The following is a 56,371-nucleotide window of genomic DNA, read 5'->3' on the forward strand; positions in this document are numbered from 1 at the left end:
AGGGAGAGCGGGCCCATCGGGTGGGCGCACCCCAGCACCATGGCCTTGTCGATGTCCTCCGGGGTGGCGAAGCCGGATTCGGCCATCCTGATGGCCGAGAGCAGGAAGGGCACGAGGAGCGCGTTGACCACGGCTCCGGACCTGTCCGCGGAGTGGACCACCTGCTTGCCCAGGACCTGTTCGGCGAACCCCTCGGCGCGCTCGCGGACGGACTCCCCCGTCTCCAGCGTGCTCACCAGCTCGACCAGCGGGAGCACGGGGACGGGGTTGAAGAAGTGCATGCCGATCACGCGCCGGGGCCGCGCGGTGCACGCGCCGAGCTTCATGATCGGGATGGAGGAGGTGTTGGAGGCCAGGACCGCCTCCGGATCGGTGACCACCTCGTCGAGTTCACGGAACACGGCCGTCTTGGCCGCCTCGTCCTCGACGATCGCCTCGATCACCAACTGTCGATCGGCGAAGTCCCCGAGGTCGGTGGTGAACCGCAGGCGCAGGGCGGCCTGGTCACGCTCGCGCCGGGTGATCTTCCCGGAGGACACGCCCCTGTCGAGCGAGGAGAGGATGCGGGACCGGCCCGCGGCGGTGAGTTCCCGGGTGGACTCCCACACCAGGACGTCGACGTGGGCGCGGGCGCAGACCTCGGCGATCCCGGCCCCCATCTGGCCTGCACCGACCACTCCCACGCGGGTGATCGACCCCTGTCCCGGGGCTACCTCGCGGGTGGTGGGCATGTGCGACACGTCCTTCTTCGAACCTGGGGACCGCTCACGGGCGTGGCCCGGGAGTGCGTGAGACACACGCGGGGGCCGGGGCCGCCTCGAGGAGACGGCCGCGGCCCCCGGTGTGTTCACGCCACTGTGCGTATCGCCCTACGAGCGGGCGACGCGGGAGGTCAGTGGAACTGACCCTCCTCGGTGGAGCCCTTCAGCGCCGCGGTGGACGTGTTGGGGTCGACCGTGGTGGCGATGCGGTCGAAGTAACCGGAACCGACCTCACGCTGGTGCTTGATGGCGGTGAAGCCACGCTCCTTGGCGGCCTTGAACTCGCGCTCCTGCAGCTCGACGAACGAGGTCATCTGGTTGCGGGCGTAGCCGTAGGCCAGATCGAACATGCCGTAGTTGAGCGAGTGGAAGCCGGCCAGGGTGATGAACTGGAACTTGAAGCCCATCGCGCCGAGCTCCTTCTGGAACTTGGCGATCGTGTCGTCGTCCAGGTTCGCCTTCCAGTTGAAGGAGGGCGAGCAGTTGTAGGCCAGGAGCTGGTCCGGGAACTCGGACTTGACGGCCTCGGCGAACTGCTTGGCGTACTCGAGGTCCGGGGTGCCGGTCTCCATCCAGATGAGGTCGGAGTACGGGGCGTAGGCCTTGGCGCGCTCGATGCAGGGCTCGATGCCGTTCTTGACGTTGTAGAAGCCCTCGGCGGTGCGCTCACCGGTGATGAACGGGCGGTCACGCTCGTCGACATCGGAGGTGATGAGCGTGGCGGCCTCGGCGTCGGTGCGCGCGATGATGACCGACGGGACGTTCGCGACGTCGGCCGCGAGACGGGCCGAGGTCAGCGTGCGGATGTGCTGGTTGGTCGGGATGAGCACCTTGCCACCGAGGTGGCCGCACTTCTTCTCCGACGCGAGCTGGTCCTCCCAGTGCACACCGGCGGCGCCGGCCGCGATCATGGCCTTCTGCAGCTCGTAGGCGTTGAGGGCGCCACCGAAGCCGGCCTCGGCGTCCGCGACGATCGGGGCGAGCCAGTTCTCCACCGAGGTGTCACCCTCGATGCGGGCGATCTCGTCGGCGCGCAGCAGCGCGTTGTTGATGCGGCGCACGACGGTCGGGACCGAGTTGGCCGGGTACAGCGACTGGTCCGGGTAGGTGTGGCCCGAGAGGTTGGCGTCGCCGGCGACCTGCCAGCCGGAGAGGTACACGGCCTCGAGGCCGGCACGGATCTGCTGGACGGCCTGGTTGCCGGTCAGCGCGCCGAGGGAGTTGACGAAGTCCTTGTTGTTGACCTTGTCCCAGAGGATCTCCGCGCCACGGCGGGCGAGGGTGTGCTCCTCGACGACGGTGCCCTGCAGCTCCGCCACCTGCTCGGCGGTGTAGTTGCGGGTGATGCCCTTCCAGCGGGGGTTGGTGTCCCAGTCCTGCTGGATCTCTGCAGCGGTACGTGCCTTGCCGACGTTCGACATCGCGACTCTTTTCTGTCTCGGGGGCGGACCCTGCTTCGCACAATTGCGAGCGCGGCGTCCTGTACCTGGAAAGGATGCCACACGCATCGCAGCCCGTCTACCTGGGAATTGTGCGAATCTGGCGAGTTTCCTTGCATTGCTTGCGAACTTTGCGAAGAATGTGGGGCACACCACCGACCCGCGGGAGCCGCTGATGACCACCATCCACATGGGTGCTCGCCTGCGCCGCCTGCGCGAGGAGCACGGTCTCACCCAGGCCGCCTTCGCCGAGACGCTCGGGCTCTCGGCCAGCTACCTGAACCAGCTCGAGAAGGACACGCGCCCGGTCACCTCCCGGGTGCTGGCCCGACTGTCCGAGGAGTACGGGGTCGACTCGACCTTCTTCGCCTCCGACGCCGACACGCGGTTGATCGCGGAGCTCACCGAGGCCCTGTCCGACCCCCAGGTGTCCACCGGGATCCCCGCGGGCGACGTGATCGACCTGGTCCGTGCCCACCCGTCGCTGGCACGCGCCTTCGCGGTATTGAACCAGCGGTACCGCAACTCCGCGGACCTCCTCGCGGCCCTCACCGAGAGCCGCAACGCCCTGTCCGACGAGGCGGACACCTTCGCGCTGGCCATGCCGCACGAGGAGGTGCGCGACTACTTCTACCAACGCCAGAACTACATCGACTCCCTGGACACCGCGGCCGAGGAGCTCACCACCCGGATCCGCATGAACCGCGGCGACGTCCGGGCCGAGCTGGAGAACCGGCTCGCCGAGATCCACGGCGTCAGGGTGGTGCGCCGCGTGGACCTGCCCGACGGGTTGTGGCACCGCTTCTCCGCCCGGGACCGCCGGTTGGACCTGTCAGCGCACCTGACCGGAGGGCAGCAGGCCTTCCGGGTGGCCTCCGAGCTCGCGTTCCTCGAACACCGCGAGCTGCTCGACCAGCTCGTGGCCGACGGGGCCTTCAGCTCCCCCGCCGCCGGCGCCCTGGCCCAGCGCGGGCTGGCCAACTACTTCGCCGCGGCCGTGCTCATGCCCTACCAGCGCTTCCTCGACACCGCCGAGGACTTCCGCTACGACGTGGAACGCCTGATGACCTTCTACGCGACGGGCTACGAGACCGTGTGCCACCGCCTGTCCACACTCCAGCGCCCGGGAGCCTCCGGGGTGCCCTTCAGCTTCGTGCGCGTCGACCGCGCGGGGAACATGTCCAAGCGGCAGTCGGCCTCCGGTGTCCACTTCACCACCTCGGGTGGCACGTGCCCGCTGTGGAACGTCTACGAGACCTTCTCCTTCCCGGGCAAGATCATGCGCCAGGTCGCGGAGCTGCCGGACGGGCGTCTGCACCTGTGGGTCTCGCGCACCGTCACCACCCGGCCCATGCGGTTCGGGCAACCCCGCAAGACGTTCGCGATCGGTCTGGGCTGCGAGGCCCGGCACGCCCACCGCACCGTCTACGCGCAGGGACTCGACCTCGCCGACGCCGACGCCGCCACCAAGATCGGGTCCGGGTGTCGCATGTGCGAGCGGCCCGCCTGTCCCCAACGTGCCTTCCCGCCGCTGAACCGCACCCTCAAGGTGGACGCGCACCGCTCGTCGCTCTCGCCCTATCTGCTCGACGAACCCCACTCGCCGGCCGCCTCCCCTGCCCTACCCTGACGGCCATGAGCCAGCCGCACAGCACCGACAGCCATCCCCGGGACCCGGCCCGGCCCCGCATCCGTCCCGGCGGGTTCCGTGAACTCGGTCCGGTGGGCTGGGCCGTCAACCGCGTGGGCGCCCGCGTCACCGGCAGCCAGGACGTCCATCTGTTCGCCACGCTCGGCCGTGCGCGCCGGCTCTTCCCCGCGTGGCTGGCCTACTCGGGGATGATGATGCCGTTCGGGGTGCTCGACCGCCGGACCACGGAGCTGGTGATCCTGCGCGTGGCCCACCTGCGCGGCAGCGACTACGAGCGGGCCCACCACGAGCGGATCGGCGCGCGGGTGGGGCTGAACGACGACGAGATCACCCGCACCCTGCGCGACCCCGCGGACGACGGCTGGTCGGATCGGCTGCGCGCGGTGTTGACCGCGGTCGACGAGCTGGTGCGGACCAAGGACATCGCGGATGACACGTGGGCGGAGGTGGCGGCCCACCTGACCGAGGCGGAGCTGGTGGGTCTGGTGCAGCTGGTGGCGCAGTACGACGGACTGGCCACGTCCCTCCGGGCCCTGCGGATCCAGCCCGACCGCCCCCGCTGACCCACCTGCCCAGCCCCTCCGGGTTGCGCGTCCCCTTTGCTCGCCCCCTTCCGAGTTCCGCGCCCCCTCTGCTCGCCCATCCGCCACGTGCGCGCCCCCTCTGGTCCATTCCCGCCGCGCACCTGTCGTCCCCATGTTCGGACGACCAGCCCATCGGCTCCTCCGGGAGCCCACCGGGTCCTCCGTGCGCTCCGGTCGTCCACAATCGTCCCCCCTCCACAGGGCGGCCGGAATCCCCGCGTGAACACCGGACCCCCTCGTTCCCGCCGAGGATCATCCTCGGCATGACGCGCCACCACCCGGGCCCACAGCACCCCGTCCTCTCGTCCGCCCGGCTCAGCAGCGAGCTCGCCGCCCTCCCCCGTCGACGACGAGAGCGCGAGTTCGTCAAGATCGCGGACGAACTCTGGCTGCCGGCTGGTCTTCCGCTCGGCTTCGAGACCTTGTCAGTGGCCTACTCGCGGCTGTACCCGAGCGGCGTCCTCACCGGATGGTCGGCGGCGGTCCTCCACGGGATCGCCGCCCCTGACGACGCCATCCCGGAGTTGTGCGTCGGCCCCAGCGGAAGAACGCGTTCGGGCCTGCGGATTCGTCGATACCGGTTGCCCGCCTCGGCCGTGGAGCACAAGCGGGGCGTCGCCGTCACGAGTCGGCGATGGACGGCCTTCGACTTGGCCCGGTTCACCGACCACCTCGGTGGAGTCATCGCGGTGGAGCACTTCTACCGGCACGGGTTCTCCGAGCGCGAGCTCCGCGACGTGGTCGACGGCCAGGTCGGCGCCTGGGGCGTCGCGCGAACACGACGGGTGCTCGCGGACGCCGATCGTCGCAGTGAGTCCCCCAAGGAGACCGAAGCGAGGTTGTTCCTCCGAGACGCTGGCTTCACGGGGTTCGTGCCGCAGGTCGAGGTGGGCGGATACCGCCTCGATCTCGCTGATCCCATTCACAAGATCGCGGTGGAGTACGACGGCGCGCACCACGAGCACCCGGAACAGCAATCGAAGGACCGGTACCGCAGGAACCGTCTCCAGGCCGCCGGCTGGATCGTGATCGTCGTGGACCACAGGATCTTCCGCCACCAACGAGGCGACTTGCTACAGCAGGTTCGTGCGGCGTACGCCCAGCGCACCTGCCGATTCGCCGCCTGACCCTCGGTGCCCCGGCCCCCGATCTCCCGGCGCCGGGCAGACTTGCGCGGCCCCTGTGGTCCATTCCACCGGCGCGACCGCCCAGCGTGCGAGCGTTCCGGGCGCGCAGGACGAAGAGGACGCGCATCTCGCGGGCGGGAGGGGCGGGCCGAGCGGGCGCCGAGGGCTCACACCCCGCCCCTCCCGCCCCTCAGCGCTCTACCGCGGCGAGCTCGGCGCGGGACAGGCAGGCGCGGGCCCGCTCGTCCAGTTCCAGCGTGAGGGTCTGGCCGGCGGGTACGGTCACCGGCTGCCCCTGCACCGTGCACTCGAAGTCCGCGCCGTTGAGGTTGTCGATCGTGATCTCCGTGTGGGTGCACCGGACCTTCACGTGCGTCCCGCGCACGGTCAGCCGGAACGTCAACGCGCCCCACTCGGCGGGCACCCGGGGGTCGAACGAGATCTCGCCCCGGTAGTCGCGCATCCCGCCGAACCCGCTCACGAGCGCCGACCACACCCCGCCCGCGGAGGCGACGTGGATCCCGTGGGCGGCGTTGCCGTGCACGTCCGCCAGGTCCACCACCAGCGCCTTGGAGAAGTGCTCGAACGCCTCGTCGCAGTACCCGATCTCGGCGGCGATGATCGACTGCACGACCGCCGAGAGCGTCGAGTCGCCGGTGGTGAGCGGATCGTAGTACTCGAAGTTGGCCCGCTTCTGCTCCTCGGTGAACTCGTCGCCGCGGAGGAACATCGCCAGCACCACGTCGGCCTGCTTGAGCACCTGGTGCCGGTAGATCACCAGCGGGTGGAAGTGCAGCAGCAGCGGGCGGCGCGGGTGCTCCAGGTCCTGGTCCCAGACCTCCTTGGCCAGGAAGTCCTGGTCCTGGGGGTGCACCCCGAGCGCGTCGTCGTAGGCGATCACCATGTTCTCGGCCGCGCGCCGCCATTCCGCGATCTCGCCGTCGTCGATCTTCAGGCGGCGACAGATCCCCGCCCACCGGCCGTCACCCAGCTCGGCGATCCGCTTGCACGCGATCGCGGCGGCCACCAGGTTGAACCTCGCCATGGCGTTGGTGAACAGGTTGTTGTCCACCACGGTGGTGTACTCGTCGGGCCCGGTGACGCCGTGGATGTTGAAGCAGCCGTCGTCGGCGAAGAACCCGAGCGAGACCCACATCCGTGCGGTCTCGACCAGCATGTCCACGCCCTCGCGGATCATGAACTCCTGGTCGTCGGTGGCCCACAGGTACTTGACCAGGGCGTGCGCGATGTCGGCGTTGATGTGGTACTGCGCGGTACCGGCCTCGTAGTACGCCGACGCCTCCTCGCCGTTGATCGTGCGCCACGGGTACAGCGCGCCGTTCACGGACAGGAAGCGCGCGCGGGCGCGGGCCTTGTCGAGCATCGAGTACCGGAAGCGCAGGGCGTTCCGGGCGAACCGCGGCATCGTGTAGGTGAGGAACGGCAGGACGTAGGTCTCGGTGTCCCAGAAGTAGTGACCGGAGTAGCCGCTGCCGGTGACGCCCTTCGCGGCGATCCCGTAGGTCTCGGCGCGGGCGGAGGCCTGCGCCAGCTGGAACAGGTTGAAGCGGATGGCCTGCTGGGTCTCGGGCGGGCCGTCCACCTCCACGTCCCCGCGATGCCAGAAGTGGTCGTACCAGTCGCGCTGCGTGCGCTGGAGGTCCTCGACGCCGCGGTCGCGCGCGCGGGACAGGGTGCGCGCGCACCGGTCGGCGAGCTCACCGGCGGGGACCTTCTCGGAGGTGTGGTACGCCGCCAGCTTGGTCAGCCTCAGGACGCGACCGGGGGTGGCGTGGGCGTGGTAGACGACCTTGGACGCGTCGTCGTCGCTCTCCACGCTCATGTCGACCTCGTCCTCGGTCTCCACCTCGTGGTCCACCGCCACGGCGATCGACATGCCCGAGTTGGCGCAGCGGTACCCGTGGACCTGGTAACCGCGCTGGCCGTCGGAGACCACCGGCTCGAGCACCCGGTGGTCGAGGCCGTCCGAGCGGCGCGGGTCGAAGCCCTCCGGCACGGTCTCGGCGGAGCGGTACTCGTCCTCGCCGTCCTGCCGGTTGAGCACCTGCGACGAGATCACCACCGGTGCGGGCTCGTCGGGCAGCTCGATCTCGTAGGTCATCACGGCGAGGTGCTTCTCCACCATCGAGACCATGCGGGTGGTGCGGATGACCACCTTCTTGCCGGCCGGCGTGCGCCAGACCAGCTCGCGCCGCAGGATGCCGTCGCGGAAGTCGATGCTGCGCTCGTAGTGCTCGAGGTCGGCCTCGCTCACCCGCAGCGGCTCGTCGTCCACGTAGATGCGGATCGTCTTGGTGTCGGGCGCGTCCACCATGGTCTGGCCCTCGCGCGCCAGACCGAACGCGTCCTCGGCGTGCTGGATGTGCCAGGTCTCGTGGAACCCGTTGACGTAGGTGCCGTGCGTGTGGGAATCACGGCCCTCCTCGGGGTTGCCGCGCATGCCCAGGTAGCCGTTGGCCACGGCGAACTGCGTCTCGGAGACCCCGAGCGGGGAGGCCTTGGGGTTTGTCTCCACCCAGCGCCACGGGTCCGCGGGGTGCGTGGAGCGGTTGATCTCCGGCACCTCGAGGTGGCTCCGGAGGTTGACGCCGTAGGTGGTCCGGATGTTGCCGGGGACGGACTGGCCGATCGTGTCGTGGACCGGGCCGCGCCCGGGGGGGACGGGTGTCATGACCGCGCCCCCGTCAGCCCGGGGATCAGTTCGGCCAGGTCGACGACGACGATGTCGGCACCCTCCCGGAGCAGGACGTCGCGGCCCGCGCCGCGGTCCACGCCGACGACGTGGGCGAACCCGCCGGCGGCACCGGCCTGCACGCCCGAGACGGCGTCCTCGATCACCACGCAGCGGTCCGCGGGCACGCCCAGCAGTTCGGCCCCCCGCAGGTACGTGTCGGGCCGGGGCTTGCCCGGGATGCCCTCGGCCTGCGCCACCAGCCCGTCGACGACGACCTCGAAGCGGTCCCGCAGCCCCGCCGCCTCGAGTACGGGGCCCGCGTTCTTGGAGCTGGAGACCACGCAGGACGCGATCCCGGCGGCGTCGAGGGCGTCGAGGTAGGCGACCGACCCCGGGTAGGCCTCGATCCCCTCGTCGAGCAGCTGACGGAAGACGATGTTCTTGCGCAGCCCCAGCCCGGTGATCGTGTCCGCCTCGGCTGACCCCTCGTCGTCGTCGCCCTCGCCCTCGACGCCATCGGGCAGCGTGATGCCGCGCGCGGCGAGCATCGACGCGATCCCCTCCACCCGCGGTTTGCCGTCTATGTAGCGGAAGTAGTCCTCGTCCGAGTAGGGGTCGATCCCGCGGTCGGCGAAGTACGCGGAGAACATCCGGTTCCACGCCTGCATGTGCTTCTCGGCCGTCGGGGTGATGACCCCGTCGAGGTCGAAGAGCACGGCATCTATGCCGTCATGGTCCATGTCGAATCCTACTTCCGGGTCGGTGGGCCGATCGGGCTCGTCCGGTGACGCATCAAGGGTAGACACCCGGACGCCGTATCGAACCCCTCACCTCCCCCCGTGCGGCCCATCTCACGCCCGGCGGGCAGGGAATGTGGGTGCCATCCGGCCTACGTGCGGGAGGGATGCGGGGTCCACCCGGCCTCGACTCGGGGCGGAATGCACTGTCACCGGGTGCCCGGTGGCACTATGGTCGGTGACTCTGGACTAGAAGGAGAGAGATGCGACTTCGCACCCGCAATCCCCGCCGTGTCGCGATCGCCGGCCTCGCACTGGTCACCGCGGCCGCACTCACGGCCTGCACGTCGGACTCCGACGACTCCGGGAACGGTGACGCCCCGGGCGACACCCAGACCACGGCGACCGTCGACGAGTCCGCACCCGAGGCACCTCTCGACCAGCTTGTCCTGGCCGAGGGCGAGGCCCCCGGTGGCGGTGTGGTGCAGGTAATCGAGCCGGATCTCCTCCAGGAGGCGGTCGACAAGCTCGTCGCCGACCAGGGCAAGCAGCTCATGGAGGACCCGGCGTGCGACAGGGTCTCCCGCCTCGAGACCGTCTCCAACTTCGCGACCACCGACGGGCTGACCGCAGCGGTGCGGTACAAGCAGTCGGAGGAGGACGACACCGAGCATCGTTTCGGGATCGGCATGGTGGGTCAGAAGCTCGACGACTTCATGGACCGCTCCCTGTACGAGGCCTGCACCACCTCGCGGAGCTCCACCAACCCCGACGTCGAACTCGTCATGACCGTGGCGGACGCCCCGGCCATCGAGGGCGCCGAGGGCTTCCGGGTTACCAGCGACTTCATCACCACCCGGCCGGACGGCACCCGCTCACTGAGCCGGGCCATCGCGATCCACGGCTTCACCCGTGACACCACCGTGAGCGTCGAGTACGCGGCCCGGGGCAACAACCCGGAGGCGGACCCGGTCCTGCCCTCCGCGGCCGGCGCCCTGGACGCCATCTACGAGGCGCAGATGGCCAAGATCGTGGTGGCCGAGTAAGCCGCTCGACCGTCGCCTGCGCCCCAGCCATCGAGAAGAGCGTTCCGCGCACGTCGCCCGAGAGGGAGTGCGCGGAACGCTCTTTTCGTTGATCGCTGCCCGGTTTTCGTTGACCGCTGCCCGGTGCGGGGCGGGCCCGGACCGGTGCGGGGTGGGCCGGGGAGCCCGGTGAGTGCGGGCCGGGTCAGGGCCGGGCCGGGTCAGGGCCGGGCCGGCGCCCCTAGAGGTTGATCATGTGGCCGCTGACGCCCTCGACGGCCTCCTTCATGGCCTCCGACAGGGTCGGGTGGGTGTGCACGTTGCGCGCCACGTCCTCGGCGGTGAGGTCCCACATCTGCGCCAGGGTCAACTCGGGCAGCAGCTCGGAGACGTCGGGGCCGATGAGGTGGGCACCGAGCAGTTCGCCGTGCGTCCCGTCGGCCACGACCTTGACGAACCCGACCGCGTGGCCGAGCCCGTGGGCCTTGCCGTTGGCGGAGAAGGGGAACTTGCCCACCTTGACGTCGAAGCCCTCGTCGCGGGCCTGGGCCTCGGTGAGCCCGAACGAGGCCACCTGCGGCTGGCAGAAGGTGGCGCGCGGCATCATCCGGTAGTCGCCCAGCGTCTGCGTCTGGGCACCCGCCATGGTCTCGGCTGCCACGACTCCCTGCGCCTCGGCCACGTGGGCCAGCTGCAGCTTGGCTGTGACGTCGCCGAGGGCGTAGATACCCTTGACGTTGGTCCGCATGTTGTCGTCGATGGCGATGGCGCCGCGATCGGTGAGCTCGACGCCGGTCTTGTCCAGGCCGTAGCCCTCGACGCGGGGCGCGAACCCCACGGCCATCAGCACCTTGTCCACGGTCAGAGTCTGGGACTTGCCCTCCTCACCGTTCTTCTCGACCTCCACCTCCACCGAGTCGCCGTTGTCGGTGACCTTGGTGGTCTTGTGCCCGGTCAGGACCTTCACGCCGAGCTTCTTGTAGTGCTTGGCGATCTCCTTGGAGACCTCCTCGTCCTCGTTCGGCAGGAGACGGTCCATGAACTCGACGATCGTCACCTCGACGCCGTAGTTGGACATGACGTAGGCGAACTCCATGCCGATGGCCCCGGCGCCGACGATCACGACCGAGTCCGGCAGCTCACGGGAGAGGATCTGGTCCTCGTAGTCCACCACGTTCTCGCTCAGCTCGATCCCCGGCAGCGTCTTGACCACGGAGCCGGTGGCGATGATGCAGTTGTCGAACGTGTACGAGGTGCCGTCGACCTCGATCGTCTTGTCGTCGGTGAAGGTACCGAAGCCGTCGATCTCGGTGATCTTGTTCTTCTTCATGAGGAAGTGGACACCCTTGACGATGTTGTCCGAGACCTTGCGGCTCCGGTCGTGGGCCACCCCGTAGTCGAAGGAGACGTCCCCGGAGATCCCGAACGTCTTGGCGTCACGCAGCACCGTGTTGGCCAGCTCGGCGTTGCGCAGCAGCGCCTTCGAGGGGATGCACCCGACGTTGAGGCACACACCGCCCCAGTATTTCTCCTCGATCACGGCCACCTTGAGGCCGAGCTGCGAGGCGCGGATCGCGGCGACGTAGCCACCGGGGCCCGCGCCGAGGACGATGAGGTCGTAATGAGTGTCAGCCACGACACACAGGGTAGCGCTCCCGACGGCCGCCGAGCGGCGGAGCGGCGCGGAACCCCACCCGAAATGAACGTCGCCGCCTCCTCCCGGGGGGAGGGGCGGCGACGGTGCCCGAGTGGGGCGCGCTCAGGACAGGTTGCCCAGGACCGACTTGAGAGCCGTGGCGACGATGTCGCCGATGGTGTCGGCGATCATGTCGGTGATGTTGCCGGTGGCACTGCCGCCGCTGAGCGAACCGGACTCGCCCGAGCCGCTGCTGAGGATGTCGGTGAGGGAACCCATTGTGTATCTCCGTTTATCGAGTGCATTCCCGAGGATTTCGAGAACGGCCGGGTCAGGCGACCCCTGCATGGCGTTGATGGTACTGACGCTACGGCCCGGTAACAAGATCCTGTGGATTTCTTACACCGGTTCAGTTGCCGACGGGCCGCACACGGCATCATCGGGGCATGAACTCATCCGCGTCTCCCGACCCGTTCCTGCATCTCGAGGACGTCGACTCCGCCGGGGCCCTCGAGTGGGTCCGGGACCGGAGCGACCGAACCGTGGCGGATCTCGCCTCCGGGCCGGAGGCCGAGACGGCGTACGCCCGCGCCCTGGAGATCCTCGACGCCTCGGACCGCATCGCGTGGCCGGTCCTGCGCGGCCGCCACGCCTACACCCTCTGGCGGGACGCCGACCATCCCCGCGGTCTGCGGCGACGGGTGCCGTGGTCCGTGCTCTCGCGTGGTGCCCCGGGCGTCGACCACCCGGCCTGGGAGACCCTGGTGGACGTGGACGCCCTGGCCGCCGAGGAGGGGGTCAACTGGGTCTACTCGGGCACCGTGGTCCGGCGCCCCGCGGACGACAGGGCGCTCATCCGGCTCTCCCGCGGGGGCGCGGACGCGGTGGAGGTCCGCGAGTTCGATCTGACCGCCCGCCGATTCGTCCCGGAGTCCGAGGGCGGGTTCCGGTTGTCCGAGGCCAAGAGCTCGGTGTCCTGGGTGGACCGGGACACCCTGCTGCTGTCCTCGCCGCTGGACCCCGGCGGGTCGGACGCCACCGACTCCGGCTACCCCCGCCTGGCGCGGCTGTGGCGTCGCGGGACCGACCCGCTCAGCGCGCCGGTGATCTTCTCCGGACGATCGGAGGACGTGGCGGTGGGCGCCGCGTACGACCTCACCTCGGGCCGCTACACGGCCAGCCGTGCCCCCGACTTCCACACCTCCGAGGAGTGGTTCTGGTCCCCGGAGGTCGATCCCTCGACCACCGCACCCCACCGACTCCCGGTCCCCGAGGACTGCCGCGTGGAGTCGTGCGGGGACTGGCTGCTGCTGCGGCCGCGCACCGATCTCGAGGTCGCCGGATGCACCCACGCCGGCGGGTCGGTCCTCGTGCTGCCGTGGGCCGCGATCGACGCCGACCCCTCGCGGTTGCCCGAGCCCGTCGTCCTGTTCTCCCCCACCCCCTCCACCACGGTCGAGGACGTGACCTGGGGCCGGGGCCGGATCCTGCTGACGATCCTCGACGACACCGAGTCCCGCCTCGAGGCGTACACGATCCCCGACGCCGCGGACGGGGCCTGGGAGCCCCGCCCCGTCGAGGGCTTACCGGACCACGTGTCGGTGGACGTGCTGTCCTGCGACCGCCTGTCCGGCGCCGACGCAGGCGGCGGAATGGACGACGACCAGCGCCCACACCCCGACGACGCCGTCCTCGCGGTGTCCGGGCCGATCGTGCCGCCGTCGCTGGTGCTGCTGCGCGCGGACGGCTCCACCACGACGCTCGGGTCCACCCCCGACCGGTTCGACACCACCGGCATCGAGGTCACCCGGCACACAGCGGTCAGCGACGACGGCACCCGCGTGCCCTACACCGTGATGCGCGGCCCCGGCCCCGACGGGCCGAGGCCGACCATCCTCTACGGATACGGCGGCTTCGAGGTGTCCATGCGGCCGTCGTACGCGGCGCTGCGTGGGGCGCTCTGGCTCACCGGGAGCGGCGTCTACGTGGTCGCGGGGATCCGCGGTGGGGGCGAGTACGGGCCCGCCTGGCACAAGGCCGCCGTCCGCGAGAACCGCCCCCGCGCGTTCGAGGACTTCGCGGCCGTGGCCCGGGCCCTCGTCTCCACAGGGGTGACCACCCGCGATCAGCTCGGCGCGACCGGCGGGTCCAACGGGGGGCTGCTCATGGGCGTCATGCTCACGCGTTATCCGGAACTGTTCGGCGCGATCGCGATCGCGGTCCCGCTGCTGGACATGCGGCGCTACCACCTGCTGTTGGCCGGCGCGTCGTGGATGGCCGAGTACGGCGACCCCGACTCCGCGGACTGGGACGACTTCCTGGGCGCGTACTCGCCGTACCAGCACATCGACCCCGCCGCGGATCGCCCCTACCCCCCGGTCCTCATGACCACCTCGACCCGGGATGACCGCGTACACCCCGGTCACGCCCGCAAGATGACGGCCGCCCTGGAGGCCGCCGGACACGAGGTGGCGTACTACGAGAACATCGAGGGCGGCCACGCCGGTGCCGCCGACAACTCGCAGGAGGCCCGGAAAGCGGTCCTCACCTACGAGTTCTTCAGGCGTCGCCTACCTCGTCGTCGTCCCGACCAGGGGTGAGCCCCTCCCGCGCCATCCACGCCAGCACCCGGGCGACCACCTCAGCGGGCTGGCGCGCCCACGCGTTGTGGCCGAGCGGCTCCGGCTCGACCTCGAGGGTAGTGCGCGCCGACGGGAGCATGGCCAGTAGATTGCGCGCGGCCCCCTCGGGGGCGAGCGTGTCGCCCGCGATCACCACCGACAGCGCTGGCGCGGTGACCCGGGCCAACCCGGCCGGGTAGTCGAGGTCCGCGCGAGCCGGTTGCATGACGCCGGCCGCCGCGAGCCGGGACCAGTCGCGGACCCGGTCCGCGGGCACCTTGCCGCTCGCGCCGAAGAACTGCCCCGGCACGTGCCCGGCCACCCATCCGATCGCGGGCAGGAGCACCGACCCCAGCCGCAGGCGTCGGCCCAGCGGGGCAGGGAATCCGCGGTGGAACGGCGACTGGGCGGCCACGGCCACCAGACCGACGACGCGCGGGTCGTGGCGCGCCAGGTGGTAGACGCCGATCTGCGCGCCCATGCTGTGCCCGAGCAGGATCACGCGGCGCTCGCCCAGCACCCGCGCCATGGCGTCGAGGGCCCCCGGGACGTCCTCGGCGGCGCTCTCGTGGTACCCGGCCGCTCCCCCGCCCCGGCCTATCCGGTGGGTGCTCTCACCCTGCCCCCGAAGCTCGGTGATCGCGACGTCCACACCCTCGGCTGCGAGCGCGCGGGCCAGGGGGAGGTAGTAGCGGGCGCCGACGGCGATGCCGGGCAGGACCAGTACCGCCAGCTGGCGCTCGTCCCGCCGGTCGGCCTCCACGATGAGCAGCGGGCTCGTGCTGCCGTCCCCGTGCCGAAGCTCGATCCGCCGCGGGTCCTCAATCTTGGTCATGCGTACAGGATGCCGGACGCCGCCCGCCGGGCGACACCGGCCCCGCGTACGGATGACGAAGGACCCCGCCCCACACCTGTGGTGGGACGGGGTCCGTCGAGCCCGGGGTCGATCAGCGCTCGGTGGCGCCCATCGCGCGGGCCATCATCGGCCAGGACTGCTTGAGGTCGTCCTGCCAGTAGCCCCACGAGTGCGTGCCGTTGGGCGCGAAGTCGAACTCGGCCGGGATGCCCAGCTCACCGAAGCGGCGGGCGAGGTTGGCCGTGCAGTACTGCGTGGCCGCCTCGATGATGCCGCCGACGATCGCCTGGTTGGCCAGCGCCGGGATGCTGTTGCGCAGACGCCAGTTCTCGAGCGACTCGTGCGGCCCGGGCAGGCCGTTGCCGGTCGAGATGAACATCGCGGGGAGCTGGTTGTTCTTCATCTGCTCCTGGAAGCGGAAGGCACCCCAGACCGGGTCGTTGTCGAACCAGTTGTTGGTGCCCACCTTGGGCTCGCCCGGGAACGGTCCCCACATGTTGTCGAGGTTCGCGCCGCCGCGCATGCCGGTGACGATGTTGATGAACTGGTAGCCGATGGGCGTGGAGGTCTCGGCGCAGCCGGAGTAGGAGCCGATTGCCTGGAAGCGGCCCGGGTGCTTCTGGGCGATGGTGAGCACGGAGGTGGCGGTCATCGAGATGGCCGCGAGCGAGCGCGTGCGGTCGCCGCGGATGTTGCCGCCGTAGGCGCCCTCGAAGAGATCCGGGAGCTCATCGGCGAGGTAGGTCTCGAACGCCATCGGGGTGGTCGCGCTGGCGAAACGGGTCTGGACGTTGGGGTCCGGCTTCTGCCAGTCGGTGTAGTAAGAGAAGGCGCCGCCGATGGGGGTGACGGTCCAGGCGTTCTTGTTGGCCATGAAGTCCTTCACGTCCGACTGCGCCTGCCAGGTTGCGGAGTCCTCGCCGCCGCCGGCACCGTTGACCAGGTAGAGCACCGGAGCCTTGGCGTTGCCGTCAGCCGGGCGCTGGACGATGTTCGGCACCTCGGTCTTCATCTTGGTCGACCACACCGAGACGATCAGGCGGCCATCGTTGAGGGGGGTCTCGACGACCTTGTTGCTCTCCGTGGCCTTGGTGTAGCTGATGCTGCCGCTCTGGGCCTGGGCCTGGGCCGTGCCCGTGGCGACGACGGGGACCATGGCCGCAGCGAGGGCCGCTGTCGCGACCTTCGTGCCGAACCGCTTCACTGAACGCATATTTCGACGCCTTACATTCTCGTTGTTCACAGACGGACCCGGGCATTCCTGCGGAAACGCTAACCCGATTCCCAGTAGTCACACAAGTCCCACTAGGCACATTAGTACCACGATTGCGTCCGCAGGTCGTGCGTATTGCATCCGCGGGCCACGCTCCGAGGCTCCCACAGGCAGGTGAACCGAGGGAAACCGCGGAGCCGACCGGTGCGGCTCACGTCAATCTTATCGACGGTGACCGGCGCCCCGTTACCGGTATGAACAAACTTATATCCCCCGATCTCCCACGGGGCAAGTACCGGCGACCGGCAGGGGTGCGAGGAAGGGCCCCGGACGCCAGTCCGGGGCCCTTCCGCGAGTCGGTGGACGACTCAGGCCATGAAGCCCTTGCCCAAGGCCTCCTGGAAGTCGCCACCGGCGAAGTAACCGGCGGCGCTGACGAAGTCGCTGACCCAGCCGATCAGGTCCGACAGGACGCCGAAGGTGCCGTCCTCGCCGATGATGCGGCCCAGGCTACCGTCGGCACCGAAAGCTTCGCTTCCCATAATTTTCTCCTTGACGTGAGTGGTGAGTGCAGGGTCTCCGGCACTCGAGTGAACTGCGGGGGGTGACCAATTCCAGGCTCGCGGTCGAGGTGGGGGCCGGAACAGGCCCCACAAACGAGCAGCGGCTATTCGGCGGCTTCGCCGAGGCTGCCCAGTACGGTGTCGAGGCCGTCACCGGCAAGCGAGCCAGCGAAGCCCATGACGCCCGAGAGGACGTCGTCGATCGCGCCGAGAAGATCGCCGATGGCGCTGAAGTCAGGCATGTGTTTCTCCCTTGAAAGTTGTGCCCCGGCTTCTGGGGCCAGAGTCAGCGTAATCTGAGTAGACCCAAAGTCAATCGTGACCTAGGTCTCCACGTCGGCCGCGTGACGCAGATTTAACTTAACACGCCTTCCGTGACTCAGATCACTAGATGCAAGGAGATCCTAGCATCACGATCTGCCTGCGCAAAGGTCAATGAACCATCGACTTAATCGGCTGCGTTAGCCTTCCCTCACGAACTGCAAGAGTTATCGATACGGTCTCGTAACCTCCGGGTCGATAAACCTTCATCTAGACAAGCGCCTATTAGACCCGAAAGCGGCCCGCACGATCAGGATCGCACCGGGAAGAACACGATGTGTTCCCGGAGCGAGCGGCGTGCGGGCAGCCCGATGAGGCACGGAAATAGGCCGTGGCCCGCACCGGGGTTCTCCGGTGCGGGCCACGGCCCGGCGTACTGTGTGGGCTCGGGTCAGAAGCCCATGCCACCCATCTCGTCGCCACCCGGCATCGCCTGACCGGCGGGCTCGGGCTTGTCGGCCACGACGGCCTCGGTGGTGAGGAAGAGCGCCGCGATGGAGGCGGCGTTCTGCAGCGCGGAGCGCGTCACCTTGACCGGATCGTTGATACCGGCCTCCAGCAGGTCCTCGTACTCGCCGGTGGCGGCGTTGAGGCCCTGGGCGCCCGGGAGGCTCCGGACCTTCTCCGCCACGACGCCCGGCTCGAGGCCGGCGTTGAAGGCGATCTGCTTGAGCGGGGCGCTCAGCGCGAACTTGACGATCTTCGCACCGGTGGCCTCCTCGCCCTCGAGGGACAGCCCGTCGATGGCGACCTCGGACTTGACCAGGGCGACGCCGCCGCCGGCGACGATGCCCTCCTCGACCGCGGCCTTGGCGTTGCGGACCGCGTCCTCGATGCGGTGCTTGCGCTCCTTGAGCTCGACCTCGGTGGCCGCGCCCGCCTTGATCACGGCGACGCCGCCGGCGAGCTTCGCGAGGCGCTCCTGGAGCTTCTCACGGTCGTAGTCCGAGTCGGAGTTCTCGATCTCGGCGCGGATCTGGTTGACCCGCCCCTCGATCTGCCCCTGGTCGCCCGCACCCTCGACGATGGTGGTCTCGTCCTTGGTCACGACGACCTTGCGCGCCTTGCCCAGCATGGAGATGTCGGCGGTCTCGAGCGAGAGGCCGACCTCCTCGGAGATGACCTGGCCACCGGTGAGGATGGCGATGTCCTGCAGCATGGCCTTGCGACGGTCACCGAAGCCCGGGGCCTTGACGGCGACGGACTTGAAGGTGCCGCGGATCTTGTTCACGACGAGCGTGGACAGGGCCTCGCCCTCGACGTCCTCGGCGATGATCAGCAGGGACTTGCCCTCGCCGATGACCTTCTCCAGCAGCGGCAGGAGGTCCTTGACGGTGGAGACCTTGCCCGAGACCAGCAGGACGTACGGATCCTCCATGACCGCCTCCTGGCGCTCCGGATCCGTCATGAAGTACTGCGAGATGTAGCCCTTGTCGAAGCGCATACCCTCGGTGAGCTCGAGATCCAGGCCGAAGGTCTGCGACTCCTCGACCGTGATCACGCCCTCCTTGCCGACCTTGTCCATGGCCTGGGCGATGAGCTCGCCGATCGCCGGGTCGGCGGCGGAGATGCCGGCGGTCGCAGCGATCTGCTCCTTGGTCTCGATCTCCTTGGCGGAGGCGATCAGGTGCGCGGTGACGGCCTCGACGGCCTTCTCGATCCCGCGCTTGATGCCCATGGGGTTGGCACCGGCGGCCACGTTGCGCAGGCCCTCGCGCACGAGCGCCTGGGCCAGGACGGTGGCGGTGGTGGTTCCGTCGCCCGCGACGTCGTCGGTCTTCTTGGCGACCTCCTTGACGAGCTCCGCACCGATCTTCTCGTACGGGTCCTCGAGCTCGATCTCCTTGGCGATGGAGACGCCGTCGTTGGTGATCGTGGGGGCGCCCCACTTCTTCTCCAGCACGACGTTGCGACCCTTGGGGCCGAGCGTGACCTTGACGGCGTCGGCGAGCTGGTTGAGACCGCTCTCCAAGCCGCGGCGGGCCTCTTCATCGAACGCGATCATCTTTGCCATTGGGTGAATCATCCTCCGGGTGTGGGGTGACACGTATGTGGTCGGCGTCGGCGCCCGCGACGGACGGAGCGGACCGTGTCAGATCCGCGCCTCACCTTGCGACCTCAGTTCAGGTGTTGCTGGCACTCAGGGTAGCCGAGTGCCAACCGCTTTTCTAGCACTCGCCCCCCACGAGTGCAAAGGGTGCGGCCCGGTGTTCGCGGCGGGCGAACGACACGCACGGCCGCGCCCCGTCCCCTACCATCGAGACGCCATCGAAGCCCGTTCCCATTGGAAGGCCATCCATGCCCACCGAGTCCGCTCCCGCCGCCATCGAGAGTTCGATCGAGATCGACGCCCCACCGGCCCGGGTCTGGGAGGTCGTCTCCGAGGTCCGCAACGCCCCCCAGTGGAGCAGCCAGGCGCACAAGGTCGTCGCCCTCGGTGGCCGCACGACCGCCGGGACGTGGGCGCTCAACATCAACAAGCGCGGCCCGATCTTCTGGCCCACCACCAGCCGTGTCGTCGAGTTCGAGCCCGGCAGAAGGTTCGCCAACCGCATCACCGAGAACACCACCATCTGGGTCTTCGAGCTCGAGCCCACCGCCGACGGCTGCACCCGGCTCACGGAACGTCGTGAGGTCCCGAACGGCCTGACCTTCATCTCGACGTTCCTCACCGACAAGCTCTTCGGCGGACAGCCCTCGTTCACCAAGGAAATGGACAGGGGCGTGTCGACCTCCCTGAAGCGGATCAAGGCCCTCGTCGAGCAGGGCTGACCGCCATGGCCGGGGTGGGCGTGGTCGCGGTGGCCCGGAGCGGGCTCGCGACGATCCTCGCGGGCTCCCTCGTGGCAGCGCTCACTGGGTGCGCGCTCTGGACCGACGACGCGGACCCCGCCACCCCCGACCGCGAGGAACCCGGCCCCACCCTGGCCGCGGGTCCACCTCCCGGTGACTGGCAGGACGTCCGCAGCCCGACCGGCCTGGTCTACTCCGTTCCGCCCGAGTGGGAGGTGGGCGACCCGTTCGGCTCCCCCGCGCCCGGTGACGAGGACGTCCCGCAGGACCCCGGGTCGGACTGGGGCTCGGGATTCGTCACGACGGCCAACTCGATCGCCGACCGCGGATACTGTGCCGCCTCCGGGCTGTCGTTCCGCACGCTGGCCGGCATCAGCGCGGTGCTCCCCGGCGACGCCCGCGAGCAGGCCGAGTCCGCCTCCCGGGCCATGGCGGACTCGATCGACCGCCGCTTCACCAGGAACGGTGCGGACGTCCCCGTGCCCGAGGCGCGGAGCATAGGTGTCTCGGGCGTCCCGGCGTGGTACGTCTCGCTCCGCGGGGCCGTCCGGCCGCCCCGCGACTCCTGCACGCCGCCGACCATCCGGTTCGACACGATCGCGGTCTCCACGAGGGCGGCGGACGGTGCCCCGGCCTCGATCGTGTTCGTCCTGATGTCCGACGAGGACGAGCCCGGGGTCCAGCCGGAGGCGACGATCGACGCGGTGGTCGCATCACTTCGCTACGACAACTCGGTCTGACCGCGCCGACCCCTGCCCTGGTTCGCCACCGCCTCCGAACGCCCGGGCCCGTGTCCGGGCCACTCAGGCCACTCAGGCCGCGGTGACCCCACCCGCCACCAGTGCGCCGCTGCGGGACTCCGCACTCGGCGCCGCGTCGTCCGCCCGATCGGCGGCGACACCGCCGGAGATCTCCCCGAGCCAGTCCCGGTCGCCCCGAGCCCAGGCCCACCCGGCCGCGGCTGCCGCCTCGGCCTCGACACCGCCGACCGCCAGGTTCCGCTCGACCACCGGCGCCCCGGGGCCGTCGGCGACCTGGATCCGCAGGGCAGACCCGGTCCGCTCGAACCGGAACCAGCGGTCCTCGTCGACCTCGAGCTCGAGCCGGTCGCCGTCCACCTCGAGCGCGCACACCAGCTTGTGCAGCAGTTCGTGCGTCACCCAGGGCAGCGTGCCGTGCGGCCGACCACGGACGGCGTGGTCGGTGATGCACGCACCGGCGGTGGTGGGTCGGCGGTGGACGTCGATGTCGATCCGGACACGCGGGTCGGCCACCAGGCCCAGTTCCGGCGTGGTCACCAGGAGTTGGTGGGGTGCCGCGTACCGCATGACGGCGTTGACGACGAGGGGGCGGGTGATCACGCCGGGGTGGATCACCACGCCGACGCCGTCGATATACGGGCGCCGGGTGAGGGCGCCGGTCTCGCCCACGGCGTCCGCCTCGGGGAAACGCGCACTGACCTGGTCTCGGAGTTGCTCGAGGTCGGCCCGGACATGGTCGGGGAGATCATCGAGGCGGGCCGCGTCCCGGAAGACCGGATCGGCCGGGGTGACGACAATCACATAGCTCATGCCGATCACTGTACTTCATCCCTGGTTCATCTTCCGTTCATGTTGGCGGCGGGTTGGACAGGTGAGACCGGGTGTCGCCCTCCGGAACTAGGCTGACGCCATGTCCGCCTCCTCCCCGCTCCCGGCCCCGCATCCGGCGTTGGCCGCTCTCGCCGACGCGGTGGTCGCCCAACTCGACCGCGCGCGCACCGACCTCGCCGACCTGGTGGCCCTGCCCTCCGTCCACGGCGGCGAGCCGGAGGCGTGCGCGAGGGCCTGCGATCTGGTGCGCTCCCTGCTGGGGGAATTGCCCGTCCCCGGCCTCGGCCCGGACGCGGTGGAGGTCGTCGAGACCTCCGACGGATCCCTGGCGGTGTTCGCCCACCGGCCCGCGGCTCCCGGTCGCCCCACCGTGCTCCTCTACAGCCACTATGACGTGCAGCCCGCCGGCGATCCCGACGAGTGGACCTCCTCGCCGTGGGAGCTGACCGAGCGTGACGGCCGCTGGTACGGCCGCGGGGCCGCCGACTGCAAGGGCAACCTGGTCGCCCACCTCACCGCGCTGCGAGCACTGGCCGCCCTGGGCGGGGTGGACGACCGGGAGCACGACGACGAGGCGCGCACCGGCCGACAGGGCCCGCCGGACCCGCTGAACGGTCTGGGGATCAGGATCGTCGTCGAGGGCTCGGAGGAGACCGGCGGCGGGGGTCTGGACGATCTGGTGGCCACGCGGCCCGACCTCGTGGACGCCGACGCGATCCTCATCGCGGACTCCGGGAACGTCTCGGTGGGCGTGCCCACGCTCACGACGAGTCTCCGGGGGATCGCGAACGTCGTCGTCGTCGTGGACACCCTCGAGGCCGGGGTCCACTCGGGACAGTTCGGTGGCGCGGCGCCCGACGCCCTGGGCGCGCTCGTGGCGATCCTGGCCTCGCTCCGGGACCCCGGGACCGGCGCCACGACCGTCGACGGCCTGGACTTCTCCGGACGATGGACCGGGCAGCCCTATCCCGAGGAGTCCTTCCGCGCCGACGCCGGGATCCTCGACGGGGTGGACCCGTCGACGGCCGCCCCGGTGGCCGATCTGGTGTGGTCGCGCCCGGCGGTCACGGTGCTGGGGATCGACTGCCCACCGGTCGAGGGTGCGATCGCCGCCGTCCAGCCGCGGGCCCGCGCCCTGGTCAACCTCCGGGTCCCGCCCGGCACGGACCCGATCGAGGCGCAGGAGCTCCTCGCGGCGCACATCGAGCGACGCCGCCCCTGGAACGCTCGTGTGTCGGTGGAGAAGGAGACGGTGGGGTACCCGTTCAGTTCGGTCCCCGCGGGAGGCTCGGACGCCGTGCACGACCTGCTGTCGGAGTGCCTGGCGCAGGCGTACGGGGCGGCGGGCGTGGCGGAGGTCGGTTCCGGCGGGTCGATCCCGCTGTGCACGGCTCTGCGCGAGGCCCATCCACGGGCCGGCATCGCGCTGTTCGGTGTGGAGGACCCGGCCGCCGCGATCCACTCCCCCGACGAGAGCGTGGATCCGCGGGAGATCGAGCGCATCGCGCTGGCCGAGGCGGCGTTCCTCCAGCGCTTCCGCTGACCCCGGGGCGCCGGACCGCGCTGCGTGACGCGGCCGTGACGGGATCGGCGATACGCTCGCACGCGTGAACCACCGCCCGGACCTCGACCTGACCCTCCGTCTCTCGGCGTCCGCCGCCGACTCCCGCCGAGGGATCGTCCGCGCGCACCCGGAGGTGATCCTGGCGTTGGGGATGCGCGAGTGGGACGCGATCGAGATCGTGGGCGCCCGCACCACCGCGGCCGTGGTCGCCGCGGCCGCACCCGGGTCCCCGAGTGGGGTCCTGGTGGTGGACGAGGTGATCGCCGCCAACTGCGGTCTGGGTGAGGACGCGCGGGTGACCGTCCGTGCGGCGCGGGTCACCGGCGCCCAGTCCGTGGAGGTTCAGGGCCTGCCGCCCGCGGGTAGGGGCGTGGCCGAGCGGGTACTGCGGTCGGCGCTACTGGGCAAGGTGGTGCGCGTGGGTGACTCCGTGACGCTGCTGCCCCGTGACCTCGGCCCCGACTTCCCCACCGCCGACACCTCCCGCACCCTGCGCAACACCATGGGCGTGCAGTGGAGCACCGAACTGCTCACGGTCACCGCGACCGTGCCCGAGGGGGTCGTGTCGGTCCAACCCACCACCGCGGTGGTCGCCACGGCCGCCGGAGCCGTCACAGGAGCCGGGTCGGCCGCCGGAGCCGTCACGGGAGCCGGACCGGGCACCGCCGCGAGGGCCGACACCACGTCGCGCGGTGGGGGGCATTTCTCCAGCGGCAGCGGGGACTCGCACTCCACGGGCGCGGCGATCACCGCTGTCGACCGCGAGGACCTGGTGGGCGTGGCCGATCAAGCTGAGGTCTTGGAGCAGTGGCTCGCCCTCGCACTGGACCGGGCGGAGCTCCTGCGCACCCTGGGCGCCTCCCCACACCTGGGTGTGCTGGTCGCGGGCCCGCCCGGGGTGGGCAAGGCCACGCTGGTGCGGTCAGTCGCCGGCGACCGACGACTGGAGGTGCTCGACGGCCCGTCCGTGGGGTCCCTGGACCCGGCGGGCCGACTCGAAGCCGTCCGGGCCGCCGCCGAGCGGACCCGGGAGAACGGCGGGATCCTGCTCGTCACCGATGTGGACGCGCTGCTGCCCGCGCAAACCGAGCCGGTCTCCACCCTGGTGCTGGACCGGTTGCGCTCCGTCGTCGCGCATCCGGGCTCGGTACTGGTGGCCACGTGTGTTCGCCCGGAGGACGCCGACGCCCGGCTCAGGGAGCCCGACGTCTGCGATCGCGTCCTGGACCTGCCACTACCCGGCTCCGCGGATCGTGCCGCACTGCTCGGGGTACTGCTGCGGGACGTGCCCTCGGGAGAGCTGGACCTGCCCGCGGTGGCGGACCGGACCCCCGGCTACGTCGCGGGGGACCTTCGGGCACTGACCCGTGAGGCCGCGCTGCGAGCTGCCGGCCGCGCCGCGGGCAACGGCAACGGCAACGGCAACGGCAACGGCATACATGGCGACCGCGGCGCGGACGACGAGGCTGTCACCGCCCGCCTGGAGCAGGACGACCTCATGGGCGCCGTCGCCGTGATCCGGCCGCTGTCCCGCTCGGGGACCGAGGAGCTGAGCCTGGGATCGATCACGCTCGACGACGTCGGCGACATGGAGGAGGTGCGCCAGGCCCTCACCGAGACGGTCCTGTGGCCGCTCCAGCACCGCGACTCGTTCGAGCGCCTGGGCGTGCAGCCCCCGCGCGGCGTCCTGCTCTACGGCCCGCCCGGCTGCGGGAAGACCTTCGTCGTCCGCGCGCTTGCGGCGAGCGGTCGCCTGACGGTGCACATGGTCAAGGGCGCCGAACTCATGGACAAGTGGGTCGGCTCGTCGGAGAAGGCGGTGCGGGACCTGTTCCGTAAGGCCCGTGACTCGGCCCCGTCGCTGGTGTTCCTCGACGAGATCGACGCCCTCGCCCCACGCCGCGGCCAGTCCGGGGACTCCGGCGTCGGGGACCGCGTGGTGGCGGCGCTGCTCACCGAGCTCGATGGCGCCGAGCCGCTGGGCGACGTGGTGATCCTGGGCGCGACCAACCGCCCCGAGCTCATCGACCCCGCGCTGCTGCGGCCGGGCCGGCTCGAACGGCTCGTCTTCGTCCCCCCGCCGGACGCCGAGGCGCGCGCGGACATCCTCCGCGCGGCCGGCCGCAGCGTCCCGCTCGCCCACGACGTGGACCTGTCCGCGCTCGCCGCGGACCTGGACGGGTACTCCGCGGCGGACTGCGCCGCCCTCCTGCGGGAGTCGGCCCTCACCGCCATGCGCCGCGACATCGACGCCGCCGAGGTCACCGCGGACGACGTGGCCCGTGCGCGACGTGTGGTCCCACCCTCGCTCGACCCCGACCAGGTCGAGAGCCTACGGCTGTATGCCGAGCGGCGGGAGAACTAGTCGGACCGACCGGGCGCCGGACGCGCGGACCGACCGGGCGCCGGACGCGCGGACCGACCGGGCGCCGGACGCGCGGACCGGCCGGGCGCCGGACGCACCGTGGCGGGCAGAGAACCCGGTCACGTCCGCTTGCCGCCGCACGCCTGCGCGGTCTACAGTTCTCGGTCATGCGGAAGATTCTCGTAGTAACCGGACGTAACGGGGCCTGAAGACCGGCACCCCCGTTGCGTGGTTGCTCGATCTCCGTCGGTCCCCGCACCGACGTCTGAGACGAGAACACCATGTACACCACCACCTCCTCCCCCACCGGGACGACCTCCTGCCCCTTCGGCGAGCGGTTCGGCCGAAGGTTGCCGCGCGGCTTCGCCGACGAGGCGGCAGGACTGGACTGGCGCGCGCTGATCGACACCTACGCGCCGTCGACCGACCACTTCCACCTGGCCGACCTCACACGTCGGCCGCTGGGCCGCGGGATCACCGCCTACGAGGCGATCCTGTCGACCCGGGACCCCTCCACCCCGGGTGAGTTCACCGCCCACCGCCTGACCACCGAGTCCTGCGGTGACCTCACCGCCATGTCCGAGATGCTGGGCAGGATCGGCGCCCGCGTGGAGATCGAGCGGTTCCACCAGTACGAGGGTGACGCGTTCGGCCGAACCGAGTCCTGGTGCACGATCCTGCAGGCCACCTGCGGTCGCCGCACGACATGGGCCATGGGTTTCGGGCAGTCCCCCGGCGAGGCCTCGATCGTCGCGCTGCTGAGCGCCGCGACCCTGCTCCACCTGCGCTGAGCACGGCCACACGGATCGCTTCTGTAAAGTAGTCACGGAACCCTAACCCCGGTCGACCACCGGCACCCCGCTGCACACGGCGGGGGCGTCCGCACGTCGTCGTCCGTTCGACGTAGCGAGAGGAGTCGCCGGTGATCGTGATTCTCGCGGCCCATGCCGTGGCCGCCATGATCGCGATCCCGCTGGTGTTGCGGTTCGGCCGTCGCGCGTTCCTCGCCCTGGCCACGGTGCCCTCGGCGGGCGCGGTGTGGGTGGCCGCCAACCTGGACCGCGTGCCCACCGAGTCCGTCCAGTGGGCGCCCGGCATCCACCTCACGCTGGATCTGCGCATGAACGCGTTGTCGGCGCTCCTGGCCCTCATCGCCCTCGGCGTGGGTGCGCTCGTCCTGGTCTACTGCACCTGGTACTTCAAGGACGACGAACCACGTCTCCACCTGTTCGCCGCCGAGCTGGTCGCCTTCGCGGGCGTCATGTTCGGACTGGTCGTGGCCGACAACATGATCCTCCTCTACATCTTCTGGGAGATCACGTCCGTCCTGAGTTTCCTGCTCGTCGGCCACTACGCCGAGCGGGCCTCCGCGCGCCGCGCGGCCACCCAGGCGCTGCTCGTGACCACCCTCGGCGGTCTCGCGATGCTCGTCGGGATGATCATCCTCGGCCAGGCCGCCGGCTCCTACCTGATCAGCGACATCGTGGCGGCACCACCGTCGGGGACGCTCATCCACTGGGCGCTGATCCTGGTGATAGTCGGCGCGGCCAGCAAGTCGGCCATCGCCCCATTGCACTTCTGGCTCCCGGGGGCCATGACCGCCCCGACCCCGGTGAGTGCCTACCTGCACTCCGCGGCCATGGTCAAGGCCGGGGTCTTCCTCGTCGCGCTCCTGACCCCGGGCCTGTCGGGCTCGTCCACCTGGCAACTGCCTCTCATCGCCCTCGGTCTGAGCTCCCTCCTCATGGCCGGGTGGCGCGCGTTGCGGGAGACCGACCTCAAACTCGTGCTGGCGTTCGGCACCGTGAGCCAGCTGGGCTTCCTCCTCGTTCTCGTGGGCATCGGCTCACGTGACACGATGCTCGCCGGGCTCACGATGCTGCTCGCGCACTCGCTGTTCAAGTCCGCCCTGTTCATGTCCGTCGGCGTGATCGACAAGACCACCGGGACGAGGGAGATCAGGGACCTGTCGGGACTGGGCCGTAAGCGGCCCGCCCTCGCGGTGGTCTTCACCCTCGCCGCCGCCTCGATGGCCGGGCTCCCGCCCTTCCTGGGGTTCGTCGGGAAGGAGGCGGCGTTCGCCACCGTCCTGTCCGAGGAGCGACTGCACGGGATGCCGTCGCTGGTCGTCACCGCGGGGCTCGTGGCGGGGTCCGTCCTCACCTTCTCCTACACCGCGCGCCTGGTCATGGGCGCCTTCCGGTCCAAGCGGTCCTTCCCCGACGGCATCAGCCCCGCCGTCGCCGCCTCCCGTCCGGCGGGGCCGCTGTTCCTCTCCGTCCCCGCCGCCCTGGCCGTCTCCGGCCTGGTGCTGGGGTTGTGGAACGCGCCCGTCGAGAACCTCATCGCCCGGTACGTCGACGTGGCGTTCCCGCCCGGCAGTCCGTGGCGCGGGCCCGAGGGTTACCACCTGGGCCTGTGGCACGGCATCGGTATCCCGCTCGCCCTCACCCTGGTGGTCTACGTGCTGGGCTCCCTGCTCTACGTGGCGCAGCGGACCGTCGAGAGGATGCAGTTCGAGTCGCCGGCGCTCGGCAACGCCGACCGCATCTACGACGCGGTGCTCAGGTTCTTCGACACCCTCTCGCTGCGCCTGACGGCGAGCATCCAGCGGGGCTCCCTCCCGCTCACCCTCGGGATCATCCTGGTGACCCTCGTGGTGTTCCCGTTCGTCTCACTCCTCGCCGGTACCCGCGAGGGTCTGCGCATGGAGCTGTCGGCGAACCCGGTCGTGCTGATCGTCATGATCCCCATGGCGCTCGCCGCGGTGGCCGCCGCCGTGCTGCGCAACCGCCTCGCGGCGGTGATCTGCATGTCCGTCACCGGCTACGGGCTCGCCGTGATCTTCGCCTTCCACGGCGCCCCGGACCTCGCACTCACGCAGGCGTTGGTCGAGACGCTCCTGATGGTCGCGTTCGTGCTGGTGTTGCGCACGATGCCCGCCGAGGTGCCGCTCTCCAACGGGTTCCGCCGCCTCCGGGCCTGGCTCGGGATCGGCGTCGGGTTGCTCGTGGTGGTGACCGGTGCCTACGCGATCAACGCGCGCCAGCACCCGGCCGTCTCGCTCGTCTTCCCCGACATCGCCTACCAGATCGGCAACGGCGCCAACGCCGTCAACGTCACCCTGGTCGACATCCGCGCGTGGGACACCCTCGGCGAGATCACCGTCCTGCTGGTCGCCGCCACCGGGGTGGCCAGCCTCGTGTTCCGCAACCGTCGCTACGGCTCCGGCCCGCGTCTGGCCGACGTCGACAAGACCCGCTCGGGTCGGCGCGGCGTCGAGGCGGCCCGGATCGTCATCGAGGCGCCGGGGGCGACCCCCGGACGGTGGCTCGTCGGCGCCACCGTCCGCGACCCCCGCGCCCGGTCGCTGGTCCTCGAGGTCACCACGCGTCTCGTGTTCCCCACGATGATGATCCTCAGCCTCTTCTTCTTCTTCGCCGGCCACAACAACCCCGGCGGCGGGTTCGCGGGCGGCCTGGTCGCCGGTCTGGCGCTGGTCCTGCGCTACCTCGCGGGCGGGCGCTACGAGCTCGGTGAAGCCATCCCGATCGACGCGGGCCGGATCCTCGGCCTCGGCCTGCTCCTGGCCGCCGGCACGGCCACCGCCTCCATGTTCTTCGGCGCCCCCGCCCTCTCGAGCGCCACGTTCGAGGCCACGCTCCCGGTGTTCGGCGAGGTCAAGTTCGTCACGGCCCTGCTCTTCGACGCCGGCGTCTACCTCATCGTCGTCGGTCTGGTCCTGGACATCCTCCGCAGCCTGGGCGCCCGACTCGATCTGGACGCCGAGGATCTCGAGGAGCTCCGCGCCATCTACGTGGACGCCACCGAGTCGCCGTCCACGGCCGCGCTGCGCAGCGTCCCCGGCGTTGACGCCGACGGCGCACGCTCCGACCTGGCCGCCCACCGCGCCGCCCGCCGCGAGGCCGCCGAGAACCAGGGCGCCCCGTCAGGAGGCAGGTCATGACCGCCGACTTCGGGCTGCTGCTGCTCGCCGGGCTCCTCTGTGCCGTCGGGGTCTACCTGCTGTTGGAGCGGGCGATCATCAAGATCCTGCTGGGGATCATGATCTTCTCCAACGGGATCAACCTGCTCCTGCTGGCCGCGGGGGGACCGCCCGGCAGCCCGCCCATCATGGGGCGTGGCCGGAGCCCCGACGCCGCCGACTCGGATCCGCTGTCCCACGGGATGATCCTCACCGCGATCGTCATCACCGCCGGCGTCGGGGCCTTCATCCTGGCGTTGGCCTACCGCTCCTACCAGTTCACCACCGCCGACGAGGTCGCCGACGACGCCGAGGACACCAAGATCGCCAAGCGCTCGCCCACCGACGCCTGGTCGGCACCCGACCGGGACCTGTCCGACGACCACACCACCGGTCAACCCACCGAGCTGGGAGACCACGTCGACTACGACGACGAGGACCTGGAGGAGGCCGAGGCGGAAGCCGAAGCGGAGGCCCGCGCCCGCGCCGCTGCCGCCTCGCGCGACCGCAGGCGGACGAGGCGCGACGACGGAACCCCGGACGACGGAAAGGAGGGTGGCCGGTGATCTCCCCCGAACTGTTCGGCTACCTCATCCCGTCCGTCGTTCTGATCCCCCTGCTCGCCGCGGCGCTGTGCCTGGTGGTCTCCCGCCGTCCCCGGGTCCAGAACATCATCACCATCGTCACCCTCACCGGGGTGCTGGTCATCGCCGGCATCCTGCTGGTGCTCACCGACCAACACGGCGTGCACACCGTGCAGGTGGGCGGCTGGGACGCACCCGTCGGGATCACCCTCGTGGCGGACCGGCTCAGCGCCCTCATGCTCTGCGTGTCGGCCATCGTGCTGCTGACGGTGATCATCTACGCCGTGGGGCAGGGCGTCCGCGACGGGGACGGCGACCAACCGACCTCGATCTTCCTCCCCACCTACCTGGCGCTCGCGGCGGGACTGAACGCGGCGTTCATCGCCGGCGACCTGTTCAATCTGTTCGTCGGGTTCGAGATGCTGCTGGCCGCGTCCTACGTCCTGCTCACGCTCGGCGCCAGCCAGGAACGAGTCCGCGCGGGGGTCTCCTACACCGTCGTGTCGATGGTGTCGTCGATGGTGTTCCTGCTGGGCATCGCGCTGACCTACTCGGCGGCGGGCACGCTGAACCTTGCCCAGCTGTCCATCCGGATGGCCGAGGTCCCGGACGGGCTGCGCAACACGATCTTCGCCGTGTTCCTGGTGGCGTTCGGCATCAAGGCCGCGGTCTTCCCGCTCTCGACCTGGCTGCCCGACTCCTACCCGACCGCGCCCGCGCCGGTCACCGCGGTGTTCGCGGGACTGTTGACCAAGGTCGGCGTCTACGCGATCATCCGCTTCCACACCCTCGTGTTCCCCGGCGGCTCCATGGACGGCGTCCTGCTGGTGGCGGGACTGCTGACGATGGTCATCGGCATCCTCGGCGCGATCGCACAGTCGGACATCAAACGAATACTGTCGTTCACCCTCGTCAGCCACATCGGGTACATGATCTTCGGCATCGCCCTGTCGACCGGGTACGGGTTGAGCGCGGCGATCTACTACGTCGGCCACCACATCATCGTCCAGACCACCCTGTTCCTGGTGGTCGGACTGATCGAACGGCAGGCCGGGTCGTCCTCCCTCCGCCGTCTGGGTTCGCTCGCCGTGGCCAGCCCCGTCCTCGCCGTCGTCTTCCTCATCCCGGCCCTCAACCTCGGCGGCATCCCGCCGTTCTCCGGCTTCATCGGCAAGCTGGCGGTGGTCCAGGCCGGCGCGGAGGTCGGCGGTCCGCTCATGTGGGTGCTCATCGCCGGGGCCATGGTCACCAGCCTGCTGACGCTCTACGTGGTGGTCCGCGTGTGGTCCAAGGCGTTCTGGCGCCCCCGCGCGGACGCTCCCGAGGGAGCGGTCGCCCTGGCCAAGCCGCTGGCCCTGCTGCCGTCGGACGAGTACGTGGAGTTCGACGAGCGCGAGGAGGTGGGCCGGATGCCACTGAGCATGCTCGCCCCCACCATGGCCCTCATCGTGGTCTCCTTGTTGATGACCGTCTTCGCCGGCCCACTGCTCGGGGTCACCGACCGTGCTGCCGAGAGCCTCATGGAGCGGCATGACTACCTGGACACCATCCCCATCGATTCCACGCCCGAACGCTACGTCGACTCCGTGACGGGGGTGCGCTGACATGGCCCGCAGGTTCAAGGTCCGTCTCGACCCCCGGGTCGTCGGGTCCCGCGTGTTCATGATGCTGTGGCTGACGGTCGCCTGGGTCATGCTGTGGGGGCCGGTCGAGGTCGGCACGATCGTCGCCGGGGTGCTCGTCGCGATCGTGGTGATGGTGCTGCTCCCGCTGCCCCGAGTCCCCGTGGAGGGCCTGCTCAGGCCCGTGTCCACGGCATGGCTGGTGGTCGTGGTGGCCTACTACCTCGTCCGCTCGTCCATCACCGTGGCGTGGCTGTCCGTGCGCCCGCAGGCTCCGCCCCGCTCCGCCGTGCTCCGCGCACCGATGCGGCTCAAGTCGGACTTCACCCTCGCCCTGGCCGTCAACACCCTGAACCTCATGCCCGGCGGCATCGTCGTGCGCGTCGACCCGGTGGCCCGGTACGTGTACGTCCACGTGCTGGACGCCGGGAGTCCCGAGGCGGTCGAGAGGTTCCGTCGCCAGACCGCCCACGTGGAACAGTTGTACGTGCGGGCGTTCGAGCGCCCCGAGGACTGGCGACCCAGCCCGCAGCACTATTGCGCCCCCGCAGAGGAATACGGGACCAGCGGCCCCGAGCGCGTTGACGACCGCGACCGCCCACCCGAGCCCGTACGAGACAGCGAGGAGCACCGATGAGCCTGTCACTGCTGCTGTGGAGCGCGGCCGTTGTCGCCCTGACGCTCGCACTGTTCACCACGATGATCCGGCTGATCGGTGGTCCCAACACCCTCGACCGGCTGATCTCCCTGGACATGCTGGCCGCCATCGCGCAGTGCGGGGTCGGCGTGTACATCGCCTGGAGCAAGGACACCACCGCCGCGGCCGCCCTCGTGGCGTTGGCGCTGGTCGCGTTCCTCGGATCGGTGTCCGTGGCCCGGTTCCGGGTCAGCGACTCCACCGGCGTCCACAAGGAGGCCCTCACATGACCGACGACCCCCGGGAGATCGTCTCCGCGCTGTTCGTCCTCGCCGGTGCGCTGCTCACCCTCGCCAGCGCCATCGGGCTGGTGCGCTTCCGCGACACCCTGAGCCGGATGCACCCGGCCGCCAAGCCACAGGTGCTGGGCCTGGTGCTCGTGCTGTTCGGCGCCAGCGTCCGGATCTTCCCGCACATCGACCTGGGAATGCTCCTGCTGGCCGGGATCGTGGCCGTGTGCACCGCCCCGGTGATCGCCAACCGCGTGGGAAACCTGGCGTATCACGAGAGCGTCGAGGACGGCACCATCACCCACGAGGCCCCGGTCCTGGAGAAGTTCCAGGCGAGCGAGGCCAATCGCAAGAACACGCCCTGACCGAGTCCCACCCGGCCGGCCCCCGGTATCCGCTCCGGCGCCTGCGCTCCAGGACACAGCCGCTCCCGGCCATGCTCTGGCACCTGCCCCGAGGTACGCGCGCGTGTACAGGCCCGGGGGCCGACGACTCGAGCCCCGCTCCCCTTCGCGGGGGCGGGGCTCGTTCGGTGGCGCGGGGCCGGTGAGCTGGCGCGGTGCGCCGGTTCGCTTGCGCGGTGCCGGTGGGCGCTCGCCCTCCGGGGGCCGGCCCCGGTTACCGGGAGATCAGGGGGCGGGCTGCGCGGGCGGGACGGCGGGGTCGGCCTGACCCTGGACGGGCTGATCCTCGACCGGGACCTCCACGAGGATGTCCTCCTCGCCCTCGACAGCGCCCTCGACAGCGCCCTCGGCACCCTCGACCTCGTCAGCGTTCTCCTCCGCCTCCGAGTCTGCCTCGCCCGTGTAGGTGGGCAGGGTGTACGGGGCGTCGGGATCCGCGGGCTGCTCGTTGGGCGGGGTGCACGCGGTCACGGCGAACGCGAGTGCGAATGCGGGAACCGCGACGATGAGGCGGCGGGCGGTCTGACGCGGGGCCATGAGGGCTCCTTCGATCTCGGAAAGCTGCAGGTCGCTGAGAGCACGCGCCCCGGCGGGCAGAGTGCGTGGGCTCATCATATCCTCAGCCGTCAGCGGTCGAGGTCCTGGGTGACGATCACGATCACGCCGGGGGTGTCCACCTCGAGATCAGCCGGCCGGGGCAGCACCGGGATGCCCAGCTGGGCCGCCACGGCCTCGGCTGCCTGCCGCTCACCGGCGCCGGTTCCGAAGTACACGGTCGACTCGGACACCACCGGCCGGTCGGAGGGCAGGTTGGCCACCTCACCGACGGCGAAGCCGGACTCGCGGAGGGCTTCCCCGGTCCTGCCGGCGAGCCCGGAGACGTTGCTGTTGTTGAACACCTGCACAGGCACCGAGGTCACTGCCGGCACGCCGCCGGGCTGACCGGCGGGAGGCGGCGAGGCGGGCTCGGCGGGCTGGCCGGGCACCGCCTCACCCTCGGGGGCACCCTGCGGGTCCTGGCCGGCGGGCGCGTCCCCGGGTTGTCCCGGGTCGACGGCCTGGCCCTGCTCGGGCTGTTCGACCTGCGTGGTGCCCTGATCGGTGGCGGTCGGGGTCTCGTCGTCACCCCCGAACAGTTGGACGAGCCCGATGCCGATCGCCAGGACCACTGCGGCGAGGAGGACCATCGCGATGGCCCGGTAGGGAGGGCCGGTCGGTTCATCCGGATCGGGACCGACCCCGGTATCGCCAGCGGGCGCGCCCGGGCCGTAGGGATCGTACTGCGAGGTTTCGGGCTGGGAGCTCACGCCGGTGAGTGTAGGTCAGTCGAGTCGCATTCCCAGGTTGCGCGCCGCGCGTGCCTTCTGACGGCTGCTCCGCATGCGCCGCAGCCGCTTGACGAGCAGCGGGTCCGCGGCCAGCGCCTCGGGGCGGTCGATGAGGTCGTTGAGGATCTGGAAGTAGCGCGTGCCGGACATCTCGAACTTCTGCCGGATCGCCTCCTCCTTGGAGCCTGCGAACTTCCACCACTGCCGCTCGAACTCGAGCATGGCCTGGTCCCGGTCGGAGAGGACGGGGTCGGCGGCGTGTAGCTCGGCCGCGGGCTGCGTCCCGCCCTCGAGCTGCGGCCCGCGTGCCGCAGTAGCTGATCGACCCATGCGCGCACCTCCTGTGGTGTCGGTGTGTGGCGGCCGCTCGCCCGGTGCGGGTGTGCGGATCACACCGTTGTGATTCCCCCGTAGTGAACCACACGGATCCGACACCCTGCCAGGTGCGCACTAGGATCGACTGCCATGGCCGTCCTGCCCATCGTCATCCTCGGCGATCCCGCCCTCCACGCCCCCACCGAGCCCGTCACCGGGTCCCCGGAGGAGATCCGCGACCTCGTCCGCGACCTCTACGAGACCATGGACGCCGCCAACGGCGTGGGGCTGGCCGCCAATCAGGTGGGCGTACGCAAGCGGGTATTCGTCTACGACTGCCCCGACCTGGACACCGAGGACGGCGAGGGCGTCTCACGCGAGGACGTCGAGGCCCGTGGCGGCTGGATCACCCGCCGTGGCTGCGTGATCAACCCGGTGCTCGAGACCTCCGAGATCCCGGAGACCATGCCGGACCCGGAGGAGGATCTCGAGGGGTGTCTGTCCGTCCCCGGCGTGAACTTCCCGCGCGGGCGCGCCTGGTGGGCCCGGGTCACCGGCACCGACGAGAACGGCGAGCCGGTCTCGGTGGAGGGCTACGGCCTGTTCGCGCGGTGCCTGCAGCACGAGGTGGGCCACCTCGACGGCGTCCTCTACACGGACGGACTCATCGGCCGGAACCGCAAGGCCGCCAAGAGACACATCCGCGACGCCGGCTGGGGCGTCCCCGGGTTGAGCTGGGACCCGACCACCGATCCCGATCCGTTCGCCGACGAGGATGACGACGACGACGAGGCCACCGACCTCCATGGCTGAGCAGGACCGGGGTCTGGCGGACCGGTCCCGGTGGAACGCCGGCAGACGCGTGGAGACGGGGATGCGCGTGGTGGTGCGTCGTCATCTGGAGGCCGGGCAGAGTTCGCACCTCTACACCGACGTCATCGGGCACGTGATCGCGCTGGATCCCGAACTGGTGGTGCGCCGGGAGTCGGGCGAGGAGGAGCGGATCCCGGACTCCGACATCGCCGTCCTCAAGGTGTTGCCGCCCCGCCCGGTCCGCGCCCGCGACGTCCGGGCCCACGAGTACGCGGGCGCGTTGGCGTGGCCGGGTACCGAGTTCGAGCTGGTGGACGGCTGGTTCTGCCGCGCCGGGGACGACTGGTCCTACCGCGGGAACTCGGCGGTCCCGGTGTTGCCGTGGGCCAGTTGCGCGGAGCTCGACGGGGTCCGCGACTGGTACGCCGCCCGCAGCCTGCCGCTGCGCCTGGTGGCCGTGGACCGGTTGGTCCGGGCGGACCGGATGATTCTCGACGGGGTGCCGGTGGATCCCGCACGGGTGAACGCGGACCGGGAACTGCTGCTGTGCACTGCCGACAGCCGCGAGTTGTTGGCCCGCGTGGACGCCACGGTCCCCGCCGATGCCCGCCCCGAGGTGGTGTTGGCCGACTCCCCCGACGACGACTGGCTCGCGCTGTACCACGCCACCGCAGGACTGGACCCCGACCGCGTCCGGCCCGCGATGCTCGCGACCGCGGGGCTGGGCGGCGCGGCACAGGCCGGTGCGGGATCGGAGAGCGGTGTGCCGGGGCCGGGCGGGCACGTGGTGTTCGCCCGGGTCGAGCACGACGGAGAGCTGGCCGCGATCGCCCGCGGTGCCGTCACCGCCGGGCCCGACGGGGCGCCCCGCGTCGCGGTGTCGTGCGTGCAGACCGCCGACGCCCACCGCCGCCGCGGGCTCGCCGAGGTGGGCACGGGCGCGCTCGTCGAGTGGGGACGGTCGCTGGGCGCCGAGGAGTGTCACCTCCACGTGTTCGCGGACAACTCGGCCGGTCGCGGCCTGTGGGCCAAGCTCGGGTTGGCCCCGCATCATTCGATGCGCCACCTCGTCGTCGTCGAAGGTTCGGCTCCGCCGTCCGCGCGATCCGATCCGGGGTAATAGACTGCTCGCCATGCGCCTGGCCACCTGGAATGTGAACTCGATCAGAGCTCGACGGGACCGTGTCGTGGCCTGGCTGGAACGCTCGGACGTGGACGTGCTGGCCATGCAGGAGACCAAGTGCAAGGACGACCAATTCCCGCACGAGGCGTTCGAGGAGCTGGGGTACCAGGTCGCCCACCACGGGCTCAGCCAGTGGAACGGTGTGGCCGTGGCCTCGCGGGTGGGGCTCGACGACGTCCGGCTGGGCTTCGACGACATGCCCGGTTTCCACAAGGACCCCGAGGTCACGCAGGACCCGGAGGCGCGCGCCATCTCGGCGGTGTGTGACGGTGTCCGCGTCTACAGTCTCTACGTCCCCAACGGCCGCGAGCTGGCGGACCCCCACTACACCTACAAGTTGGAGTGGCTGGCCCGGCTCCGCGACCACGCCTCCGCCGAGCTCGCCGCCGACCCGGCCGCGCAGGTGGCCCTGGTGGGCGACTGGAACGTGGCACCCCACGACGACGACGTGTGGGACATGGAGGTGTTCGACGGCAAGACCCACGTCTCGGAGCCCGAACGGCAGGCCTTCGCCGCCTTCGACGGAGCGGGCTTCCGCGAGGTCACCCGCGAGTACACCCCGGGCCCCGGCGTCTACACCTACTGGGACTACACCCAGCTGCGCTTCCCCAAGAAGCAGGGCATGCGCATCGACTTCCAGCTGCACTCACCGGAGTTGGCGGCACGGGTGACGGGCGCGTTCATCGACCGCGAGGAGCGCAAGGGCAAGGGCGCCTCCGACCACGCCCCCGTCGTCGTGGACCTCGACTGATACCGCCACCTCGTCCCAGAACCAGGAGCTCCCGCAGATGTCCACGTTCCAACTCCGTCACTACATCGACCGGCTTCGCGCCGAGGGCTTCACCGTGCGCGACGACCACGGTGAGGACCCCGACCTCATCGACATCAACGGCAGGGCCGTGGACACGTGGCGGGAGAACTACCCGTACGACCACCGGCTGGACCGCAATCAGTACGAGGTGGAGAAGTACCTGCTGCAGATCGAGCTGCTCAAGTTCCAGAACTGGCAGGCCGAGTCGGGTCACCGGCACGTGATCGTGTTCGAGGGCCGGGACGCCGCCGGCAAGGGCGGGACGATCAAGCGGTTCACCGAGTACATCAACGTGCGCCAGGCCCGCGTGGTAGCGCTGATCAAACCCACCGAGACCGAGCTGTACCAGTGGTACTTCCAGCGCTACATCAGCCATCTGCCCACCCGCGGCGAGCTCGTGATGTTCGACAGGTCCTGGTACAACCGGGCCGGCGTCGAGCGGGTGATGGGGTTCTGCACCGACGCCCAGTACTCCACGTTCATGGAGCAGGCGCCCATGTTCGAGAAGATGCTCGTGGATTCCGGGATCGGACTGACCAAGTTCTGGTTCTCGGTCACCCGGGAGGAGCAGAAGACCCGGTTCGCGATCCGTCAACTGGACCCGGTCCGGCGGTGGAAGCTCTCCCCCATGGACCTGGAGTCCCTGGACAAGTGGGACAAGTACACCGCCGCCAAGGAGGAGATGTTCCGGCGTACCGACACCGACTGGGCACCCTGGATCACCATCAAGTCCAACGACAAGAAGCGGGCGCGCATCAACGCGATGCGCCACTTCCTCAACCAGTTCGACTACCCGGAGAAGGACCCGCAGGTCGTGTTCGACCCTGACCCGAAGATCGTCCGGCGCGGCAAGGTCGCCGTCGGGGACTGACTGAGCCCGCGAAGGAAGAACCCGCGCACAGGGCCCGTCGGGGACTGACTGAGCCCGCGAAGGAAGATCCCGCGCACAGGGCCCGTCGGGGAATGTCCGCGCGACGCCGCGCATTGCACAGGGTATGAGCCACACGAATGATCCGACCGTCATCACGCGCCTGCTCTCGGATCGCGGGCGGTGGGCCGTGGTGGGCCTGTCCTCGAATGCCGGACGCACCGCGTACGGGATCGCCGCCTACGTCCGGGACCTGGGCCACGAGATCGTCCCGGTCCATCCGAAGGCCGAGACGGTCCACGGGCAGCAGGGCTACCCGGACCTGGCGTCAGTGCCGGGGGAGATCGACGTCGTGGACGTCTTCGTGAACTCCCAGCTGGCTGGCGGCGTAGTGGACGAGGCCATCGCAAGGGGGGCGAAGGCGGTCTGGCTGCAGCTGGGCGTGATCGACGAGGACGCCGCCCGGCGGGCCGCGGACGCCGGTCTCGACGTGGTGATGAACGCGTGCCCGGCCATCGAGGCGCCGCGGCTGGGGCTGCGCTGAGGCGACCCGCGCCGGGGATCAGTACCCGGTGGAGGCCAGCCCCACCATGGCGATGATGAAGACGAAGTAGAGGACCACGAGTCCCCCGAAGATGGCGAGAGAAATGAGGCCCAACTTCTTGGCGGAGGCGCTCGCGGCCTCGGCCTCTGCGTGGTGCCCGGCCGCCCACAGCGGGTAGACATCCGAGGCGCGGGTCATCGCGACGAACGACAGCGGCCAGAAGAACAGGAGCGAGGCCACAGCCCACCCGATGTTCGACGGCGGGCCGGGTCGAGCGGACCCGGGCGGACCGGTGAACGCCCCGGTGCCCTGACTCCCGTAACCGGGGTGCTGGCCGTACGAGGGTGCGCTCTGGCCGTAGGACGAGTCCTGCCAGTAGCCGGACTCCTGACCCTGAGACGGGCCCGCACCAAACGGGGAGTCGGAGGGGGAACCGGGGTAGCTCGGGTTCGTCATGGCCGAATCGTATCCCCGGAGTGAGGTCGGCCGAAACACCCTCGTGCAGAACGCACGACTTATCCGGCCGGAGTGGGGCCGGACGCCTCCCCCACCGGGGTCAGCGGGGGGCGACGAGGAGTTGGTACTCGGGGAAGCGGATGAGGAAGCGGCGGACATAGCTGCACACCGGCCGGACCTTGTTCCCGTCCAGACGCATCCGGGTGAGGACCAGACTGACCAGCAGGCGAGCGATGCCCTGCTGACCGAAGTGCTCCTCGATGACGGTGTGGAGAAGGATGTAGACCTCGCCGTCCTTCTCGTACCCCACCAGGCCCATGAACGTCTCGCCGTCCCACAGTTCGAACCGGTCTCTATCGGTGTTGTGGACCAACACCAGTGACTCTACTCGGGACATGGGGCTCCTTCGGCAGGGTGTGTTCCACACGTGATCCTACTCGCCGGGGTACGCTCGCCCGGCACAATTTCATACTCGTCCACACGGGAGTCCGCTTCGGAGCGCGGGCTGAGAGGACGGCCAGCCGGGTCGTCGACCGTTGAACCTGTCCGGGTCATGCCGGCGTAGGGAGAAGTGAACATCATGGGCAGAAACACGTCCACCACCAGCGAGAACACTGCCTTGATCGAGGCAGTGACCTGCGGGCCCATCCATTCCAGCAGCAAGTCCTACCTCGAGGTCCCGGCGGAGGGCAGCACGCTGAGCGTGCCCGTCCGTCGGATCTCACTGACCAACGACACGACGTTCGACGTCTACGACACCTCCGGCCCGTACACCGGGTACGCCGACGCCGGGGAGTGCCACGACCTCGCCTCCGGACTTCCGCCCACTCGCGACGGCTGGGCCCACCCGGAGGCCGTCCCGGCCTCGCCCGAGGACCCCACGCCGGTGCGGACCCAGCTGGCCTGGGCCCGCGCGGGCCACATCACCCCGGAGATGCGTTTCATCGCCGCGCGCGAGGGGATCGACGTGGAGGTGGTGCGGACCGAGGTGGCGGCCGGCCGCGCCGTCATCCCGGCCAATCACCGCCACCCGGAGAGCGAGCCGATGATCATCGGCAAGCGCTTCCTGACCAAGATCAACGCCAACATCGGCAATTCCGCGGTCACCAGTTCGATCGCGGAGGAGGTCGAGAAGATGGTGTGGGCGTCCCGGTGGGGCGCGGACACCATCATGGACCTGTCCACCGGGCGGGACATCCACGAGACCCGCGAGTGGATCATGCGGAACTCCCCCGTTCCCGTGGGGACCGTGCCGATCTACCAGGCACTGGAGAAGGTGGGCGGCGATCCGACCGCGCTGACCTGGGAGCTCTACCGCGACACCGTCATCGAGCAGTGCGAGCAGGGCGTGGACTACATGACCGTCCACGCGGGTGTGCTCCTGCGGTACGTCCCGCTCGCCGCCAAGCGCGTCACCGGGATCGTCTCGCGCGGAGGCTCGATCATGGCGGCGTGGTGCCTGGCGCACCACCGCGAGTCGTTCCTCTACACCCACTTCACCGAGCTCTGCGAGATCCTCGCACGCTACGACGTGACGTTCTCCCTCGGTGACGGCCTGAGGCCCGGATCGATCGCGGATGCCAACGACGAGGCGCAGTTCGCCGAACTCCGCACGCTGGGTGAGCTCACCCGGATCGCCAAGCGCCACGGCGTCCAGGTGATGATCGAGGGCCCCGGGCACGTGCCGATGCACATGATCGTGGAGAACGTGCGGCTCGAGGAGGAGTGGTGCGAGGAGGCGCCCTTCTACACGCTGGGGCCGCTGGCCACGGACATCGCACCGGGTTACGACCACATCACCTCCGCCATCGGCGCCGCGCGGATCGCGGAGGCGGGTACGGCGATGCTCTGTTACGTCACCCCCAAGGAGCACCTGGGCCTGCCCGACCGGGATGACGTCAAGACCGGCGTGATCACCTACAAGATCGCCGCTCACTCCGCGGACCTGGCCAAGGGGCACCCGGGCGCGCAGGCCCGCGACGACGCGCTGAGCACCGCGCGGTTCGAGTTCCGTTGGCGGGACCAGTTCGCCCTGGCGCTCGACCCGGACACCGCGCTGGCCTACCACGACGCGACCCTGCCCGCCGAGCCCGCCAAGACCGCCCACTTCTGCTCGATGTGCGGTCCCAGGTTCTGCTCGATGCGCATCTCCCAGGACATCCGCGACTACGCCGCCCAGCACGGCATGGACACCGTCGAGGCGATCGAGGCCGGGATGGCCGAGAAGTCGGCCGAGTTCACTGGACAGGGATCCCGCGTCTACCTGCCGATCACCGAGTAGTAGCCGGCCGGGGCACGGCAGTAGCCGGTCAGGGCGTGGCGCGGGCCGGCGTGCACTCGCGGGCCGTCTCGAAAGCCTGCTGCAGGCGCTGCGTCGTGGCCGCGTCCTGCCGTCGGGGGATGCCGTCACCGGAGATGAGCATCGCGTCCCAGTCGGCATCGGTCACCAGAGACCGATCGGGACGCGGCTCGTCGGAGGCCGGGACGTCCACCGTCACGGTGAGCACACCGGTGTGCCCGGCGGGCTCGCGGTTGAGGTAGTACACGAAGTTGCCCAGACCGAAGTGGACGTAGGCGTCCCCGACCCAGCCCGCGCCGTTGACCCGGTGCGCGTGGTTGCCCAGGATCACGTCCGCGCCGGCCGCCTCGAGCTCACGGGCCGCCGCGATCGCCTCGTCGCCCGGGCACGTGTAACCCTCGAGGCCCCAGTGCACATAGGCGACCACCACGTCGGCCTCCTGCCGCGCCTCGCGGACCGCCCGCAGCAGTCGATCGCGGGGCAACGCGGACGCGATTCCCGGTCGCCCGGGTCCCGCCGCGTAGTAGCTGGTGGTCTCCTCCACGATCTGGGAGGCACTGACGAACGCGACCTTGACACCCCGCACGTCGAACACCTCGGGCGCGAAGGCCTCGGACTCGTCGCGACCGATTCCGATCACGGGGATCGGCGACTGGTCGATGGCGTCGAAGGTGTCCGCGAGACCGACCTCCCCGAAGTCGACGGCGTGGTTGTTGGCCATGGTCACCACATCGACACCCGCCCCGGCCACGGCATCGAGCGCACCGGCGGGCGCCCGCCAGGTGAACGGCTTGCCCGGCACCGGCGTCCCCCGCTCGGTGAGCGCGGTCTCCAGGTTCACCATGGACACATCCGCCCGACCCAGGCTCGTGCGCAGCTCCGCCAACGACTCGGGATCGCGGGCCAGAGGAGCGAGATGGTTCTCGAAATGGACGTCGCCGGCGAAGGCCAGAGTGATCTGCTCGGCAGGCCGCACGGGAGGGGCGACGGGATCGACCTCGTCGTCGTCACCGGTCGGTGCGCTACCCACCAGACCCGCGCCGATCGACCGGGCGCCGTCGACCGACACCGCGCCCCGCCCCAGGGCGACTCCCCCGAGCATGCCGGCGGCCAGCCCCACGACGAGCCCCACCGCCGTCCCCACCGCCAGACCTCGTCGGGCACCGCGGCCACGGAGAACCGTGCGGCGGGAGGCCGAACGCTCGGCGCGCGCGGCGGCGTCCCGCGCCCTCGACGCGGGGGTCGATATCGATGCCATGCGGCGCGACTCACTCCACTAGATCGGGCGACGCCGGCTACGACGTCGCGGGGCCAGCCCCGACGCGAGGTCGAGTCGGGTGCGCGGACTCAGGCGTCCCGGCGCAGGGTGATCACCAGTCCTGCGACCCACAGCGCCACGCAGACCGCCGCGAACCACGCGAAGGCCGGCCACTCGCCCCACGTGATGAACCCGCGCGCGGTCTCACCCTGGGTCCAGTAGTCACCGTTGGCGAACGGCATCCAGCCGGCAATGTCCTGCCCCACCCGCGGGATCAGCGAGACCATGCCCTCGAGAGCCAATGTCCACACCAGGAACAAGGAGATCGTACCGGCGGCGTTGCGCATGATGTACGCCAGCCCCATCACGGCGACCGTGCCCAGCGCGGCGTAGACCGGGAACCGTACGAGGTACGTCAGCCCGTCCCCTGAGAACGGGGTCCAGGAGTCCAGTCCGGACAGGGCCCCCGCCACCAGTAGCGAGAGCACCACCGCAACGGCGGTCACGACCATCGACATCACGGTGAACAGCACGGTCTTGGCCACCACCGCAGGCCACCGCGACGGAGAGGCGAGGAAGGTGGCCTTGTTCGTGTGGTAGCGGTACTCGCCGGTCACGGCGACGATCGCCGCGATCCACGCGAGGATCACGGTGAAGGCGCCGACTCCCAGGATCGCGAACAGCGGGTCGCCCCCGCCGCCGGGTTCCCCGACGATCGGGTCCCCCGCCGAGGGCTGCTCGAACTGGCCGATGATCGCGGCCAGGCCGAGGGCGAGGGCGATGCCCAGGCCGTACAGCCAGTAGGCGCTCTTGGTTGTGGTGACCTTGATCCACTCGGACTTCAGCAGGTTCATCGGGTGGTCTCCTGACCGTGGTACTCGACGTCCTGATCGGTGAGCGCCATGAAGGCCTCCTCGAGCGACGCCCGCTTCTCGTGTAGTTCGTGGACGGTGATCCCCAGGCTGGCTGCGAGCTCACCGACCTGGGAGGCGGGCAGCCCCTCGACGAGGAACGCTCCGGCCTCGGGGTCGAAGGTGGCGGTGATCCCCTCCTCCCGGGCGGCGGCGGTGAACTCGTCGACGTGCGGAGTCCGGAGGAGGACGGAGGACGTGGCCGCGGAGAGGAACTCCTCGACGGATGTCTGGGCGCGGAGCACCCCCCGACCGATGACGACGAGGTCCTGGGCCGTCTGTGCCATCTCCGACAGCAGGTGGCTCGACACGAGTACCGTCCGGCCCTCGGCGGCGCGCGCGTGCATGAAGCGGCGGATCCAGAGGATGCCCTCGGGGTCGAGACCGTTGACCGGCTCGTCGAAGAGCAGCACCTCGGGGTCGCCGAGCATGGCGGTGGCCAGCCCGAGACGCTGGCGCATGCCCAGCGAGTAGCCGCCCACCTTGCGGCCGGCCACGTCGCTCAGCCCGACCAGCGACAGCACCTCGTCGACGCGGGTGGCGGGCAGACCACCAGCGGCAGCGATCATCTTCAGGTGCGCGCCCGCCGACCGGTTGGCGTGGGTCCAGGACGCGTCGAGCAGGCACCCGACGGTGTGGGTCGGGCGCTCGAGTTCCCGGTAGCGCCGGCCGTTGATCAGCGCCTCACCCGAGGTGGGGGTGTCCAGGCCGACGATCATCCGCATGGTGGTGGACTTCCCGGCCCCGTTCGGGCCGAGAAAGCCGGTGACGACACCCGGCCGGACCACGAAGCTGAGGTCCTCGACCGCCGTAGCGGCGCCGAAGCGTTTGGTGAGATTGCGTACCTCGATCATGGTCTCCAGTGTGCATGCCGGAGCGCGGGAAGCGGGCTCCTCCCACTCAGCTCCCGTACAGGTGTGTCAGGGCTTACGCTCGTCCCATGGATGACGACCGCCCTGATCCCGGCCCCGAGCTCCCGTCGATCCGCGCCTCGGACCACGAGCGTGAGGCGACGGCGAGGTTCCTCCAGCAGTCCTACTCGGAAGGGCGCCTGACCCTCGCCGAGTTCGACGAGCGGACCACCAAGGCCTACGGGGCCCTCTTCCAGTCCGACCTGGCCGAACTCACCCGCGACCTGTCCCCCGCCCGTCGCGACGGCGGGGCCGCGCCCGCAGCGCACCGCGATGCGGCACCCGCACGCAGGGTCACCGGGGGGAGCGGTCCGTCGACGTCCCTGGCGTTCATGGGCGGGTGCGAGCGCAGGGGCGCGTGGACGGTTCCGGCGGAGCACACGGCGTTCGCCATGATGGGCGGGGTCGAACTCGATCTGCGGGAGGCCGCTCTGCAGGCACACGAGACCACGATCCGCGCCTTCGCGATCATGGGCGGGGTGGAGATCTACGTGCCGGACGACATCCACGTCGTGGTCGAGGGCCTCGGTCTGATGGGCGGGTTCAGCGAGGAGGCCGGCAGGTGGAAGCCCGACCCCCGGCCGGTCCGGCAGGCTCCCCCGGGCGCGCCGGTCGTGCGGGTCACCGGGCTCGCACTGATGGGCGGCGTCGAGGTGCGCCGGGTTCCCCGCACGCGGTAGTCGACGCGGGCCGCGCAGGCCGTCTGGTCCGCGCAGGCCTCAGTCCACCGGCGGGTTGGCCTCAGTCCACCGGCGGGCTGGACGCCCGGGCCCAGAACCGCTTGGGGATACGCCCGGCAGCGCGGGCGGCGTGACCGGCGCGGACGGCCTCCCGCATGGCGGCCGCCATGAGCGGCGGGTTCTCGGCGCGGGTCACCGCGGTGGCCAGGAGGACCCCGTCGCAACCGAGCTCCATCGCCAGGGCGGCGTCCGACGCGGTCCCGATCCCGGCGTCGCAGATCACCGGGACCCCGGCGCGCTCGACGATCATCTCCAGGTTGTGCGGGTTGCAGATGCCGAGCCCGGTGCCGATGGGGGCACCGAGTGGCATGACGGCCGCGCAGCCCACGTCTTCGAGCCGGCGGGCCAGCACCGGGTCGTCGGTGGTGTAGGGCAGGACCACGAACCCGTCGTCGACGAGGTCCTCCGCGGCCTCCACCAGCTCCAGGGCGTCGGGCAGCAGGGTGCGCTCGTCGGCGATCACCTCGAGCTTGACCCAGTTGGTGCCCAGGGCCTCCCGTGCGAGCCGCGCGGTCTTGACCGCCTCGGCGGCCCCCCTGCAACCGGCGGTGTTGGGCAGCGGCCGGATGCCCAGCTCGCGCAGCAGCCCGAGCAGTCCGAGCCCGTCGGAGCCCAACCGCAGGTCGACCTTGCGGATGGACACGGTGGTCAGGGCGGTCCCGGAGGCGATGAGCGCCTCTCGGAGGACCTCCTGGTTGCCGGCGCCGCCGGTGCCCATGATCAGCCGCGAGCCGAGCTCCTCGCCCGCGATGACCAGCGGCGAGTCCATGACCGCGACAGGTCCGGTGGGGGAAGCCGGGCCGGTGGGGGCGGCCGGGCCGGTGGGGTCAGCCACCCTGGACCGCCGTGAGGACGTCCACCTCCGCGCCCGCGCCCAGTGCGGCCTGGTCCCAGCCCGAGCTGGGCACCACCACGCCGTCGACCGCCACGGCCACACCCTCGTCGGGGAGGTCGAGTTCGGTGACGAGCACGCGGACGGTCGCGCCGTCGGCGAGCGTGCGGTCTTCGCCGTTCACGGTGACGATCATGGGGTCTCCTGCTTCACGGTCGTGGCGTACCGGGGTGGTGACGTGTGCCCCCAGCGTAGTGGTCGGTGTCCGAGACCTCATCCGCGGCGGACGCGGTCGGGCGAGGCCGCCAGCGCCGCCGGCGGACCCGGTCGGCCCTGCAGGTGCGCCACGACCGTCGCGGCGGTCACCGGGGTGAGCGCGATGCCGTTCCGGCCGTGCCCGGTGGCGTGGACGAGGCGCGGGTCCGTGGGATCGGGGCCGAGGAACGGGAGATTGTCCGGGGACATCGGACGTAACCCCGCGATGGTCTCCGCCAACTCGAACTCGCCGATCCCGGGGAAGACCGTCTCGGCGTCGGCGAGCAGGTCGCGCACCCCGGCCACCGTGACCTGCCGGTCGTCGCCGTGTTCGTACTGCGTGGCGCCCACGACCAGGCCGCCCTCGCGGGGGACCAGGTACAGCGGCCGGCCGCGCACGAACGCCCGGACCACCCCGCGCGGGGGGTCCTCGCAGCCGGGTCGGGCACGCAACCGGAGGACCTCGCCCTTGACCGGTCGGACGGGGAGCCCCGCCAGCGCGGCGGACCCGGTGCCCGCGGCCAGGACCACGTGGTCCGCGTCGACGTGGTCGAGCGAGGACACCGCGCTGCGCACCCAGGTCACACCCTCGGCGACGCAGGCGCGGGTCAGCGCGGCCAGAAGGACGCGGTTGTCGACGGCCCCCTCCGAATCCATGCGGTACGCCGCGCGGGCGACCCGGGCCAGGGACGGCTCGGCCTCGCGGAGTTCCCGGCGGGTCACGCGGCGCAGGTCTGCCGCGGTGATGCCGGGCGCGGACCCCGATCCGGAGCGAGTTGCGCCCACCGTGGGGTCGGGCTGGCGGGCGGCCCAGTCCATGGCCATGTCGAGGTCGCGGGCGTCGGCCTCGTCGACGGCCAGCATGTGCGTGTGCGCCGCGGTCCGGACGGGAGGGCCGGGCGGGACGTGCGGCTCGAGCGCGCGGAGCATCTCGGGCCACCTGCGCAGTGAGTCCACGCCGAGTGCGAACACCGCCTCCTCCCCCGGCCACGCCTCGCTGAACGGGGCGAGCATTCCGCCCGCCACCCACGCGGCGGCGGAGGCGGGTACGCCGCCGGGCCCGGAGTCGTCGGGCTCGTGGACCACGACCTCGTCGGCGGCCCCGGCGCGTGCGACCTCCCATGCACAGGCCAGGCCGATCACCGATCCGCCGACGACGGACACGCGACGGGCTGCACTACGGGCGCCGGTGCGCGGGTCGGCGGGTCCGGGGTCGGCGGTCACGACGGCCAGCCTATCGGGGCCATCGCCTACGGTTACGCACATGACCGCTCGCGCCGACCGCCTCCGCTCCCGCCTCGCCGACGCCCGCCTCTACCTCTGCATCGACGCGCGCCGTCACCTCGACGAGCAGGCTCGGACCGAGGGGTGGTCCGGCGACTTCCCCGCGCTGCGCCGGGACGTCGAGGCGGCACTGGTCGGCGGGGTGGACATCGTGCAACTCCGCGACAAGAACTCGCCCGGCGAGCGCGACCTCGGACCGCTGGAGGCCGCCCACGAACTGCGTGCCCTGGCGGTGATGCGCCAGGTGTGCGACTCGCACCGCGCGATGCTCGCCGTCAACGACCGGGCCGACGTGGCCGCCGCCTCCGGGGCCGACGTGCTGCACCTGGGCCAGGACGACCTGCCGCTGGACTGGGCGCGCCGCATCGTGGGTGACGACGTGGTGATCGGTCGCTCCTGTCACGCCACCGGGGAGGTCGACACCGCGGACACCGATCCGCGGGTGGACTACTTCTGCACGGGCCCGGTGTGGCCCACCCCCACCAAGCCCGGCCGCCACGCTCCGGGCCTGGACCTGGTCGGGCACGCGGCGTCGCGGGCGAGCCGCCCCGGGTCGAAGCCCTGGTTCGCCATCGGCGGGATCGACCGGCAGAACCTGCCCGAGGTGCTGGCCGCGGGCGCCCGGCGGGTGGTGGTGGTCCGCGCGATCACCGACGCGGACGACCCCACAGCCGCCGCGCGCGAACTCCGCGCGGAACTGGACTGAACCGTCGCCGACACGCGGGCCGGCGGGTCCCCGGTCAGTCGGTGAGCTCCTTGGTCAGCGTCCTGCGCAACACCTGCCGGGGCTTGGCGTCGAGGTCATCCCCACCTCGTCGTCGTCGCCCTCTCCGGCCCCAAGAGTCCGGCGCCAGGCCCGGCACCAGTGTGAGCACCCTCCCCAGTCCCCCGGCCGGCCACTCGACGTGGGCGTGTTCGACCTTGACGGTGGCGCGGCGGCCGCGCATCACCAGGGTCATGACCCCGTTGTGGAACCAGATCCCGTCGGTGACCTCCCACCTGACACGTGGCTCCCGGACGCCCACGGCCTCGGCGAGCCGACGGGTCAGCGCGGGCGCGGGAGACCGCACCGAGATCCGGTTGACCATCCGGATCGACTTCTGTAGAGGATTGCGGAACGGGGACATGACCAGCTGGTGCACCCGCGTCGGCGACCCGGTCACCCGCGGCGCGGTGAGCTCGACCTCCTCGAGGTAGGAGCAGTGGACGTCGCCGCCCAGCATGAGGATCGAGGCGGGAGCGCGCCCGTGATCCCCGGCCGCCACCTCGGTGAGCAACCCGATCAGGTCGTCGAAACTGTTGCGGAAGGCCGCCCAGTGCTCGAGGTCCACCGTCAGCCGCACCCATTCGCCGATCCGGGCGCTCAGCGGCTTCTCCGGCCGGTCGCGGCTCACCGCCTCGTTCCACCCCTCGAGATGATGCAGCGCCGGCAGCATGAACGCGGGCAGGGACGACGCGATCACCAGGTGGTCGACCTCGGCCCCGAGGCAGGCCTCCCGCGCCCACTCCCACTCCTGCGGGTCCATCACGCGCCGGTCGGCGGGGTCCAGCCGGCGGGAGGCCCGCACGTCGAGCATCACCACCCGCACCCGCCCGAAGTCGCGACTGAAGCTCCACCGCGCGGTGCCCCGGTCGGCGTCGGCGGACAGGGCGAACTCGTCGAGGATCCGTTCGCGTTCGGCATCGGACCGGGCACCCCGGACCGCCCGGTACACCTCGTCCTGCTCAAGCTCCCGCGGCGCGAGATTGCCCAGGTGCTGGTAGACGAAGTAACTGGCGAACGCCCCCCGCACGCGGTCGCGCCACCACGGCTGGGCCGTCATCTCGCGGCGCCAGGCGTGGGAGGAGTTCCAGTCGTCGCGCAGGTCGTGGTCGTCGAGGATCATGCAGCTGGGCACGGTGGACAGCAGCCAGCGCACGTCCGGGTCGCGCCACGACTCGTGGTACAGCCAGGAGTACTCCTCGAAGTCGCAGATCTCCCCGGACACGTCCCGGTCCCCACCGTCACCGGCGGAGTCGCGCACCGACCGGGGCCCCTCCCCGGCCCGACGGCGCGCCGCCAGCCGCTCGGTGATCTCCCGGCTGGGGATGTCGGCGTACACCTGGTCGCCGAGGAGCAATATGGCGTCGGGCCAGTCGTCGTGCGCCGTGTGGGCCATCTGATGCGCGAGCGCCACCAGGGCGTCGGCCCCGATCCGGCGAAGCGCCACCGGGGTCTGGCTCTCCCCGCGGCGACAGGACCCGAAGGACAGGCGGACCGTGTCGTCGGCGCGCGGGGTGCGGATGACGCTGGGGCGGTCCGGCTCCAGTGGCCAGGCGGGTACACCGTCGAGCGCCACCTCGTAGGGCGTCTCCACGCCCGGCTCGAGATCACGAAGGTGCAGCACCGCGAAGTGGTGCCCGTGGACACCCCACGACTGTTCGGAGGCCTCGCCGTCGCCGGCGCGGATCGTCACCGTGCACGGCGCGGACACCTCGACCCACACCGTCGCGTCCGTGCTGTCGACGTACCGGAGCATGGGACCGACCAGGATCTCGGGCGCCGTGGGGGGCTGACTCATTGCACCAGTGTGCACGCGGGCCGGGGGGTGCCGGGCGCGATGGGTGCGGCAGGGGTCGTCAGGGGCAGTCAGGGGCCATCAGGGATCGCCGGAGCTAGCCGAGAAGGGCGCGGGGTCCGACGGCGACGACGTCCTCAGGCAGCCTGGCCCGCAGTCCCCGGTCGGCCGTCACCACCACCACCCGGCGGGACCCGCCCGCCGCGCCCGGACCGGTGCCGTCGGAGGCGGGGTCGGAGGCGGGGTCGGAGGACAGGCCGGCGGCCAGGTCGGTGGCCAGTTCGACGATCGCGTCGTCGCCCGACCCGGGCGCGCGGTGGACGACGAACGACCCGGAGTGCTCGGCCCAGCGGGCCGCCCCCTCGATCACGGCGTGGGCGCGGGCCACCCAGCCGAACCCGTCGGGCAGCTCGATCGTCCGCGGCATGGCCGAGCCCAGCTCGTCGAGCAACGTCGTGGTGGCGCCGGCCCGGTCCCTCCACCACCCGTCCGGTCGGGAACCCAGCACGTTGGCCACGTCCACCACGAGTTCCACCGGCCGGGCGCGCAGACCGTCAGCCCAGGCGCGGGCGAACGCGGGCATCAGCGGCAGCTCGTCGACCAGGGTCTCGGGCACCCAGCGCAGTTCCAGGCTCTCGTTGTTGGGCACGGTCTCCAGCGGCCGCGGGGCGTCGGCCACCACGGTCGTGTAGGTCCACTCCACCGCGTCGGTCGACTCCTGCACCAGCGGGGGGATCGTCCGGCCGCGGTCCCCCGGATCGTCCGAGTGTTTCTGGTCGGGCCGCAGGCGGCGCATCATCTCGGCCACATGCCGCATGTCCAGTCCGGGCCGGTGCCACACCGTGCCGGGCATCCGCGAGGTCACCCGGACGGCGCGGACCACCACGTCGGCGGGCCGGATCTCGGCCTCCTCCTGGGTCTCCCGCAGGGCGGCCTGGGGCGCGTCCTCGTAGGAGTCGCGCGCGCCCCCGGGCAGGGCCCAGGTGTCGCCGGACGCCGTCCACACCGCGCGGTGCTGCAGCAGGACGAGCGGGGTATCGGGGTCGGTCGGGTCGGCCGCGCGCAGGAGCAGGCCCGCGGCACCGAAGCGGCCCCACCGTCGGTCACCGCCGGCCGACACCACCCAGCCGTTCCCGTCACCCTCACTCGTGGCCACTGGTCCTCCACTCCACCGGACGCCTCACCGGACCGGATCCGCCCCGGATAGGGCGGAACTGCGTACTCCTCGACCAGTCTGCCCGACGTCGCCCCGCCACTTCACTAACCTGGAACACACGCCACCGGATCCTCGACACCGGCGGGGAGAGAACCGGGAGGTGAGAGACCAGATGGGCCTCCCGACCCTCACCAGGAGCAGCGACGCCGGACCCGGCCCCCGACCCGGTTCCGGTCCGGGCGCGCGTTCCGGGTCGCCCTCGGGTCCGGGTGCCGGGTCAGGTGCCGGAACGTCCGGGGGGTCCGGTTCCGAGAAGATCGCCGCGAGCCCCCGCCGGCCGGTCCGCCGCCGGGCCGCACGGTTCTGGAACGACGTCCTCACCACACCGGGGCGGATGTCGGTGTTCGCGGTGGCGGCGATCGTCACCATCCTGCTCGGCGGAATCGTGGCGTCGCAGACCATCACCCAACGCCAGAGCCACCACGAGACCCTGCTGGCCGAGGTCGAACCCGTCGCCAACGCCTCCCAGACGCTGTACAGCTCCCTGACCATCGCCGACTCGGCAGCCAACACCGCCTTCATCACCGGCGGGATAGAACCCGCCGAGCTCAGGGAGCGGTACCTCCAGGCCATCGCCACCTCGTCGGCGTCGATCATCGCCGCCTCCCTGGGCCTCGACCGAGCCGACGAGGAGTCCATCGACCAGCTGGCGCACATCAACGCCCAGTTGACCACCTACACCGGACTCGTGGAGACGGCGCGGACCAACAACCGGGTCGCCAACCCGGTCGGCTCGGCGTACCTCGCGTCGGCCTCGACGCTCATGCAGGACACGATCCTGCCCGCGGCCGCCGACCTGTACGACCGCCAGTCCACCTCGGTGGGCGAGTCGGACCGCGAGTGGTCCTCGCCGCCGTGGGGGTCGTTCATCCTGCTGGGGATGGCGATCGCGGTACTGGTGCTGCTGCAGCAGTGGCTGTGGAAGATCACCGGGCGGCGGATCAACCCGGCGTTGGGGCTGGCCTCGCTGCTCATGGTGGCGACCTTCCTGCTCACCATGATCGCCGGCTTCCTGGCCGCCAACAACAACGCGCGCGGCCTGTCCGAGGGCGCGGCACCGATGAACGAGCTCACCCGGCAGCGGATCGACGCCCAGAAGGTCCGCGCGCAGGAGACGCTCAACCTGGTGCGCCGGACCGATCCCGAGGGGTCGGCCGCCGAGCGGGCCGCCATCCTCGGCGGCGTCCGTGACTCGTTGACCGTCTACCTGGACCCGGACGAGCAGTCCCGTAGCCGCATCAGCCTGGACGGCGACGGTGCCGTCACCAGCGCGATCGAGGCCCTGGACGACTGGATGGCCGCCCAGAACCGCGCCGATTCGCTCTACCAACAGGGCGACTACCAGGGGGCCATCACCATCTCCTCGGGCCAGGAGGAGGGCGATTCCGGTGCCGCGTTCGACGAGTTCGACGAGTCCATGCAGGACGCCATCGAGGAAGCCCGCGACACGCTGCGCACGCGCATCGACAACGCCCGGCGCACCTCCGCCACCGGGCCGGACCTGATCATGGCCTTGTCCGCCCTGGCCGCGTTCGCCGTGGTCGTGGGCATCGCACCCCGGATCAGGGAGTACCTGTGAGCGCGCGGATGAGGTGGTGGGCCGGGCGGCGGACCGCCCGCGTGGTGACCGGGGGCGTTCTGGTCGCCGCCCTGGTGCTCGCCGGAGCGTGCGGGGTCGACGACGACGAGGCGCGCGGCGGCGACGGCGGGCCGGACCGGGAGATGATCTCCGAGTCGGATCACGTGGGGATCCCGGAGGTGTCCGCGGTGATGCCGCTGCCGGCCGGAGCGGTGATCAGCACCGACGGCCCGACAGGACTCCCCCAGGTGACCCCCGACGAGTCCTGCGACCCGCTGCCGAGCCTGCGCCCGGACGACGCCCCGCCCGAGGAGCGCGTCCCGCGCATCAGAGACCGGGGGCGGCTGATCGTGGGACTGGACCAGGGCTCCAACCTGTTCTCCTTCCGCGACCCGGGCACCGGGCAGCTCACCGGCTTCGACGTGGACCTGGCCCGCGAGATCGCCCGGGACATCTTCGGCGATCCCGGCCAGGTCGAGTTCCGCTCACTGACCTCGGTCAACCGGATCGAGGCATTGGAGAACAACCAGGTCGACGTGGTGATCCGGTCGATGTCCATCACGTGCGCGCGGCGCGAGCTGATCACCTTCTCCGTGCCGTACTACCAGGCCTACCAGCGCGTGCTGGCGGTGCGGGGCTCCGGGATAACCGAGATCGAACACCTCGAGGGCCGACGGGTGTGCGTGGCGGCCGGCACCACCTCGGCCTCCCGACTGTGGGAGGAGCTGCAGCGGCTCACGGTGCTGTCGGTCAACACGTGGGCCGACTGCCTGGTGGCCATCCAGCAGAACCAGGTGGACGCCATCACCACGGACGACGCGATCCTGGTGGGCATCACCGCCCAGGATCCGTACCTGGAGATCGTCGGGCCGCAGCTCAACGCGGAGCCGTACGGGGTGGGCATCGCCAAGTCGACCCCCGGCAACAACACCGACGGGCTGGTCCGGCAGGTCAACTCGACCCTCGAGCGGATCCGGGCCGACGGCACGTGGAACCGCATGTACTCCACGTGGCTCTCAGGGCTCGGCCCGAGCCCCGGGATGCCCGAACCGGCCTACGTGCCGGAGGAGCCGAGATGAGCTACCGGAAATGGGATGACGGGCCCGCGGTCGACGAGCCGACCGCCGGGACCGAGGCCACGTTCCGCCCCGAGCCGGGGTCGGTCACCGGCGCACTCGAGGTGACGGGCGCGGCGGGGCACACGGAGGCGGTGGGGCACACGGAGACGCGGGGGCACACAGAGGCGTCATGGGACACCGAGGCGACGGAGTCCACGTCGGCGGTCGCCGCCACCGGGGCGATGCCCGCCACAGGTGCGATGCAGGCCACCGGGGCGATGCAGGCCACCGGTGCGATGCAGGCCACCGGGGCGATCTCCGCGACCGGGGCCGTCTCCATGACGGGATACCTCGAGGACACCGCGGGGTCGGGCAGCACCTCGGACGCATCCGGCAGCCCGGACACCCGCGACGACGAGGCGGGTGCCGTCACCGGGCCCGTGGCCACCGCGGACACCACCGACGACCCCGAGTCGCGTACCCGATCGGTCCCCGCCGAGCGGCCCTCCGCCCGGACCGGCGAGGTCACCACCGGCGACCGAACCGGATCCGCACCATTCCGGATGCGGCAACCCAGCAAGCCCGAGGACCGGCCGAGTCCGGCGTCGGAGGGGCTGGTGGACCTGCCGTACATCATCCCGGTGGACCCCAACTCGGCCATGCTCTCGCCGGAGGACATCGAGGCCGAGTGCGAGGCCTCCGGCGGCCGTCTCCCGAGGCCCGAGCTCCGACCCGGCGACGTGGTGGCCGACCAGTACGAGGTGCGGGGCGCGCTCGCCCACGGCGGGATGGGCTGGATCTACCTCGCGTTGGACCACAACGTCTCCGACCGGTGGGTGGTGCTCAAGGGCCTGCTCCACGCCGACCAGGCGGAGGCGCAGGAGGTGGCGGTGGCCGAGCGCGAGATCCTGGCCGAGCTCTCCCACCCGTCGATCGTCCGGATCTACAACTTCATCCACGACGACTGGGCCACCTCGCCCACACACGGCGGGTACATCGTCATGGAATACGTCGGCGGCCCCAGCCTGCGGGACGTGCGGCGGTCGGCGCCCGGCCGGGTCCTGCCCGTGGAGAAGGCGATCGCGTACGTCCTCGAGGCCCTCACAGCGCTGTCCTACCTGCACTCCGTGGGACTGGTATACAACGACCTCAAGCCCGAGAACATTATGCTCACCGAGGACCACGTCAAGCTCATCGACATGGGCGCCGTCTCGGGCGTGGGCGACTACGGGCACATCTACGGCACCCCGGGCTTCCAGGCACCGGAGATCCCCGTGACCGGCCCCACCATCGCCTCCGACCTGTACACCGTGGGGCGCACCCTGGCCTCGCTGATCGTCCGGCTCCCGGTGGTCGACGGCCGCTACGCCGACGGGATCCCCTCCCCCGTCGAGGAGCCGGTGTTCAGCCGGTACGACTCGCTCTACCGGTTCCTGCTGCGCTCCACCAACGAGGACCCGAACATGCGGTTCCGTAGCGCCAACGGGATGGCCGGGCAGCTCATGGGGGTGCTGCGCGAGGTGCTGGCGCTGCGCACCGGGAAACCACACCCCGCGTTCTCCTCGGTGTTCTCGCCGCAGCGGTCCACCTTCGGCACGCTGTTCACGGTCGAACCGACCGACTTCCTCGTCGACGGCCACGCCCGCGACACCACCCTGACCGGGGCCGAACTCGTCGACGCCCTGCCCGTGCCGCTGATGGAATCCTCCGATCCCGCCGGGCGCATTCTCGCCGCCACCTCGTACACCTCCGTCGAGCAGCGGATCGACACGCTCCGTGAGCTCTACTCCGACTCAGAGTCCGAGGCCCACGAGAGCGTGGGCGTGATCATGTCGCTGACCCGCGCCTACCTCGAGAGCGGCGACCTCGCGGCGGCCGAGGCGCTGCTGGAGGAGAACGCCCACCGACTGCGCTCGGAGTGGCGCCTGGTCTGGTACGTCGGGGTGATCGCCCTGCTCAAGGGCGACCCCGTGGGCGCGTATCCCAAGTTCCAGCAGGTCTTGTCGGCCATGCCGGGCGAGAACGGCCCCAAGTTGGCGCTGGCCGCGACGGCCGAGCTCATCCTCGACGTGTGCCCGGAGGGGGAC

At 70.9% G+C, this 56,371-nt stretch carries 52 protein-coding genes (1 of these 52 cut by a window edge); 27 read left to right on the forward strand and 25 right to left on the reverse strand.

What is annotated here, in order from left to right; translation table 11 throughout:
* Both ABD250_RS14090 and aceA read right to left on the reverse strand, forming a co-directional pair.
* Positions 1–731: 3-hydroxybutyryl-CoA dehydrogenase (locus ABD250_RS14090; RefSeq protein WP_344393122.1), on the reverse strand; the 731-nt coding region annotated here is incomplete at its 3' end.
* Between the two features lie 161 nt (positions 732–892).
* On the reverse strand, positions 893–2,182 hold the full coding sequence (aceA, locus tag ABD250_RS14095) for an isocitrate lyase (protein WP_182658725.1): 1,290 nt from the start codon (positions 2,180–2,182) through the stop codon (positions 893–895).
* A 193-nt stretch (positions 2,183–2,375) separates the two neighbouring features.
* Between aceA and ramB the strand changes: the two genes are divergently transcribed.
* From ramB to ABD250_RS14110, 3 genes are all read left to right on the forward strand, one after another.
* Positions 2,376–3,830 (forward strand): acetate metabolism transcriptional regulator RamB, encoded by a 1,455-nt coding sequence (ramB, locus tag ABD250_RS14100; RefSeq protein ID WP_182658724.1) that lies wholly within the window; start codon positions 2,376–2,378, stop codon positions 3,828–3,830.
* 5 nt (positions 3,831–3,835) lie between these two features.
* On the forward strand, positions 3,836–4,414 hold the full coding sequence (locus tag ABD250_RS14105; RefSeq protein WP_182658723.1) for a carboxymuconolactone decarboxylase family protein: 579 nt from the start codon (positions 3,836–3,838) through the stop codon (positions 4,412–4,414).
* 284 nt (positions 4,415–4,698) lie between these two features.
* Entirely contained in the window at positions 4,699–5,562 is an 864-nt protein-coding gene (locus tag ABD250_RS14110; RefSeq protein ID WP_194306934.1) for a DUF559 domain-containing protein, read from the forward strand.
* Between the two features lie 190 nt (positions 5,563–5,752).
* On the opposite strand, the gene ABD250_RS14115 is transcribed toward ABD250_RS14110, so the two are convergent.
* Together ABD250_RS14115 and ABD250_RS14120 are read right to left on the reverse strand one after the other, a co-directional pair.
* Positions 5,753–8,254 (reverse strand): glycoside hydrolase family 65 protein, encoded by a 2,502-nt coding sequence (locus ABD250_RS14115; protein ID WP_344392876.1) that lies wholly within the window; start codon positions 8,252–8,254, stop codon positions 5,753–5,755.
* Positions 8,251–8,997 (reverse strand): HAD family hydrolase, encoded by a 747-nt coding sequence (locus ABD250_RS14120; RefSeq protein WP_182658228.1) that lies wholly within the window; start codon positions 8,995–8,997, stop codon positions 8,251–8,253. The genes ABD250_RS14115 and ABD250_RS14120 overlap by 4 nt, the downstream gene beginning before the upstream one ends.
* Before the next feature lie 260 nt (positions 8,998–9,257).
* Between ABD250_RS14120 and ABD250_RS14125 the strand changes: the two genes are divergently transcribed.
* On the forward strand, positions 9,258–10,040 hold the full coding sequence (locus tag ABD250_RS14125; protein WP_182616162.1) for a hypothetical protein: 783 nt from the start codon (positions 9,258–9,260) through the stop codon (positions 10,038–10,040).
* A gap of 220 nt (positions 10,041–10,260) precedes the next feature.
* Here the strand turns inward: ABD250_RS14125 and lpdA are convergent, their stop codons facing one another.
* Together lpdA and ABD250_RS14135 are read right to left on the reverse strand one after the other, a co-directional pair.
* Positions 10,261–11,655: a dihydrolipoyl dehydrogenase gene (gene lpdA / locus ABD250_RS14130; RefSeq protein WP_017837816.1), complete on the reverse strand. Its 1,395-nt coding sequence runs from the start codon at positions 11,653–11,655 to the stop codon at positions 10,261–10,263.
* Positions 11,656–11,778: 123 nt separating this feature from the next.
* Positions 11,779–11,934, reverse strand: coding sequence for a hypothetical protein (locus tag ABD250_RS14135; protein ID WP_182658227.1), 156 nt, complete (start codon positions 11,932–11,934; stop codon positions 11,779–11,781).
* A gap of 134 nt (positions 11,935–12,068) precedes the next feature.
* Between ABD250_RS14135 and ABD250_RS14140 the strand changes: the two genes are divergently transcribed.
* Positions 12,069–14,255 (forward strand): prolyl oligopeptidase family serine peptidase, encoded by a 2,187-nt coding sequence (locus ABD250_RS14140; protein WP_277817572.1) that lies wholly within the window; start codon positions 12,069–12,071, stop codon positions 14,253–14,255.
* On the opposite strand, the gene ABD250_RS14145 is transcribed toward ABD250_RS14140, so the two are convergent.
* From ABD250_RS14145 to groL, 5 genes are all read right to left on the reverse strand, one after another.
* A complete protein-coding gene (locus ABD250_RS14145; protein ID WP_344392880.1) occupies positions 14,215–15,111 on the reverse strand; it encodes an alpha/beta fold hydrolase in 897 nt (298 codons plus the stop codon). The two genes, ABD250_RS14140 and ABD250_RS14145, sit on opposite strands and share 41 nt — an antisense overlap.
* A 112-nt stretch (positions 15,112–15,223) precedes the next feature.
* On the reverse strand, positions 15,224–16,345 hold the full coding sequence (locus ABD250_RS14150) for an alpha/beta hydrolase (RefSeq protein WP_182659208.1): 1,122 nt from the start codon (positions 16,343–16,345) through the stop codon (positions 15,224–15,226).
* Positions 16,346–16,713: 368 nt separating this feature from the next.
* Complete coding sequence (locus ABD250_RS14155; RefSeq protein ID WP_182659209.1) at positions 16,714–16,887, reverse strand: hypothetical protein; 174 nt, start codon at positions 16,885–16,887, stop codon at positions 16,714–16,716.
* Between the two features lie 125 nt (positions 16,888–17,012).
* Positions 17,013–17,150, reverse strand: a complete 138-nt coding sequence (locus ABD250_RS14160) for a hypothetical protein (RefSeq protein WP_182659210.1) — start codon at positions 17,148–17,150, stop codon at positions 17,013–17,015.
* Positions 17,151–17,620: 470 nt separating this feature from the next.
* Positions 17,621–19,243: a chaperonin GroEL gene (gene groL / locus ABD250_RS14165; protein WP_179523441.1), complete on the reverse strand. Its 1,623-nt coding sequence runs from the start codon at positions 19,241–19,243 to the stop codon at positions 17,621–17,623.
* A 284-nt stretch (positions 19,244–19,527) separates the two neighbouring features.
* Between groL and ABD250_RS14170 the strand changes: the two genes are divergently transcribed.
* Both ABD250_RS14170 and ABD250_RS14175 read left to right on the forward strand, forming a co-directional pair.
* Positions 19,528–20,001 (forward strand): SRPBCC family protein, encoded by a 474-nt coding sequence (locus tag ABD250_RS14170; protein ID WP_182659211.1) that lies wholly within the window; start codon positions 19,528–19,530, stop codon positions 19,999–20,001.
* A 5-nt stretch (positions 20,002–20,006) separates the two neighbouring features.
* Entirely contained in the window at positions 20,007–20,762 is a 756-nt protein-coding gene (locus ABD250_RS14175) for a DUF8017 domain-containing protein (RefSeq protein ID WP_179523443.1), read from the forward strand.
* Between the two features lie 72 nt (positions 20,763–20,834).
* On the opposite strand, the gene ABD250_RS14180 is transcribed toward ABD250_RS14175, so the two are convergent.
* The gene (locus ABD250_RS14180) at positions 20,835–21,593 is read right to left on the reverse strand and encodes a hypothetical protein (protein WP_344392883.1); all 759 of its coding nucleotides are present in this window, start codon (positions 21,591–21,593) and stop codon (positions 20,835–20,837) included.
* Positions 21,594–21,693: 100 nt separating this feature from the next.
* Here ABD250_RS14180 and ABD250_RS14185 point away from each other — a divergent pair, with 100 nt between their 5' ends.
* The 9 genes from ABD250_RS14185 (at position 21,694) to ABD250_RS14225 (ending at position 33,026) form a co-directional block, all read left to right on the forward strand.
* Positions 21,694–23,157: a M20/M25/M40 family metallo-hydrolase gene (locus ABD250_RS14185; RefSeq protein WP_344392884.1), complete on the forward strand. Its 1,464-nt coding sequence runs from the start codon at positions 21,694–21,696 to the stop codon at positions 23,155–23,157.
* A gap of 64 nt (positions 23,158–23,221) precedes the next feature.
* Positions 23,222–25,543 carry an AAA family ATPase gene (locus tag ABD250_RS14190; protein WP_344392886.1) on the forward strand — a complete coding sequence of 774 codons (2,322 nt, stop codon included), beginning with the start codon at positions 23,222–23,224 and terminating at the stop codon, positions 25,541–25,543.
* A 281-nt stretch (positions 25,544–25,824) separates the two neighbouring features.
* The gene (locus tag ABD250_RS14195; RefSeq protein WP_182659171.1) at positions 25,825–26,334 is read left to right on the forward strand and encodes a hypothetical protein; all 510 of its coding nucleotides are present in this window, start codon (positions 25,825–25,827) and stop codon (positions 26,332–26,334) included.
* 131 nt (positions 26,335–26,465) lie between these two features.
* A complete protein-coding gene (locus ABD250_RS14200) occupies positions 26,466–29,510 on the forward strand; it encodes a Na+/H+ antiporter subunit A (RefSeq protein ID WP_182659170.1) in 3,045 nt (1,014 codons plus the stop codon).
* Positions 29,507–30,094, forward strand: coding sequence for a Na(+)/H(+) antiporter subunit C (locus ABD250_RS14205; RefSeq protein ID WP_241730758.1), 588 nt, complete (start codon positions 29,507–29,509; stop codon positions 30,092–30,094). The genes ABD250_RS14200 and ABD250_RS14205 overlap by 4 nt, the downstream gene beginning before the upstream one ends.
* Entirely contained in the window at positions 30,091–31,716 is a 1,626-nt protein-coding gene (locus ABD250_RS14210; protein WP_182659169.1) for a Na+/H+ antiporter subunit D, read from the forward strand. The genes ABD250_RS14205 and ABD250_RS14210 overlap by 4 nt, the downstream gene beginning before the upstream one ends.
* A gap of 1 nt (position 31,717) precedes the next feature.
* Positions 31,718–32,371 carry a Na+/H+ antiporter subunit E gene (locus ABD250_RS14215; RefSeq protein ID WP_182659168.1) on the forward strand — a complete coding sequence of 218 codons (654 nt, stop codon included), beginning with the start codon at positions 31,718–31,720 and terminating at the stop codon, positions 32,369–32,371.
* Positions 32,368–32,661: a monovalent cation/H+ antiporter complex subunit F gene (locus tag ABD250_RS14220; RefSeq protein WP_182610648.1), complete on the forward strand. Its 294-nt coding sequence runs from the start codon at positions 32,368–32,370 to the stop codon at positions 32,659–32,661. Before ABD250_RS14215 ends, ABD250_RS14220 begins: the two co-directional genes overlap by 4 nt.
* Complete coding sequence (locus ABD250_RS14225) at positions 32,658–33,026, forward strand: cation:proton antiporter (protein ID WP_182610647.1); 369 nt, start codon at positions 32,658–32,660, stop codon at positions 33,024–33,026. Before ABD250_RS14220 ends, ABD250_RS14225 begins: the two co-directional genes overlap by 4 nt.
* A gap of 264 nt (positions 33,027–33,290) precedes the next feature.
* Here the strand turns inward: ABD250_RS14225 and ABD250_RS14230 are convergent, their stop codons facing one another.
* From ABD250_RS14230 to napA, 3 genes are read right to left on the reverse strand one after another with little or no spacing between them, the layout of a single operon-like run.
* Complete coding sequence (locus tag ABD250_RS14230; protein WP_182659167.1) at positions 33,291–33,677, reverse strand: hypothetical protein; 387 nt, start codon at positions 33,675–33,677, stop codon at positions 33,291–33,293.
* Positions 33,678–33,691: 14 nt separating this feature from the next.
* Positions 33,692–34,372, reverse strand: a complete 681-nt coding sequence (locus ABD250_RS14235; RefSeq protein WP_344392894.1) for a LytR C-terminal domain-containing protein — start codon at positions 34,370–34,372, stop codon at positions 33,692–33,694.
* A gap of 15 nt (positions 34,373–34,387) precedes the next feature.
* Entirely contained in the window at positions 34,388–34,723 is a 336-nt protein-coding gene (gene napA / locus ABD250_RS14240) for a nucleoid-associated protein NapA (protein WP_182616118.1), read from the reverse strand.
* Positions 34,724–34,858: 135 nt separating this feature from the next.
* Between napA and ABD250_RS14245 the strand changes: the two genes are divergently transcribed.
* From ABD250_RS14245 to ABD250_RS14265, 5 genes are all read left to right on the forward strand, one after another.
* Positions 34,859–35,521, forward strand: coding sequence for a peptide deformylase (locus tag ABD250_RS14245; protein ID WP_182616120.1), 663 nt, complete (start codon positions 34,859–34,861; stop codon positions 35,519–35,521).
* Positions 35,514–36,641, forward strand: coding sequence for a GNAT family N-acetyltransferase (locus ABD250_RS14250; RefSeq protein WP_344392897.1), 1,128 nt, complete (start codon positions 35,514–35,516; stop codon positions 36,639–36,641). Before ABD250_RS14245 ends, ABD250_RS14250 begins: the two co-directional genes overlap by 8 nt.
* Positions 36,642–36,654: 13 nt before the next feature.
* On the forward strand, positions 36,655–37,455 hold the full coding sequence (locus ABD250_RS14255; RefSeq protein WP_182616972.1) for an exodeoxyribonuclease III: 801 nt from the start codon (positions 36,655–36,657) through the stop codon (positions 37,453–37,455).
* A gap of 37 nt (positions 37,456–37,492) precedes the next feature.
* Positions 37,493–38,386: a polyphosphate kinase 2 gene (gene ppk2, locus ABD250_RS14260; RefSeq protein ID WP_179523458.1), complete on the forward strand. Its 894-nt coding sequence runs from the start codon at positions 37,493–37,495 to the stop codon at positions 38,384–38,386.
* Between the two features lie 124 nt (positions 38,387–38,510).
* Positions 38,511–38,927: a CoA-binding protein gene (locus tag ABD250_RS14265; protein WP_182616970.1), complete on the forward strand. Its 417-nt coding sequence runs from the start codon at positions 38,511–38,513 to the stop codon at positions 38,925–38,927.
* An 18-nt stretch (positions 38,928–38,945) separates the two neighbouring features.
* On the opposite strand, the gene ABD250_RS14270 is transcribed toward ABD250_RS14265, so the two are convergent.
* Positions 38,946–39,383: a CD225/dispanin family protein gene (locus ABD250_RS14270; RefSeq protein WP_182658619.1), complete on the reverse strand. Its 438-nt coding sequence runs from the start codon at positions 39,381–39,383 to the stop codon at positions 38,946–38,948.
* Between the two features lie 100 nt (positions 39,384–39,483).
* The gene (locus tag ABD250_RS14275) at positions 39,484–39,780 is read right to left on the reverse strand and encodes a GNAT family N-acetyltransferase (RefSeq protein WP_182658618.1); all 297 of its coding nucleotides are present in this window, start codon (positions 39,778–39,780) and stop codon (positions 39,484–39,486) included.
* A 183-nt stretch (positions 39,781–39,963) separates the two neighbouring features.
* Here ABD250_RS14275 and thiC point away from each other — a divergent pair, with 183 nt between their 5' ends.
* On the forward strand, positions 39,964–41,664 hold the full coding sequence (gene thiC, locus ABD250_RS14280) for a phosphomethylpyrimidine synthase ThiC (protein WP_241730638.1): 1,701 nt from the start codon (positions 39,964–39,966) through the stop codon (positions 41,662–41,664).
* Between the two features lie 28 nt (positions 41,665–41,692).
* Here the strand turns inward: thiC and ABD250_RS14285 are convergent, their stop codons facing one another.
* The 3 genes from ABD250_RS14285 to ABD250_RS14295 all read right to left on the reverse strand — a co-directional run bounded on the left by ABD250_RS14285 (position 41,693) and on the right by ABD250_RS14295 (position 44,705).
* Positions 41,693–42,940 carry a CapA family protein gene (locus ABD250_RS14285; RefSeq protein WP_182658617.1) on the reverse strand — a complete coding sequence of 416 codons (1,248 nt, stop codon included), beginning with the start codon at positions 42,938–42,940 and terminating at the stop codon, positions 41,693–41,695.
* An 89-nt stretch (positions 42,941–43,029) separates the two neighbouring features.
* The gene (locus tag ABD250_RS14290; protein WP_182616967.1) at positions 43,030–43,794 is read right to left on the reverse strand and encodes an ABC transporter permease; all 765 of its coding nucleotides are present in this window, start codon (positions 43,792–43,794) and stop codon (positions 43,030–43,032) included.
* Positions 43,791–44,705, reverse strand: coding sequence for an ATP-binding cassette domain-containing protein (locus tag ABD250_RS14295; protein WP_182616965.1), 915 nt, complete (start codon positions 44,703–44,705; stop codon positions 43,791–43,793). The genes ABD250_RS14290 and ABD250_RS14295 overlap by 4 nt, the downstream gene beginning before the upstream one ends.
* An 86-nt stretch (positions 44,706–44,791) precedes the next feature.
* Here ABD250_RS14295 and ABD250_RS14300 point away from each other — a divergent pair, with 86 nt between their 5' ends.
* Positions 44,792–45,442: a DUF1707 SHOCT-like domain-containing protein gene (locus tag ABD250_RS14300; RefSeq protein ID WP_344392905.1), complete on the forward strand. Its 651-nt coding sequence runs from the start codon at positions 44,792–44,794 to the stop codon at positions 45,440–45,442.
* 61 nt (positions 45,443–45,503) lie between these two features.
* Here ABD250_RS14300 and thiG read toward each other — a convergent pair whose 3' ends face one another.
* From thiG to thiO, 3 genes are all read right to left on the reverse strand, one after another.
* Positions 45,504–46,271 (reverse strand): thiazole synthase, encoded by a 768-nt coding sequence (gene thiG / locus ABD250_RS14305; RefSeq protein ID WP_344393124.1) that lies wholly within the window; start codon positions 46,269–46,271, stop codon positions 45,504–45,506.
* Positions 46,272–46,329: 58 nt separating this feature from the next.
* Entirely contained in the window at positions 46,330–46,530 is a 201-nt protein-coding gene (gene thiS, locus ABD250_RS14310; RefSeq protein ID WP_017837853.1) for a sulfur carrier protein ThiS, read from the reverse strand.
* A 77-nt stretch (positions 46,531–46,607) separates the two neighbouring features.
* Positions 46,608–47,813: a glycine oxidase ThiO gene (thiO, locus tag ABD250_RS14315; RefSeq protein ID WP_344392908.1), complete on the reverse strand. Its 1,206-nt coding sequence runs from the start codon at positions 47,811–47,813 to the stop codon at positions 46,608–46,610.
* Between the two features lie 40 nt (positions 47,814–47,853).
* Between thiO and thiE the strand changes: the two genes are divergently transcribed.
* On the forward strand, positions 47,854–48,579 hold the full coding sequence (gene thiE / locus ABD250_RS14320; protein WP_304813741.1) for a thiamine phosphate synthase: 726 nt from the start codon (positions 47,854–47,856) through the stop codon (positions 48,577–48,579).
* 34 nt (positions 48,580–48,613) lie between these two features.
* Here the strand turns inward: thiE and ABD250_RS14325 are convergent, their stop codons facing one another.
* Both ABD250_RS14325 and ABD250_RS14330 read right to left on the reverse strand, forming a co-directional pair.
* Positions 48,614–50,434 (reverse strand): alkaline phosphatase D family protein, encoded by a 1,821-nt coding sequence (locus tag ABD250_RS14325; RefSeq protein ID WP_344392913.1) that lies wholly within the window; start codon positions 50,432–50,434, stop codon positions 48,614–48,616.
* 94 nt (positions 50,435–50,528) lie between these two features.
* Positions 50,529–51,587: an NUDIX domain-containing protein gene (locus ABD250_RS14330; protein WP_344392915.1), complete on the reverse strand. Its 1,059-nt coding sequence runs from the start codon at positions 51,585–51,587 to the stop codon at positions 50,529–50,531.
* Positions 51,588–51,759: 172 nt separating this feature from the next.
* Here ABD250_RS14330 and ABD250_RS14335 point away from each other — a divergent pair, with 172 nt between their 5' ends.
* The 3 genes in view from ABD250_RS14335 to ABD250_RS14345 are tightly spaced (at most 8 nt apart) and all read left to right on the forward strand, a layout consistent with a single transcriptional unit that may run on beyond the window.
* Entirely contained in the window at positions 51,760–53,226 is a 1,467-nt protein-coding gene (locus tag ABD250_RS14335) for a hypothetical protein (RefSeq protein WP_344392917.1), read from the forward strand.
* Between the two features lie 8 nt (positions 53,227–53,234).
* Positions 53,235–54,305, forward strand: coding sequence for a glutamate ABC transporter substrate-binding protein (locus ABD250_RS14340; protein ID WP_182658649.1), 1,071 nt, complete (start codon positions 53,235–53,237; stop codon positions 54,303–54,305).
* On the forward strand, positions 54,302–56,371 hold the 5' portion of the coding sequence (locus ABD250_RS14345) for a serine/threonine protein kinase (RefSeq protein WP_182658647.1). The gene runs 522 nt beyond the window's last position; only the first 2,070 of its 2,592 coding nucleotides appear in the window; it begins with the start codon at positions 54,302–54,304; its stop codon lies off the right edge, out of view. The genes ABD250_RS14340 and ABD250_RS14345 overlap by 4 nt, the downstream gene beginning before the upstream one ends.

The organism is Dietzia cercidiphylli (genome assembly GCF_039531545.1).
Lineage (GTDB): Bacteria > Actinomycetota > Actinomycetes > Mycobacteriales > Mycobacteriaceae > Dietzia > Dietzia natronolimnaea.

Bases quoted from the DNA above. Each gene is read 5' to 3' on its own strand.
- ABD250_RS14230 (WP_182659167.1), bottom strand. From the start codon at position 33,677: ATGAGCCCACGCACTCTGCCCGCCGGGGCGCGTGCTCTCAGCGACCTG.
- ABD250_RS14275 (WP_182658618.1), bottom strand. From the start codon at position 39,780: ATGTCCCGAGTAGAGTCACTGGTGTTGGTCCACAACACCGATAGAGAC.
- ABD250_RS14285 (WP_182658617.1), bottom strand. From the start codon at position 42,940: ATGGCATCGATATCGACCCCCGCGTCGAGGGCGCGGGACGCCGCCGCG.
- ABD250_RS14185 (WP_344392884.1), top strand. From the start codon at position 21,694: ATGTCCGCCTCCTCCCCGCTCCCGGCCCCGCATCCGGCGTTGGCCGCT.
- ABD250_RS14225 (WP_182610647.1), top strand. From the start codon at position 32,658: ATGACCGACGACCCCCGGGAGATCGTCTCCGCGCTGTTCGTCCTCGCC.
- ABD250_RS14205 (WP_241730758.1), top strand. From the start codon at position 29,507: ATGACCGCCGACTTCGGGCTGCTGCTGCTCGCCGGGCTCCTCTGTGCC.
- napA (WP_182616118.1), bottom strand. From the start codon at position 34,723: ATGGGTCGATCAGCTACTGCGGCACGCGGGCCGCAGCTCGAGGGCGGG.
- ABD250_RS14340 (WP_182658649.1), top strand. From the start codon at position 53,235: ATGAGGTGGTGGGCCGGGCGGCGGACCGCCCGCGTGGTGACCGGGGGC.
- ABD250_RS14255 (WP_182616972.1), top strand. From the start codon at position 36,655: ATGCGCCTGGCCACCTGGAATGTGAACTCGATCAGAGCTCGACGGGAC.
- ABD250_RS14215 (WP_182659168.1), top strand. From the start codon at position 31,718: ATGGCCCGCAGGTTCAAGGTCCGTCTCGACCCCCGGGTCGTCGGGTCC.
- ABD250_RS14265 (WP_182616970.1), top strand. From the start codon at position 38,511: ATGAGCCACACGAATGATCCGACCGTCATCACGCGCCTGCTCTCGGAT.
- ABD250_RS14115 (WP_344392876.1), bottom strand. From the start codon at position 8,254: ATGACACCCGTCCCCCCCGGGCGCGGCCCGGTCCACGACACGATCGGC.
- thiG (WP_344393124.1), bottom strand. From the start codon at position 46,271: ATGGACTCGCCGCTGGTCATCGCGGGCGAGGAGCTCGGCTCGCGGCTG.
- ABD250_RS14270 (WP_182658619.1), bottom strand. From the start codon at position 39,383: ATGACGAACCCGAGCTACCCCGGTTCCCCCTCCGACTCCCCGTTTGGT.
- ABD250_RS14120 (WP_182658228.1), bottom strand. From the start codon at position 8,997: ATGGACCATGACGGCATAGATGCCGTGCTCTTCGACCTCGACGGGGTC.
- thiE (WP_304813741.1), top strand. From the start codon at position 47,854: ATGACCGCTCGCGCCGACCGCCTCCGCTCCCGCCTCGCCGACGCCCGC.
- ABD250_RS14150 (WP_182659208.1), bottom strand. From the start codon at position 16,345: ATGCGTTCAGTGAAGCGGTTCGGCACGAAGGTCGCGACAGCGGCCCTC.
- ramB (WP_182658724.1), top strand. From the start codon at position 2,376: ATGACCACCATCCACATGGGTGCTCGCCTGCGCCGCCTGCGCGAGGAG.
- ABD250_RS14125 (WP_182616162.1), top strand. From the start codon at position 9,258: ATGCGACTTCGCACCCGCAATCCCCGCCGTGTCGCGATCGCCGGCCTC.
- ABD250_RS14155 (WP_182659209.1), bottom strand. From the start codon at position 16,887: ATGGGAAGCGAAGCTTTCGGTGCCGACGGTAGCCTGGGCCGCATCATC.
- ABD250_RS14300 (WP_344392905.1), top strand. From the start codon at position 44,792: ATGGATGACGACCGCCCTGATCCCGGCCCCGAGCTCCCGTCGATCCGC.
- ABD250_RS14145 (WP_344392880.1), bottom strand. From the start codon at position 15,111: ATGACCAAGATTGAGGACCCGCGGCGGATCGAGCTTCGGCACGGGGAC.
- thiC (WP_241730638.1), top strand. From the start codon at position 39,964: ATGGGCAGAAACACGTCCACCACCAGCGAGAACACTGCCTTGATCGAG.
- aceA (WP_182658725.1), bottom strand. From the start codon at position 2,182: ATGTCGAACGTCGGCAAGGCACGTACCGCTGCAGAGATCCAGCAGGAC.
- groL (WP_179523441.1), bottom strand. From the start codon at position 19,243: ATGGCAAAGATGATCGCGTTCGATGAAGAGGCCCGCCGCGGCTTGGAG.
- ABD250_RS14175 (WP_179523443.1), top strand. From the start codon at position 20,007: ATGGCCGGGGTGGGCGTGGTCGCGGTGGCCCGGAGCGGGCTCGCGACG.
- ABD250_RS14110 (WP_194306934.1), top strand. From the start codon at position 4,699: ATGACGCGCCACCACCCGGGCCCACAGCACCCCGTCCTCTCGTCCGCC.
- ABD250_RS14180 (WP_344392883.1), bottom strand. From the start codon at position 21,593: ATGAGCTATGTGATTGTCGTCACCCCGGCCGATCCGGTCTTCCGGGAC.
- ABD250_RS14105 (WP_182658723.1), top strand. From the start codon at position 3,836: ATGAGCCAGCCGCACAGCACCGACAGCCATCCCCGGGACCCGGCCCGG.
- ABD250_RS14325 (WP_344392913.1), bottom strand. From the start codon at position 50,434: ATGAGTCAGCCCCCCACGGCGCCCGAGATCCTGGTCGGTCCCATGCTC.
- thiS (WP_017837853.1), bottom strand. From the start codon at position 46,530: ATGATCGTCACCGTGAACGGCGAAGACCGCACGCTCGCCGACGGCGCG.
- ABD250_RS14245 (WP_182616120.1), top strand. From the start codon at position 34,859: ATGGCCGTCCTGCCCATCGTCATCCTCGGCGATCCCGCCCTCCACGCC.
- ABD250_RS14250 (WP_344392897.1), top strand. From the start codon at position 35,514: ATGGCTGAGCAGGACCGGGGTCTGGCGGACCGGTCCCGGTGGAACGCC.
- ABD250_RS14170 (WP_182659211.1), top strand. From the start codon at position 19,528: ATGCCCACCGAGTCCGCTCCCGCCGCCATCGAGAGTTCGATCGAGATC.
- ABD250_RS14295 (WP_182616965.1), bottom strand. From the start codon at position 44,705: ATGATCGAGGTACGCAATCTCACCAAACGCTTCGGCGCCGCTACGGCG.
- ABD250_RS14335 (WP_344392917.1), top strand. From the start codon at position 51,760: ATGGGCCTCCCGACCCTCACCAGGAGCAGCGACGCCGGACCCGGCCCC.
- ABD250_RS14160 (WP_182659210.1), bottom strand. From the start codon at position 17,150: ATGCCTGACTTCAGCGCCATCGGCGATCTTCTCGGCGCGATCGACGAC.
- ABD250_RS14290 (WP_182616967.1), bottom strand. From the start codon at position 43,794: ATGAACCTGCTGAAGTCCGAGTGGATCAAGGTCACCACAACCAAGAGC.
- ABD250_RS14195 (WP_182659171.1), top strand. From the start codon at position 25,825: ATGTACACCACCACCTCCTCCCCCACCGGGACGACCTCCTGCCCCTTC.
- ABD250_RS14220 (WP_182610648.1), top strand. From the start codon at position 32,368: ATGAGCCTGTCACTGCTGCTGTGGAGCGCGGCCGTTGTCGCCCTGACG.
- ABD250_RS14135 (WP_182658227.1), bottom strand. From the start codon at position 11,934: ATGGGTTCCCTCACCGACATCCTCAGCAGCGGCTCGGGCGAGTCCGGT.
- ppk2 (WP_179523458.1), top strand. From the start codon at position 37,493: ATGTCCACGTTCCAACTCCGTCACTACATCGACCGGCTTCGCGCCGAG.